We start from the raw sequence: 57,671 nt of genomic DNA, 5'->3' as shown, positions 1-57,671 counted from the left end.
TGCAGGATCACGTCGCCGATATCGGGCAGTTCGACATCGCGCGGATCGAGTACTTCGATGGCCAGCACCTCATGGCGGGCCGCAATCGCTCGCAGCGGCCGCATCCAGTTGATGGCGCCCAGGAAGTCGCTGATGATCACCGCCATTCCCCGGCGGCGTTCCGGGCGGCGCAGCGCGTCGATGGCCACCGCAAGGTCCCCACGCACCCCGGCCGGAGCCTTGGGCATGGTCGCAATGGTGCGCAACATCGTGTGCTGATGCTGGCGGCCGGTTCGAGCCGGCACCCGAGTCATGGTGGCGCCGTTGGCAATCAGGGCGCCGATCCGGTTGCCGCCACCGCTGTTGAGGAAGGTGATCGCGGCCGCGGCCGCCACGGCGAGGTCTCGTTTCTCACAGACGGCGGTGCCGAAGTCCAGGCTGGCCGACATGTCCACCACCAGCCAGGTTTCCAGTTCCCGGTCGGCGATCATCTGCCGGACATGGGGGTGTGTGGTCCGGGCCGTCACCGCCCAGTCCATCCGGCGCACGTCGTCACCGGGCTGGTACAGACGCGACTCGCCCGGCTCGGTACCCGGCCCGGGGATCAGGCCGAGGTGATCGCCGTGCAGGACGCCATCGAGCTTGTGCTTGACGGTCAGCTCCAGGGTGCGCAGCGCCGCCGACAGCTTGGGATCGTCGATGTCGCCGCGCAGCAACGACGGCGGATGGACGACCCTCGGCGCCTTGCTTTCGGTCACCGGCCGCTAGCCGCAGCCGCCGCCTGCATCACCGGCGGTACCGAATGGCCTTGTTGCGGAACGGCGTTCACTTGCGGCAGGGCGACGGTCTGCAATACCCGATTGATGATGATCTCCGGGGTGATCTCGTCGGCCAACGCGTCGTAGGTGAGCACCAGCCGATGGCGCAGCACGTCGGGGATGACTTCGATGACATCCTGCGGGATCACGTAGTCGCGTCCGCGCACCAGCGCCAGCGAGCGGGCCGCGGCGATGATGCCCAGCGAAGCTCGCGGAGACGCGCCGAACGCGATCCAGCTCTTGACGTCGTTCATTCCGAGCTGCTCGGGCGCGCGGGTGGCGAACACGACGCGAACCACATAGTCGACCAGCGCGTGGTGGACGAAGTTGTTGGCCGCGATGCCCTGCAGCCGCACCAGGTCGCCGGTGTTCAGGATCTGTTTGGGTTGCGGTGGGGTGACGCCCATCCGGTAGATGATCTCGCGCTCTTCCTCGGCCGACGGGTAGCCGACATTGATCTTGAACAGGAAGCGGTCGCGTTGCGCTTCGGGCAGCGGGTAGACGCCCTCATGCTCGATCGGGTTCTGCGTCGCCATCACCAGGAACGGGTTGGGCAGCGCGAAGGTCTTGCCGCCGATCGATACGGAACGTTCCTGCATCACCTCCAGCAACGCCGATTGCACCTTGGCCGGGGCACGGTTGATCTCGTCGGCGAGCAGGAAATTGACCACCACCGGACCGAGCTCGGTGTCGAATTCTTCCTTGCCCTGCCGGTAGATGCGGGTTCCGATGATGTCGGTGGGCACCAGGTCGGGTGTGAACTGGATACGCGCGAATGTGCCGCCGACCACCCGGGCGAACGTCTCCACCGCCAGCGTCTTGGCCACCCCGGGTACGCCCTCGAGCAAGACGTGGCCCCTGGAGAGCAGGCCGACCAGCATCCGCTCCACCAGCTGGTCCTGGCCCACGATGATCCGCTTGACCTCGAAGATGGCCCGCTCGAGGGTGTGCACCTCGGCGGCCAGTCCGTCGGCGCCACTCACGTGCGCCTCCTGGGTCGGCGGAGCTGAATGCCCACCCGGACCCGGGTAACCGCCACCTGCTGCTGTCATCGACAACCCTCCACCGTTCGATCAGACACGACTGCTGACACGACCAACGTCGCGGGGCAGCGACGTGCCCGCGTTCAACTATTCCAGGCGTCGCGGATTCCGTCGACGCCGCGCTTCCTGCCCGGCAACCCTAGACCGTCCGAGCGGGCCGCAACCGTCCGGGGCAACCTAGACGTGCCGGATTCCTGGCCCACCCGGGACGGCCCGGACAGCGGCCCGAGCAACACCGGTTCAGGACTCGATGATCCTGGTCACGAACGGTGTCATGCCGGCCGTGCGCACGGGGCTCACCGTGACCTTGCCGGCAAGGCTCGACGCCTCCAGCATCTGGCCATTACCCAGGTACATGGTGACGTGCTGGCTACCGCCCGGGCCGTAGAAGATCAGGTCGCCGCGCCTGGCCTCGTTGGGTGGGATGTGGCGGCCCGCGTTGTACTGGTCTCCGGAAAACCGTGGGATCAGCACACCCACGCCCGCGAAGGCGTAGCGCATCAGCCCCGAGCAGTCGAAGCCGACGGTGCCGGCGCCGGAGTCCACGCCCTTGCTCGGTCCCTCCAGGGTGCCGCCGCCCCAGGAGTAGGGAACCCCCATCTGCGATCCGGCGCGGCGAATCACGTACTCGATGGCCTGCCGGCCGTTGGCGCGCGGAATCCGGCTGGGGCTGGTGTTGGCGGCACCTGGGGCAGCACTGCCGCCCAGGTTGATCCCCAGTCCGCCCAGAAACTGCCGGCCCAGATCCAGGGTCGTCTGGGTGGCCTGGGCGGTGGCCTGAAGCGACGCGTTGGCAACGGCGAGCGCATCCCCCGGTGCACCCGCGCTGGCCGTTGCCGGCAAGGTCGGGTCCCACGGTCCGGGGTCGGCGTCGGCGGGCGCCGCTACAGCGACCAAGAGCCCGGTCACCATCGCGGTGATCCAGGCCAGGTTGATCAGACGAAATCGCTTGTGCCGCATAAGTCCCCGTTCACCACTCGATGTAGCGCACCACGAAAGGCGTCATGCCGCTGGTGCGCACGGGCGCAACGCGGACCTTCAGACCGATATCGGGCGCCTCGAGCATCTGGCCGTCGCCCAGGTAGATCGTCACGTGCTGGCTGCCGCCGGGGCCGTAGAAGATGACGTCACCGCGACGCATCTGGGAAGTCGGGATCTTGCGGCCCAGGTTGTATTGCGAACCCGAGTAGTGCGGCAGCTTGATGCCCACCCCGGCGAATGAATACAACACCAGCCCAGAACAGTCGAAGCCGACGATGTTGGCTCCGGAGTCGATGCCCTTGCTCGGACCCGCGGCATTGCCGCCACCCCAGGAATAGGGCACCCCGATCTGCGACATGCCCCGACGGATCACGTACTCGCTGGCTTGCCGTCCGTAGACCCGCGGAATCCGGCCGGCATGCGTCGAACCTGCCGGGGCGTTGGTGATCCCGGTGTCGTTGGGCTTGAGGATGCCCAACTGCTGCAGGAAGTTTCGTCCCATTTGGGCGGTGACCTGCGCCGAGGTCGCCGAGTAGCCCAGTACCTGGTTGACCACCGCGATCGGGTCGCCGGGGATGTTGGCGCTGGGAATCTGCGGCAGCGTGGGGTCCCAACCGTCCCAGCGACGGCCGCCGCCGGGCCCGGCTCCCGGGTCCCACATCTCACCCGGGCTGCCCTGCCCGCCGGCCGAGGACCAGGCCACCAGCCTGGCCGCCTGCAGCCTGGCCTGCGCCTCGTCTCGCTCAGCGGCCAGGCGATTGACCTCCTCGCGCTGTTCGTCGAACTTGTGCTGGGTGTCGGTGAGGGCGGCCACCGCGGCATCCTGGCTGGCTTTGGCGTCGGCAGCGGCCTTGTCGGCTTTCTGTTTGGCCAGGCGAGCCGCCGATTCCTTGTTCACTTGTTCGGTCCGGGCCCGCTGCAGCCCGGCCATCAACGTCTGGGTGCTGGCAGTCATCGCCCTCGTCGCCGTCGCCGCGGCAATGATGTCGTCGGGGCTCTTGGCCGTGAGGTAGCCGTCGGACGGGCCATTCATATAGGTGGCCACCGCAAACGTGTCGAACCGGCGTTGGGCCGCGGAGATGGCGGCGCTGGCGTCTTTGACGCCCTGCTGGCTGACCTCGAGCTCATGTTCGGCAGCCACGGCGGCGTCCCGGGCGGTCTCCACGGCGACCATCGCCTTATTGACGCTCTCCTGCTCCATCTCCACGGCGGCGCTGAGGTCCTCGAGCCGCTGATTGGCCTTGGCGACATCGGCGATCAGCGCGGCGATGGGGTCGGTGCCCGGAGCTGCGAGTGCCGCCCCCGGAGTCGATACCAGCAAGACCACACTCAAAACCGATGGAATCGCCGGCCGCACCAATCGCGCTGCCGATCGAGAAGCAGAGCCACCTCGAGTCCGTCTCATCGACTTTCGTCTCCTATGGCTCAAACCGGACGGACGGCAGTCAGCGCCGAAAGCGCTAATGGCATCACAATCATCATTGGCACCGTACGTCACACCTGACGCTAAGGAAACGTATGTCACAAAGGTGCACCCTTGACGTGCAATTAATGTGACCGAACGGTGATCTCGAGCGTTTGCCACAAGCAAACGCGCGGCCGGGGTGCGCTAGCTTTGGCCGAGCCGTACCTGCTGGCTAGTTGTCTTGAGAGAATTGGCCGGCCGTCGCGTCGGCACCGTCAGCCGAGGTTGCTGACCGCCGGGCTCGAAGCTGCATGAAGCGGGCGCCGATGGCGGCGGCAAGCACTCCAATCAGCAAAAAAATGGTCAGCCCGGCCCAGGGAAACTCCGGCGTGTCTAGCTCGTGCAGGAAATTCTGCGCGGACTGCACCGGGTTGCCGGTTTTGGAATGGTCTTCCCCCGCCTCCAGCGTGACGCGCGGGTACTCCGTGCTGTAGCTGCCGACGTAGTTCGGGCTAAGCACCAGCACCGTCGCGTCCTTGTAGTCGGCGCCCACGACGGTCGCGATGTCCCGCAGCGGGGTGTCATGAGGGGGGTTGTGATCCAGCAGGACGATCTTGAGGTTGATGCCCTCGTCGTGAGCGTGGTTGACCACCTCGAGCAATCCGGGCACGGCGCCGGGAGGAGCACTGACGCCGACCGCGGCCACTTGCGTCTTGACCACGGTCATGTCGACGTCCGATGGAATGTAGGCCGGCAGAAACGGGATCGTCTGGGGTAACGGCAGCTGGCCCGCAGTGTCGTACTCGGTCATCGCGTCGCTCCTCTCACACGTCCCGCAGTGCTACAGGCACCGTACGCGCTGGGTGTGCACCGGCGGCGCTCAGTGTGTTTGTGGGGAGGGATTTTCGCCATTGGCCGCCCCTATCGCCACGCCCGAAACCCGGTGGGCACACTCGATATCTCGGCGCGCGCCGACGGCGTGGCGCCAGTCCAATTGGTGAGGGGGGTTTCACCGCGAGCCCGCCGCGACAAGACTGGACAGTGCCAGCGCCCATCACAATGCAGGACAACCGTACTGTTAAAGTGGCTGAGCATGTGAAGCACCGCCGGCACGGCCCGCCGGCGGCAGAACTGAATCCTCGGGAGTTGATGTGACCAGCACAGAGTCTGTGAACTCGTTCGGAGCCCGCGACACACTCAAGGTCGGCGGTGGTGATTCCCAGAGTTACCAGATCTATCGTCTCGACGCCGTCCCCAACACGAAGAGACTTCCCTACAGCCTCAAGGTCCTCGCCGAGAACTTGCTGCGCAACGAGGACGGCAGCAATATCACCAAGGATCACATCGAGGCCATCGCAAACTGGGACCCCGAGGCCGAACCCAGCGTCGAAATCCAATACACGCCTGCGCGGGTGGTCATGCAGGACTTCACCGGCGTGCCCTGCATCGTCGACCTGGCCACCATGCGCGAGGCCATTGCCGAACTGGGCGGCAAGCCGGAGAAGGTCAACCCGCTGGCGCCGGCCGACCTGGTGATCGACCACTCGGTGATTGCCGACCTGTTCGGCCGGGCCGACGCATTCGAGCGCAATGTGGAGATCGAGTACCAGCGCAACGGTGAGCGCTATCAGTTCTTGCGTTGGGGCCAGGGCGCTTTCCGAGACTTCAAGGTGGTGCCGCCGGGCACCGGGATCGTGCACCAGGTCAACATCGAATACTTGGCGAGCGTGGTGATGGACCGTGATGGCGTGGCTTACCCCGACACGGTCGTGGGCACCGACTCGCACACCACCATGGTCAACGGCCTCGGTGTGCTGGGCTGGGGCGTGGGGGGCATCGAGGCGGAGGCGGCCATGCTGGGTCAGCCGGTGTCGATGCTGATCCCGCGGGTGGTCGGCTTCAAGCTGACTGGTGAAATCCAGCCCGGAGTCACCGCCACCGACGTCGTGCTGACCGTGACCGAGATGTTGCGCAAGCACGGCGTGGTCGGCAAGTTCGTCGAGTTCTACGGCGCGGGCGTGGCCGAGGTCCCGCTGGCCAACCGCGCCACCCTGGGCAACATGAGCCCCGAATTCGGTTCTACGGCAGCTATTTTCCCGATCGACGAGGAGACCATCAGCTATCTGCGGTTCACCGGCCGGGACCCGGAGCAGCTGGCGCTGGTAGAGGCCTACGCGAAAGCGCAAGGCTTGTGGCACGACCCCGAGCATGAGCCGGTGTTCTCCGAATACCTCGAACTCGACCTGTCCGACGTGGTTCCCTCGATCGCCGGGCCTAAGCGTCCGCAGGACCGAATCTCGTTGTCGCAGGCCAAGTCCACGTTCCGCGACCAGATACCCACTTACGTCGGTGACGACCCGGACAAGACGGAGTACTCCAAACTGGACGAGGCCGTCGACGAGACGTTCCCGGCGAGCGACCCGGCGTCGCTGTCCAGCGACAACGGCCGCGCCCCCGTGCACTCTGCCGCCGCGCACGCTAGCGGCCGCCCCAGCAACCCGGTGCCGGTGAAGTCCGACGAACTCGGCGAATTCGTGCTCGACCACGGCGCGGTGGTGATCGCCGCGGTCACCTCGTGCACCAACACCTCCAACCCCGAGGTGATGCTCGGCGCGGCGCTGCTGGCGAAAAACGCCGTCGACAAGGGACTGGCCGCCAAACCCTGGGTGAAGACCACCATGGCGCCGGGTTCCCAAGTGGTCAGCGACTACTACGACAAGGCCGGGCTGTGGCCGTATCTGGAGAAGCTCGGCTTTTATCTGGTCGGCTACGGGTGCACTACCTGTATCGGCAACTCGGGCCCGCTGCCCGAGGAGATCTCCAAGGCCATCAACGACAACGACCTTTCGGTGGCGGCCGTGCTGTCGGGCAACCGCAACTTCGAAGGGCGAATCAACCCCGACGTGAAGATGAACTACCTGGCCTCGCCACCGTTGGTGGTCGCCTACGCGCTCGCCGGGACCATGGACTTCGACTTCGATTCGCAGCCGTTGGGCACAGATAAAGAGGGCACGGACGTCTTCTTGAAAGACATCTGGCCGTCGCAACAGGACGTCTCCGACACCATCGCATCGGCGATCAACCAGGAGATGTTCACCAACAACTACGCCGACGTGTTCAAGGGTGACGAACGCTGGCGTAACCTGCCGACCCCGAGCGGGAAAACCTTTGAGTGGGACCAAGATTCGACGTACGTGCGCAAGCCGCCTTATTTCGAAGGAATGTCCGCCGAGCCGGAGCCGGTAGCCGATATCAGCGGCGCCCGGGTGCTGGCGCTGCTCGGCGACTCGGTGACCACCGACCACATCTCCCCCGCCGGAAGCATCAAGCCGGGCACCCCCGCAGCGCAATACCTCGACGAACACGGCGTAGCCCGCAAGGACTACAACTCCTTTGGCTCTCGGCGCGGCAACCACGAGGTGATGATTCGCGGTACCTTCGCCAACATCCGGCTTCGCAATATGCTGCTTGACGACGTATCTGGCGGCTACACCCGCGACTTCACCCAGGAGGGCGGCCCGCAGGCGTTCATCTATGACGCGGCGCAAAACTATGCGGCACAAAGCATTCCGCTGGTGGTGCTCGGCGGTAAGGAATATGGGTCCGGCTCGTCGCGGGACTGGGCGGCCAAGGGCACGTTATTGCTGGGGGTACGCGCGGTAATCGCCGAGTCGTTCGAGCGCATTCACCGCTCGAACCTGATCGGCATGGGCGTGATCCCCCTGCAATTCCCCCAAGGAGAGTCGGCTTCCTCGCTGGGATTGGACGGCACCGAGGTCTTCGACATCACCGGGATCGAGGCGCTCAGCGACGGCCAGACGCCCAAGACCGTGCGTGTCAAGGCCACCAAGGATTCCGCCGATCCGGTCGAGTTCGACGCGGTAGTGCGCATCGACACCCCCGGAGAGGCCGACTACTACCGCAACGGCGGCATCCTGCAGTTCGTGCTGCGCAACATGCTCAAGTCGGGTTAACCCCGGGCGACCCAAGCCCTGGTATGCCAAAAGTCAGCGAGGACCATCTGGCGGCTCGCCGCCGCCAGATCCTCGACGGCGCTCGCCGCTGTTTCGCCGAATACGGCTACGACAAGGCCACCGTCCGGCGTCTGGAACAGTCGATCGGCATGTCGCGGGGCGCGATCTTCCACCACTTCCGGGACAAGGACGCCCTCTTCTTCGCGTTGGCGCACGAGGACGCCGAACGGATGGCCGATGTCGCCTCGCGCGAAGGCCTCATCCAGGTGATGCGTGACATGCTCGCCGCGCCCGAGCAGTTCGACTGGCTGGCCACCAGGCTCGAGATCGCGCGCAAGCTGCGCAACGACCCCGCATTCAACCGAGGTTGGGCGGAGCGCTCCGCGGAACTTGCCGCCGCGACCACCGATCGGCTGCGCCGGCAGAAGCAGGCCAAACGAGTGCGCGACGATGTTCCCAGCGACGTATTGCAGTGTTACCTGGATCTGGTCCTCGACGGCTTGGTGGCCAGACTGGCCTCAGGCGAAGACCCACGGCGGCTCTGCGCCGTGCTGGACCTTGTGGAAAACTCAGTGCGCCGCAGCTGATTTGGGCCGTGCGCGATGGTTGGGTCCGCCGCGGCTGCGCATCGTCGTTCCCGATTCGAGCAGCATGCTGTGAACGGATCCGTATGACCGCCCGGTGGTCGCCGCCAATTTTCGGATGCTGGCTCCGCCCTCATAAGCGTTGCGCAACTCGTCCAACAACTGATCGCGCGTCTTCTTTGACTTCCGCTGGTTTCTCACCGGGTGCCTCCACGCCTGCTCACCGTCCCTGGCTTCCAGAGTAGGAACCGGCCGGCAGCGGTGAGACCGCTTTCGCCGAAAACGGCTGCGTTCTTTCGGGGCTTCTTTCGGGGTTCTTTCGGGTTGTTTCAGGCCAACTCGATGAGGTCCCGGTACTCGTCGGACCAATAGTCCTCGGTGCCGTCGGGCAACAGCACCACACGCTGCGGGTCCAGCGCCTCGGCGGCACCGGGATCGTGGGTCACCAATACCACCGCACCCTGATAGCTGCGCAGCGCATCGAGGACCTGTTCGCGCGAGGCGGGATCGAGGTTGTTAGTCGGTTCGTCGAGTAGCAGCATGTTCGCCGTGGAGGCCACCAGCCCGGCCAGCGCAAGGCGCGTCTTTTCACCACCGGACAACGTGCCGGCCGGTTGCTCGAGCTGCGGACCGCTGAACATGAACGCGCCCAGCAGGCCGCGCAAGTCCTGTTCACCGGATTCTGGTGCGGCGTGCCGAACGTTCTGCCATACGGTGGCATCGTTGTCGAGCGTGTCGTGCTCCTGCGCGAAATAGCCGATACGCAAACCATGTCCGGGCTCCAGGGCGCCGGTGTCGGGTGTTTCGACACCGGCCAGCAATCGCAGCAGCGTGGTCTTGCCGGCGCCGTTGAGTCCGAGCACGACGACGCGGGAGCCGCGGTCGATGGCCAGGTCGACACCTGCGAAGACCTCGAGCGATCCGTAGCTCTTGCTCAGCCCCTTGGCCACCATCGGGGTACGCCCACACGGGGCCGGGGTGGGGAACTTGATACGGGCCACCTTGTCGGCCGCCCGCTCCTCGTCGAGCGCGGCCATCATCCGATCGGCCCGACGCAGCATGTTCTGCGCGGCAACGGCTTTGGTGGCTTTGGCGCCCAGCTTGGCTGCCTGGGTGCGCAACGCGGCGGCCTTGCGCTCGGCATTGGCACGTTCCCGGCGACGACGCTGCTCGTCGGTGGCCCGCGCATCGAGATACTTCTGCCAGCCCATGTTGTAGACGTCCATCTCGCCGCGCACCGCGTCCAAGAACCACACCCGGTTAACGACATCGGCGATCAGGTCCACGTTGTGGCTGATCATCACCAGCCCGCCGGTGTGTGCTCGCAGGAAGTCCCGCAGCCAGCCAATCGAATCCGCGTCGAGATGGTTGGTCGGCTCGTCGAGCAGCAGCGTTGTTCCCGAGCCGGCGCCGCTATCGGAAGCGGCGAACAGAATGCGCGCCAGCTCAACCCGGCGGCGCTGGCCTCCGGAGAGAGTACGCAGCTGTTGGGTCAGCACCCGTTCGGGCAGACCGAGACTGGCACAGATGCGGCCCGCCTCACTTTCGGCGCCGTAGCCGCCCAACGCGACGAAGCGCTCCTCGAGCTGACCGTAGCGGCGGATCGCGCGGTCGCGTGCGTCGTCGTCGGCGACTTCCGCCATCAACGCCTGCTGCTTCTCCAGATCGGTGAGCAACACATCGAGCCCGCGAGCCGACAGCACCCGATCACGGGCCAGCACGTCAAGATCTCCCTCTTTGGGATCCTGTGGCAGGTAACCAATTTCGCCGTTGCGGCTAACCGACCCGGCATAAGGTTCGCTCTCCCCCGCCAGGATGCGCAGCGTCGTGGTCTTGCCCGCACCGTTGCGGCCCACCAACCCGATGCGGTCGCCCGGCTGCACGCGCAAGTCGGGACCGTCGGGTGAGAGCAGGATGCGCGCGCCAGCACGGACCTCGAGGTCCGTTGCCGTGATCACAATCGCTCTCCTTGGTTGTGGCGCTACTTGTCGTCGGTGAACACCGCCGGCCGCTTCTCCGCACGCGCGGCAACCGCCTCTTCGAAATTGGCGGTGAGCAGCCGGACGAAAAGTTGTCCCAGACCCTCGGCCTGCATGTGCCCTTCCAGGCTGGCGGCGTCTAGTCCACTCCACAGTGTACGTTTGGTCAACTCAATTCCCGGCCGGGAGAACGCAGCCATGCGCGCCGCAATCGCATAACAGGTGTCCAGCAGTTGGCTGTCGGGAACCCGGCACGACACCAGCCCGATGCGCTCGGCTTCCTCAGCGCTGACGTCACGCCCGGTCAGCATGATCTCGAAGGCCCGCGAGGATCCGATGGCCCGCGGCAACAGGTAGCTCAGCCCCAGTTCGCTGGCCGTCAGCCCGTTGTTGATGCCGGCGGCCCGGAAATAAGCGCTGGTGGATGCCACCCGGACGTCCGCCGCCAACGCCAGGCACAGCCCCCCGCCGATGGCCGGTCCGTTGACCGCGGCGATCACCGGCTGGTGTAGCCGGCGCAGCTTCAGGATGACCTCATCGAGCAGCTCCATCGACCGCAGCGCATATGTCGGCCGGGTCAGCCCCTCGGCGTTGGGCACCGCACCCGCGGACTTGTGATCTGCGCCGGAGGAGAACCCGCGCCCCGCCCCGGTCAGCACCACCACCCGCACGGAGTTGTCGTAGGTCACCGTCTCCAAGGCCTCCTTGAGCGGCACCATGACGTCGAAAGCCATGGAGTTCATCCGCTCGGGCCGATTGAGGGTGATCAGCGCAATATCTGGGCGCGGGTTTTCCAGCAGGACCAAACTCACCCGTGCACGTTATCGCGTAAGGCAATGCGCCCGAGTGGGCCACCTCCGCCGGATCAGGCGACTTCGTAAGCCTTGAGCTGCTGAACCAGGTCTTCCAGGGCCGCCGCGGGCAGGGCGCCGGGCTGGTTGAACAATAGTTTGCCCTTCTTGAAAGCCATCAGCGTGGGAATCGACCGGATCTGGGCCGCCGCCGCCAATTCTTGCTCTTCTTCGGTGTTGACTTTGGCGTAGACGACGTCAGGGTGCTTTTCCGAAGACGCCTGGAACGTCGGCGCGAATGCGCGACACGGGCCACACCAGGATGCCCAGAAATCGACAAGCACCATGTCGTTGTCGTTGACCGTCTCGTTGAACTGCGCCGCAGTGAGGTCTTTGGTTGCCATGTCTGCCCCAACGCCTCGCGCAGGCGGGTTTGTTCCAGCGAAGCTAGAGCAGGCCCCGCTGCCGTGGCGGCAAGTCGACCCGATAGGCCCTGAGCTGCCGCACCAGGTCGTCCATGACGGCGGGGTTAGCCACACCGGCCTGCTTGAACACCAGCTTGCCATTCTTGAACGCCATCAACGTAGGCAATAGCGTGACCCCGGCGATCGAGACCAACTCCTGCTCGGTTTCGAAGTTGACCTTGCCGTGCACGATGTCGGGATGCTTGTCCGACGAGCGCTCATAAGTCGGCGTCAATACGGCACACGGTGGGCACAGCGGCGCCCAGATATAGACGAGCACGTTGTCGTTGCCGTAGACAGTCTGTTTGAAATTCTCGGCGGTGAGCTCTCGCGTCGCCACGTGTCCCCTTATCCATTCGGCGGGCCTGGCGACGTAGAGCCTATGCCGGTCGCCGCCAGATCCGCTGCGGATTCAGGCCGTTAGTGCGCCCGTGGAGGCCGCGGCTCGCCAGGACCGGTTGGTCAGCAGGCGCATGCCGTTGAGGGCGACCAGCACTGTGGACCCTTCATGGCCGGCCACACCCAGCGGTAAGGGCAAGTAGCCCAACAGATCCCACAACACCAAGACGCTGATGAACGTACCGGCGATGATCAGGTTGGCGGTCACCACATGGCGCGCCTGCCTGGCCAGCCCGATGATTGTCGGGATGACTTGCAGTTCGTCTCGCACGGTGACGCCGTCGGCCGTCTGCAACGCCAGGTCGGCGCCGGCGCCCATCGCGACAGACGTGCGGGCCGCGGCCATCGCGGGAGCATCGTTGACGCCGTCACCGACGACGAGCACCCGGTGACCGCTGGCTTCCAGAGCGCGGACCGCTTCGACCTTCTGCTCGGGCAACAACGCGGCCCGCACATCGCTGATCCCGGCGCGTTGGGCCGCCCACCGGGCCGCACACTCGTTGTCTCCGGTCAGCAGGACCGGTGGCGCCGACGTCAATGCGGTCAGGGACGCAACGGATTCCGCGGCATCGGGGCGCATTTGGTCGGTGAGTCCCAACACGCCGGCTGCGACGCCGTTGAGCATCACGATGGCAGCCGTGGCACCGGCGTCGAGGATCGGTGCGAGCTCGGGTAGCGGCGCACCCAGGTAGCTGTGCGGACTGCGCACCTCGACGAAATCGCGACCCACGGTGGCTCGTACTCCGCGGCCGGGCAGGGCGCGGAAATCTTCGGCCTCCGGGATGGTGATACCGCGCCGGCGAACTTCTTCGACGATGGCCCTGCCAAGCGGATGCTCGCTGGATTGCTCTGCAGCAGCGGCCAATTGGAGCAACTTCCGGACGCCCACCATATCCGGCTGCAGCGGCTCGACGGTGGTCAGCTGCGGGGTGCCACAGGTCAATGTACCGGTCTTGTCCAGGGCGACGATGCTGGTGTCGGCCAGATGTTCTACGACCACAGCCGATTTGATCAATACTCCGTGGCGACCGGCATTCGCGATCGCCGAAAGTAGCGGCGGCATGGTAGCCAGCACCACGGCACATGGCGAGGCAACGATCATGAATGTCATGGCGCGCAACAGAACTGACTGCAGGGGCGCGCCCAACATCAGCGGGATGGCGATCAGCGCGAGGGTCGCCACCACCATGGCCGCCGAGTACCGCTGCTCGATTTTTTCGATGAACAACTGTGTTTTGGCTTTGGTGGCCGAAGCTTCGGCGACAAGCTCGACGATGCGGGCCACCACTGTCTGCGACGGGTCCCGGGTGACCAGCAGCTGCAACACCCCCGACCCGTTGAGCGTACCGGCGAACACCTCGTCACCGCGGCCCTTGGCAGCCGGGATGGACTCGCCGGTGATCGAGCACTGGTCGACGTCCGAGCACCCCGACAGCACGGCGCCGTCGGCGGGTATGCGCTCTCCCGGCCGCACCAGCACCCGATCGCCGATAACCAGTTCGCCGGCCGCGACCACCCGCTCGCGGCCGTCGCCGTCGACGACGACGGCCTGCTCCGGCGCGAGGTCGAGTAACCCCTTGACCGAATCGGCGGTGTGTTTGGTGGCCACATCGTCCAGGGCGCCCGACGTCGCGAAGATCACGATCAGCAGGGCGCCGTCGAGGATCTGCCCGATGGCGACAGCCCCTATCGCCGCCACCACCATCAGCAGGTCCACGTCCAGCGTCTTGTTCCAAAGTGCCTGTGCCCCAGCCCATGCCGAGCCCCAGCCGCCGGCGATGTAGCAGGCCAGATACAGCGCCCACCACACGGGCTGCGGTGCCCCGTTGAGCTGAGCCGCCAGCCCGGCAAGAAAGAAGGCCAGCGCGGTTGCGGCCCAGCGGACCGACATCACCGACCATAGCGCCGCACGCCAACTCAGCGGTCGCGCGGCAGCGACGGGAATACGGTCGAAAGAAACCTCGGAGGTGCACGCTTCAGCAGCGGTCAAGGTCATTCCGGCGGCCTCACAGAGGGGTGGGAGTTCGTCAGGATGAACCGAGTCTAGGGACGCGGCGATCGCCCAGTATCTCGATTGCATTGCGGTATGCGATTGAATTGGTCACTGGCACAAGGCAAGCGGTGTCCGTCGCTCCTGAAGCCGACACTGCCATGGGCAGCCACACGCCGGCAGGGCCACCTCGGCTATTGCCCCGGCGGGTATCGCGCAGGCGTTTGAACGACGATTGAAATTTGCATCTGTGCAGAAAAATTCGAGTCGAATTGCTCGGGGAATGCGCAATCACAGGTCCCGAAATCACGATAGGATTCCTCCGTCGCTGACGCTTCACTGTGGAGGTGCGGGATGTCATTCGTCGTCGCAAATACGGATTTCGTGTCGGGGGCAGCCGGAAATCTGGCGCGGATCGGTTCAGTCATCAGTGAGGCCAACTCGGCGGCGGTGGCCCAAACGACCGCCGTCGCGGCCGCGGGCGCCGACGAGGTGTCGGCCGCCATCGCGGCGTTCTTTCAACAGCACGGCCTGAACTACCAGGCGCTCAGCACGCAGGCCGCGGCGTTTCACGACCAGTTCGTGCAGAACCTGTTCGGCGGCGCGCAGGCCTACGCCAGCGCCGAGGCCGCCGCGGCAAACCCCTTGCAGCCACTGCTCGACGTGATCAACGCGCCCGCCCGGGCGCTACTTGGACGCCCGCTGATCGGTGACGGCGTTGACGGCGGGCCCGGCCAGGCCGGTGAGGACGGCGGACTTCTGTTCGGCAACGGTGGCAGAGGCGGCGATGGCGCAGTGGCTGGCCAGGCAGGTGGCCGGGGCGGCTCCGCGGGCTTCCTCGGTTTCGGCGGCGCCGGCGGCGTTGGCGGTGCCGGCGCGAATGGTGGCGCCGGAGGCACCGCTGGGCTGTTCTTCGGCAACGGTGGCGCCGGCGGCAACAGCGGCGGCGGCGGCGGTGCGGGCGGTCTCGGCGGCTCGGCCCTGCTGTTTGGACATGGCGGAGCCGGCGGTATCAGCCCTAACGGTGCGGGGGCCGGTGGCGCCGGAGGCAACGGCGGCGTGCTGTACGGAAACGGCGGTGGTGGCGGCAGCAGCTTCCTCGGCGGGGGCGGCAACGGTGGCCGCGCCTTCCTGCTCGGCGACGGCGGCACCGGCGGGGACGCCCTCTCCGCCGGGACCGGCGGGGCCGGTGGCGCCGGCGGGTTCATCGTGGGCAACGGCGGTGCCGGCGGCAACGGCTTTAGCAACGCCAGTGGCGGCGTCGGCGGCCTGGCCGGGCTGATCGGCAACGGCGGGGCCGGCGGCAACGGCGGACCGTTGCCACCGGGCAATGGCGGCAACGGCGGCAACGCCCTACTGATCGGCAATGGCGGCAGCGGCGGCCATAGCAATGCCGGCACCCCCGGCACCGGTGGCCAGCGCGGGCTGTTGTTCGGCCAAAACGGCGCCAACGGCTAGTCCGTAGCGGCAGGTCAGCGCGCCGTGCCGCTGGTTACGGTTGCGTACGTTTTCCTCGCTCGTGGAAACTGGGCCGGATCACGGCCCGGCCAAGGGTCGAGCAGCCGACGTGAAGGGAACCGCATTGGGCCACTACATCGCCAACGTCCGCGATCTCGAGTTCAACCTCTTCGAGGTCCTTGAGGTGGGCGCCGTGCTCGGCACCGGGCGTTATAGCGAGCTCGACGCCGACACGGTGCGCACCATCCTGGCCGAAGCGGCCCGTCTGGCCGAAGGACCGGTCGCCGAGACCTTCGCCTACGCCGACCGCAACCCGCCCGTCTTCGACCCGGCCACCCACTCCATCAGCGTGCCCGACGAGTTGGTCAAAACGGTGCAAGCGATCAAGGACGCGGAGTGGTGGCGTCTGGGTCTGGCCGAGGAGATCGGCGGCATGCCCGCGCCCGCACCGCTGGTGTGGGCAGTCAACGAAATGATTTACTGCGCCAACCCTTCTGCGGCCTTCTACAACCTGGGCCCGACGCTGTCGCAGTCCCTGTACGTCGAGGGCGACGAGCAGCAGCGGCAGTGGGCGGCGATGGGTGTCGAACGCGGTTGGCAGGCCACCATGGTGCTCACCGAGCCCGATGCCGGCTCCGACGTCGGCGCCGGCCGGACCAAGGCCGTCGAACAGCCCGATGGCAGCTGGCACATCGAGGGCGTCAAGCGGTTCATCTCCGGCGGTGACGTGGGCGACACGGCCGAGAACATCTTCCATCTGGTACTTGCCCGCCCGGAAGGCGCCGGCCCGGGGACCAAAGGGCTGAGCCTGTTCTATGTGCCCAACTACCTTTTCGACCCGGACACCGGTGAACTCGGCCCGCGGAACGGCGTTTACGTCACGGGCCTGGAACACAAGATGGGCCTGAAGTCCTCCCCGACGTGTGAGTTGACTTTCGGAGCCACCGATGTGCCCGCGGTCGGCTATCTGGTCGGTGGAGTGCACAACGGGATCGCGCAGATGTTCACCGTGATCGAGCACGCTCGCATGACGATCGGCGTCAAGTCCACGGGCACGCTGTCCACCGGCTACCTCAACGCACTCGCCTACGCCAAAGAGCGGGTGCAGGGCGCGGACCTGACCCAGATGACCGACAAGACCGCGCCTCGCGTCACCATCATGCGCCACCCCGACGTGCGTCGCAGCCTGATGACGCAGAAGGCGTACGCCGAGGGACTGCGGGCGCTGTATCTCTATGCCGCCGCGCACCAGGACAACGCTGTGGCGCAACATGTTTCGGGCGCCGCCCCGGACATGGCGCACCGCGTGGACGATCTACTGCTGCCGGTGGTGAAAGGAGTCGGCTCGGAACGGGCCTACGAACTGCTGACCGAGTCGTTGCAGACCCTGGGCGGCTCGGGATTCTTGACCGACTATCCCATCGAGCAATACATCCGCGACGCGAAGATCGATTCGCTCTACGAGGGCACCACCGCCATCCAGGCGCTGGACTTCTTCTTCCGCAAGATCGTGCGCGACCACGGCAATGCCCTGCAGTTCGTGACGGCTCAGATAACCCAGACCATCGACAACATCGACGAAGCGCTGAAACCGCAAGCGGCGCTGCTGCAGACCGCACTCGATGAGGTCACCGCAATGACGGGCGCGCTGACCACATACCTGATGTCGGCCGCGCAGCACCCGACAGACATCTACAAGGTCGGGCTCGCGTCGGTGCGATACCTGCTGGCCGTCGGCGACCTGCTCATCGGCTGGCGGCTGCTGGTCCAAGCCGGTGTCGCCCATGCGGCGTTGGCCACCGGACCTTCCAAGGACGACGAGGCGTTCTATCGAGGCAAGGTCGCGGTTTCGGGTTTCTTCGCCAAGAACATCCTGCCGAAGCTGTCCGGGGTGCGTGCCGTCATCGACTCCGTCGACGACGAGATCATGCGCATGCCCGAAGCCGCCTTCTGACGGGCGCCGGCATCCACGCCGGCGCCCGGCTACGGCCGGGGCAGACCGCGGTGCAGCGGGTTCACGGCCATCTGCGACCTGCCACTTCTGGCAGGAGGCGGCGTGCTGACCACCTGCGGCGAATCAGCGGTGGCACGGGTACGGTCATGGAGCCGCATCGCGGCGGTGCGGCCGATGCCGACCATCGGGACAGCGGGAATCCGTCTGGCCACGCAAGCGCACTGTGGGCACTCGGCATTGTCGGGCACTGCCGCCATCGGGTGCCGCTCGACGAACTTCGGACAACCCTGCCCGCAACGAAATACATAGGTCGGCACGCCATCGACTATAAATCGGCGCCGACGGCACGTAGCGCGCTGCCGGTGTTGTGGTGGGCGCTTTGCAGGAGATCATCAGCGCCAACACAGTCGCCGGCCAAGTTGGGCTGCAAAGGTCGTCACGTGCTGCGAGTGCCACGTGCCTGAATTACTGTTCCCGTTGGATTCGGCCAAGAAATTCAACGACCAATACATTGTCGGCCACAATCGCTGGCATCCTGATATTCCTCCGGTCGTCACCGTCAAGCGCGGCGACACGTTCCGCGCACACTGCCGGGAATGGTTTGACGGCGCCATCCACAACGACGATTCGGCCGAAGACATCCTCAACGCTCCCCTGCAGAATGTGCACTGCCTGTCCGGACCGTTCGCGGTCGATGGCGCCGAGCCGGGTGACCTGCTGATCGTGGACATCCTGGATATCGGGCCCATCCCGCAGGAGGACTCAGGCCCGCTTGCCGGACAGGGCTGGGGCTATACCGGGATATTCGCCAAGCGCAACGGCGGCGGGTTTCTCACCGATCAATTTCCCGACGCTTACAAAGCGATCTGGGACTTCGCCGGGCAAACCGCGACCTCGCGACACATTCCGGGCGTCAAGTACACCGGCATCGTGCATCCGGGCCTCATGGGGACGGCCCCGTCCGCACAGTTGCTGGCGAAATGGAACCGGCGCGAGGGGGCGCTCATCGCGACGGATCCCGGCCGGGTGCCACCACTTGCCCTACCGCCGGAGCCCGACGGCGCCATTCTGGGTGCCCTGACAGGTGACGAGTTCGCTCGGGTCGCGGCCGAGGCTGCGCGCACCGCCCCACCCCGCGAAAACGGCGGCAACCAGGACATCAAGAACCTCACCAAAGGCACCCGGGTGTTTTATCCGGTGTTCGTACCCGGCGCCAATCTGTCGTTCGGTGATCTGCACTTCTCCCAGGGCGACGGCGAGATCACTTTCTGCGGAGCTATCGAAATGGGCGGCTTCATTGATGTGCAGGTGGATGTGATCAAAGGTGGCATGCAGACCTACGGCGTCTATGAGAACGCCATCTTCATGCCCGGCAATGTCGCCCCGCAATATTCGGAATGGATCGCCTTCTCGGGAACGTCGGTGACCCTGGACGGCGAACAGCGCTACCTGGATTCCGATCTCGCCTACCAGCGCGCCTGCCTGCATGCGATCGACTACCTGACAAAGTTCGGCTATAGCCCCGAGCAGGCTTATCTGTTGCTCGGGTCGGCACCCATCGAAGGACGCCTGTCCGGAGTGGTCGATATTCCCAATTCGTGTGCCACCGTGTACATTCCGACTGCGATATTCGACTTTCCGGTGACGCCCTCAGCTTCTGGACCACATCGGATCGACCCCGGCATGGGGGCGCCGCGGGCCAGCTTCGCCGGTTGACCGGGGAATCAGACGGTGAAGCCGAGCGCGCGCAGTTGTTCGCGGCCGTCGTCGGTGATCTTGTCCGGACCCCACGGCGGGTTCCACACCCAGTTGATCCGGATCTCGTCGACCAGACCGCTGCCGACCAGTGCGCTGCGCGACTGATCCTCGATGACATCGGTCAGTGGGCACGCCGCCGAGGTCAAGGTCATGTCGATCAGCGCGACGGTTCCTTCGTCGCCGTCCGCCACGTCCAGCCCGTAGACCAGGCCCAGGTCGACGACGTTAATCCCCAACTCCGGGTCGACGACGTCGCGCATCGCCTCCTCGAGATCGGCGATCAATTCTTCGTTGGGAGCGGCGGTTTCACTCATTGCTGACCTCCTCCAGGGCATGACTGGCCTGAGCCAGCGCATCTTTGCAAGCCATCCATCCGAGCAGCGCGCATTTCACCCGTGCCGGGTATTTCGCCACGCCGGCAAACGCAATTCCGTCTCCGAGAACGTCCTCGTCACCGTGCACCGTTCCACGCGAGGACACCATCTCGGTGAACGCGTCGATGATCTGCAACGCTTCCGGCACGCTGCAACCGATCACCTGCTGAGTGAGCACCGATGTCGCTGCCTGCGAGATGGAACAACCCTGGCCGTCATAGGAAACGTCGGTGATCCGCGCGCCGTCGCCGGACAGCGCGACCCGCAGCGTGACCTCGTCGCCGCAGACCGGGTTGACATGATAGACCTGCGCACCGAACGGTTCCCGCAGCCCGCGGTGCTGCGGGTGTTTGTAGTGATCCAGGATCACGTCCTGATACATCTGCTCCAGTCGCAACGTCATTCTCTCCCAAAGAACTTCAGCGACCGTCTTACCCCGGCCAGCAACCGGTCGACCTCGTCGAGCGTGTTGTACACCGCGAACGATGCTCGCGCGGTGGCGGCCACGCCGAACCGGCGGTGCAGCGGCATCGCGCAGTGATGTCCGACCCGCACGGCCACCCCCTCATCGTCGAGAATCTGGCCGACGTCGTGGGCGTGCACCCCGTCGACAACGAATGCGACTGGGGAGCCTCGGTTTTCCATCGTTGCGGGGCCGATGATGCGGACACCGTCGATAGCGGACAGGCCCTCGATGGTCGCTGCTACCAGCTCACGTTCGTATGCCTCGACGGCGTCCATGCCGATAGCGCCCAGATAGCGTGCGGCGGCGGCCAATCCGACCACCTGGGAGGTCATCGGGGTGCCGGCCTCGAAGCGTTGCGGAGACGGCGCATAGGTGGAAGCTTCCATGGTCACCGTCTCGATCATCGAACCGCCGGTGAGAAATGGCGGCATCGCGGCCAGCAGCTCGTGACGGCCATACAACACGCCGATGCCGTTGGGACCCAGCATCTTATGCCCCGAGAAGGCCGCGAAGTCGACGCCCAGTCCGTGGAAATCCACCGGCTGGTGCGGCACCGACTGGCAGGCGTCCAGCACGCTCAGCGCGCCGATTTCTCTTGCGCGGGAGACCAATTCAGTCACCGGTGCCAGAGCACCGGTGACATTGGAATGATGGCTGAACGCAACGACTTTCACGCGCTCATCGAGTCGCAGGGAGTCCAGATCGATCCGCCCCTCGTCGGTCACGCCGTACCAGCGCAGGGTGGCTCCGCTGCGGCGGGCAAGTTCCTGCCACGGGACTAGGTTGGCGTGGTGCTCGAGCTCGGTGGTGACAATGACATCACCGGGTCCGATAGCTCGGTCGAACCGCTTGTCGCCCAAGACATATGAAACCACGTTGAGCGCCTCGGTGGCGTTCTTGGTGAACACCAGCTCATCGGCACGGGCGCCCACGAACGCCGCGACGTCGGCTCGGCCCTGCTCGTAGGCGTCGGTGGCCTCTTCCATCAGCTGGTGCGCACCACGGTGCACCGCGCCGTTGGAGGTGACGAGAAACTCGCGTTCGGCGTCGAGCACTTGCAGCGGCCGCTGCGATGTGGCGCCGGAATCCAGGTATGCCAACTGGTTTCCGCCGCGCATGACGCGCTGCAGAACCGGGAAATCGGCACGGATCGCCGCGGCGTCGACTTGCGTCACCGAGGTTTTCATGGTTAGGCCCCGGTGGCCGCCGCTTGGGTAAAGCGCACGTAGCCGTTTTCTTCGAGTTCGTCGGCCAGTTCGGGGCCAGCGGATTCGACGATGCGGCCGCCGACAAACACGTGCACATGTTGCGGACGTATGTAGCGCAGGATGCGGGTGTAGTGGGTGATCAGCAGGACGCCGCCGTGCTCGGTTTCGGCATAGCGGTTCACGCCCTCGCTGACCACCCGCAAGGCGTCGACGTCCAAGCCGGAGTCGGTTTCGTCGAGGATGGCGATCTTGGGCTTGAGCAGCTCGAGCTGCAAGATCTCGTGGCGCTTCTTTTCGCCACCGGAAAAGCCTTCGTTGACGTTGCGTTCGGCGAAGGCCGGGTCGATGTCCAGTGCTGCCATGGCCGCCTTGACCTCTTTGACCCAGTGCCGCAGCTTCGGCGGCTCACCGCGGATGGCGGTTGCCGCCGAGCGCAGGAAGTTCGACATCGAGACGCCGGGCACCTCGACGGGATATTGCATGGCCAGGAACAGGCCGGCCCGGGCCCGCTCGTCGACGCTCATGGCCAGCACGTCGGCGCCGTCTAGCGTGATGGAGCCCGAGGTCACTTGATACTTGGGGTGGCCGGCGATGGCGTAGGACAGCGTGGACTTTCCCGAGCCGTTGGGGCCCATCAAGGCATGCGTCTCACCGGATTTCACCGTCAGGTCGACACCGTTGAGTATGGGAATTTCCCGCTCCCCCTCGGCGGCGTTGGGGTTTTCGACGCTGACGTGCAGGTCGTTGATTTCCAGGGTCGTCATCAGGCTGTTGTCTTTTCCGTGAGTTCCAGTTCGTGTTCAATGGCTGCGGTCAACCGTTCGCGTACCTCTGGCACCGCGATCTTGGAGATGATCTCGCCGAAGAATCCGCGGATCACCAGGCGGCGGGCCTGCTCTTCCGGAATGCCGCGAGAGCGCAAGTAGAACAGCTGCTCGTCGTCGAAACGTCCGGTGGCGCTGGCGTGCCCGGCGCCGGCGATCTCGCCGGTTTCAATTTCGAGATTGGGCACCGAGTCCGCGCGCGCTCCGTCGGTGAGCACCAGGTTGCGGTTGACCTCGAAGGTATCGGTGCCGGTTGCCTCGGCACGGATCAACACGTCACCCACCCACACGGTGTGCGCGTCGGGCAGCGACGACGCCGGATCTCCTTGCAGCGCACCCTTGTACAGCACGTTCGACTTGCAGTCAGGGCGAGCGTGGTCGACCAGCAGCCGCGATTCCAGGTGCTGGCCGTCGTCGGCGAAGTACAGCCCCAGCAGCTCGGCATCGCCGCCCGGGGCATCGAAGCGCACGTTGGCCGACATCCGCAACACCTCCCCGCCCAGCATGACGGCGACGTGCCGTAGCACGGCGTCCTTGCCGAGCCGGGCGTGGTGTGCGCTGAGATGAACGGTGTCGTCGGCCCAGTCGGCGATCCACACCACGGTAAGCCGAGCGGCATCGGCGACCACGAATTCGACGTTTTCCGCGTAAGTTCCGCTCCCCCGGTGGTCGATGATGACGACGGCCTCGCCGAGCTCCTCGACACGGATCTGCAGATGTCCGTAGGCAGCTGCGCCCTCGCCCGGGCCGGTCACGGTGATGTTCACCGGCTCGGCAATTTGCGTGTCACGTCCTACCGTGACCAGCGTCGCCGAGTTGAACGACGAAAAGGCTTGAGCTGCAACGCGGTCAGCGGGAACACCGCCTTGGCCGAGCCGCTCGTCACCGCGGCGCACCGTCTCCACGGTGAGGCCCGTCGGGCCGCTGACGCTGATCTCCGCATTGCCGGTGGCTGGCGCGGAGCCGTCGTGCAGGCCGCGCAACCGCTTCAGCGGGGTGAACCGCCAAAGCTCGTCGCGGCCGTGCGGAACCTCGAAGGCGTCGACGTCGAAGGACGAGAACAGCTCGCCCTTGTTCAAGGTGGCGGTCATTCGATTCTCATCCTACGGAGCCCTCCATCTGCAGCTCGATCAGCCGGTTGAGCTCCAGCGCATACTCCATCGGCAGTTCCTTGGCGATCGGCTCGACGAAGCCGCGCACCACCATCGCCATGGCCTCGTCCTCGGTCATCCCGCGGCTCATTAGGTAGAACAGCTGGTTCTCACTGACCTTGGACACGGTGGCCTCATGGCCCATCGTGACGTCGTCCTCGCGGATGTCGACGTAGGGGTAGGTGTCGCTGCGGCTGATCGTATCGACCAGCAGCGCATCGCATTTCACGCTCGATTTGGAACCGTGCGCGCCCTTGTTTACCTGGACGAGGCCTCGGTAGGAGGTGCGGCCGCCGCCGCGCGCTACCGACTTCGACACGATGTTGCTCGACGTGTTGGGCGCCAGATGCAGCATCTTGGCACCGGTGTCCTGGTGCTGGTCTTCGCCGGCGAACGCCACCGACAGCACTTCGCCTTTGGCGTGTTCACCGGTCATCCAGACCGCCGGATATTTCATGGTCACCTTGGATCCGATGTTGCCGTCGACCCACTCCATGGTGGCGCCGGCCTCGGCCCGGGCCCGCTTGGTGACCAGGTTGTAGACGTTGTTCGACCAGTTCTGGATGGTGGTGTAACGGCAACGGCCACCAGGCTTTACGACGATCTCCACCACCGCCGAGTGCAACGAATCCGACTTGTAGATCGGCGCAGTGCACCCTTCGACGTAGTGAACGTAAGCGTTCTCATCGACTATGATCAGTGTTCGCTCGAACTGGCCCATGTTCTCGGTATTGATCCGGAAGTAAGCCTGCAGCGGAATGTCGACGTGCACGCCGGGCGGGACGTAGATGAAGGATCCACCACTCCACACCGCTGTATTCAGCGCGGAAAACTTGTTGTCCCCGGCCGGGATAACGGTACCGAAATACTGCTTGAACAGATCGGGGTGTTCCCGCAGACCGGTGTCCGTGTCGAGGAAAATGACGCCCTGGGCCTCCAGGTCCTCGCGGATCTGGTGGTAAACAACCTCCGAGTTGTGTACCACTAGGCCTTCGGCGATGAAATTGTGCGGACCGTCGACCTCGAGGTCGTACACCGGTTCGACATCGTACGGCTCGACCGACTTGACCCGCTCGAAGCCAAGCCAGTCGTTGCAGTGCACACGGATGGTCGTCCCGTGCGAACTGTTGGATGAATGCCTGAAGCGGCGGCGGCCGAAACGCCCGGTTCGCTTCGGATTGCGACATCCGAGCCGCTCGAACTCGCCGGAAATGCCTAGGCGCCAAGCGATCTGCATGCGCTCGGGCGCGTGCCGATATGGCTGGGTGAACGGCCAGGGGCCGCCTGCCCGCAACCCCGCCAGTTCCGCCAATTCCCGCGCTTGACCGATAAGTGCTTGATTGGCACAGGTCAGCATGATCGAACCGCTCTTGTCCGGGGACACGTAACCGTCGGCGTCAACCCATCCGCCGAGGAACGCGAGCCGCTGGTCGACTGGCAGGCCATACACCCAGTCCGGTACCCGCTTGGTCAGCGACAGTCCGCCGAAGCCCAGCGCAACGATCCACTCGGTCAGCGCCTTGGAGTTGACATCCACCCGGTACTCGTCGGCTTCGATACAGCGCAACCCGAACAGATCCTTGATGACCCTGGCCAACTCGGCGCGAAGCTCGCGATCGGTTGCCGGGATTGCGAATTGAACGCAGTACGTCTTCGTCGACAAGTGCAGATTGCCGTCGCCGACATAGAGCCCCAACAGCCACATCAGATCGGCTGAGCTGGCCGCGGGAGTGGTCAAGCCTGCGACACTCGGAAGCTTTTCCGCGACACCGAAATTCGGGACCGCCCGGGGCACTGCGATGAAGTCGCCTGGCTTGATCTCCCCCACGGTGACCCAACGTCGCGCATACCGGGCGCGCTGGCGACCCTCCTTGCGTTCGTCGCGCAATACCAGCATCGGGTGGTTGTCGGTTGCCCGTACACTGCGCCGGGTGGTTTTCACCTCATACGTCAACCGGGTATCGGTCTGCGCTGACGCCTTGACCGGCGCGACGACGAACCGCTCGGCACGTTCGTCGTAGGAGAACACCCGGTCTCCGAACTCGATCTCTTTGATCGGGACCTGCCCGCGGTTGGCGGTCCACACCAAAGTCTCGCCGGCCAAACACTCATACTGAGCCGCCACGCCGGCGACGAGGCGCTGCTTTTCCGCCTCGGGGATGCCCAGCCGGTCGTATGTATTTTTGATGTCCTCTGGCAAATCGTCCCAGCTGGCCGCCTGCTTTTCTGTCGATCGCACGAAGTACTTGATGTTGTCGAAGTCGATGCCCTCGAGGTTGGAGCCCCAGCGCGGCATCGGCTTGCGCTCGAAGATGCGCAGCGCCTTCAGCCGGTTCTGCAGCATCCACTCGGGCTCGTTCTTCTTCGCCGAGATGTCGCGAACCACCGCCTCCGACAGCCCGCGCTGAGCGCTGGCGCCGGCGACATCGGAGTCGACCCAGCCGTAGCCGTAGCGGCTCAGCGAAGCAATGGCCTCCGCCTGGGTCAGCGGCTCGGCAGCGGTCTTGCTGGCCTCGAGGGTCATATCGACGCTCCTTCGATGCTCGTAGTGTCGCGGCGCGGGCTGGGCGCCGGGGTTAAAGGCACGTGGGTGGTGCAGGCACAGTCGCCGTTGACGATGGTCGCCAACCGCTGCACGTGGGTTCCGAGCACTTCGGCCATGGCCTGCTGCTCGGCTTCGCACAATTCCGGGAACTCCTCGGCGACATGGGCCACCGGGCAGTGATGCTGGCAGATTTGCACACCATGGATCGGCCCACCCACCCGGGTGGTGGTGGCGACGTAACCGGCTTTGGTCAACGCGTCGGCGATACGCTCCGCGGCGGCTTCCACCACATCGTCGGCGTGGCTGTCCGCCGGGGCGACGTCGGCCAGGATCGCGTCGATGCGTCGTCGCGCAAACGTCCGCACCGCGTCTTCGCCGCCGATCTCCCGCAGTTGGCGCATCGCCGCCGACGCCAAGTCGTCGTATGAGTGGTCCAGCTTGGCCCGGCCCCCCCCGGTCAACCGATAACGCTTGGCGGGCCGTCCCCGTCCCGCCTGCTGCCACGGCGCGGCGTTGACGGATTCCGCGTCGCCAGCTTCGATGAGCGCGTCAAGATGACGGCGTACGCCGGCGGCCGACAGCCCCAACCGATCGCCGATCTCGCTGGCGGTGATCGATCCGGACTCCAGCAGCAAGCGCACAATGGCGCGACGGGTATGACCGTCGGGAACTGCGGCTGGCACAGCAGCAGTAGCTGCCGGGATTTTCACAACACAAGTGTGACGTAATTCAAGGAAGCTGTCCAGCGAGATGGCCTGTGCAAAGGCTGTGGGCTCTGCACGCCGCAACGCGGCGCGTCCAACCGTCCTGAATCGCCGGGGCTAGGCTGCTGAAGATGTCAGCCCGCCAACACACGCTGAGCGCGTCGATCGCCAGCCTCCATGGCGACGAGCAGGCGGTGGGCTCGCCGTTGAATGCCGCCGAACTCACCGCACTGGCGCGCACCCGGCTGTTCGGCGCCACCGGCACGGTTCTGATGGGCATTGGCGCTTTGGGCGCGGGCGCCAGGCCAGTGGTGCAGGATCCCACGTTCGGGGTCCGGCTGCTCAACCTGCCGTCGCGAATTCAGACCGTGTCGCTGACGATGACCACCACCGGAGCCGTCATGATGGCGCTGGCCTGGCTGATGCTCGGCCGGTTCGCGCTGGGCAAGAGGCAGATGTCGCGCGGCGATCTGGACCGCACCCTGCTGTTGTGGATGCTGCCGCTGCTGACCGCCCCGCCGATGTACAGCAAAGACGTTTACTCTTACCTGGCCCAAAGCCAGATCTCCCGCGACGGACTTGACCCGTACCGGGTCGGCCCGGCATCCGGGCTGGGCCTGGGCCACGTGTTCACGCTGTCGGTACCCAGCCTGTGGCGCGAGACGCCGGCCCCATACGGTCCGCTCTTCTTGTGGATCGGTCGCGGCATCTCCGCGCTGACCGGAGAAAACATTGTCGCCGCCGTGCTGTGCCACCGACTGGTCGTGTTGATCGGCGTGGCGATGATCGTGTGGGCGACGCCGCGGCTGGCCCGGCGCTGTGGCGTGGCCGAGGTCAGCGCGCTGTGGCTGGGCGCGGCCAATCCCCTGCTGTTCATGCATCTGGTTGCCGGCATCCACAACGAAGCACTGATGCTCGGGTTGATGCTGACCGGCGCCGAAATCGCCCTGCGTGGCATCGATTTAGCGGGCGCCACCCGACTCATGCCCGCATCCTGGCGTCCGGGCGCGGACTGGGAACCACTGACCATGCTGGTCGGCGGCTCAGTTCTGATCACGCTCTCATCGCAGGTGAAGCTGCCGTCCCTGCTGGCGCTGGGCTTCATCACGATGGCCCTGGCATACCGCTACGGCGGCACGATCAAAGCGCTGCTGCTGGCGGGCGGCGGCATGGCGGCGCTGTCGCTGTCGGTGATGGCCATCGTCGGATCGGCCAGCGGGCTGGGCTTCGGCTGGATTTACACCCTGGGCACCGCCAACGTGGTGCGCAGCTGGATGTCACCGCCGACACTGCTGGCGCTGGGCACCGGGCAGGTGGGCATTCTGCTGCGGTTGGGGGACCACACCACCGCGGTGTTGTCGCTGACGCGTGCCATGGGCGTGCTGATCATCATGGTGATGGTCTGCTGGCTGCTGCTGGCGGTGTTCCGCGGCCGCCTGCACCCGATCGGCGGCCTCGGGGTGGCGCTGGGCATCACGGTGCTGCTGTTCCCCGTCGTGCAACCCTGGTATCTGCTCTGGGCCATCATTCCGATGGCGGCCTGGGCGACCCGCACGGGGTTTCGGGTGGCCGCCATCGTCATCACGCTCATCGTCGGTATCTTCGGGCCGACGGCCAACGGTGACCGATTCGCGTTGTTCCAGATCATTGATGCCACCCTGGCCAGCGCAATCATCGTGCTCGTGCTGATGGCACTGACCTACCACCGCTTGCCGTGGCAAGGGCTGCCGGCCGGAAACGGCCCAGCTAATCAGCAGACAACGGCGGAACCGGTACCGGCGGCCGAGATTGCGGTGACCCGGCCACCGACGTCGGCGCCGGACGCCTACGCTGACTCCACGTGAGCTCGGCCCCCCAAGCAGCTTCTAGAGATTCCGCCGTCGTCCGGTTACGTGGCGTGACCAAGCGGTACGGATCGCTGACGGCCGTCTCCAGCCTGGATCTCGAGGTGCAGGCTGCCGAGGTGCTGGCACTGCTGGGTCCCAACGGCGCCGGCAAGACCACGACCGTCGAGATGTGCGAGGGCTTCGTGCGTCCCGACGCCGGAACCATCGAGGTGCTCGGCCTGGACCCGATCGCCGACAACGCGCGCCTGCGCCCGCGCATCGGCGTGATGCTGCAGGGCGGCGGCGGCTATCCGGCGGCGCGCGCCGGGGAAATGCTGAAACTCGTCGCCTCATATGCGGCCGACCCCGTCGATCCACGGTGGCTGCTGGACACCCTGGGACTGACCGAGGTTGCCCAGACCACCTATCGGCGGCTCTCCGGAGGCCAGCAGCAGCGGCTGGCGCTGGCCTGTGCGCTGGTGGGGCGTCCCGAGCTGGTCTTTCTCGACGAGCCCACTGCCGGCATGGATGCCCACGCTCGACTGCTGGTATGGGAGCTGATCGACGCCCTGCGCCGCGACGGTGTGGCGGTTGTGCTGACCACCCACCAATTGAAAGAAGCTGAGGAACTCGCGGATCGACTGGTCATCATCGACCACGGCGTCACGGTGGCGGCGGGCACACCGACCGAACTCATGCGCACCGGCGCCAAAGACCAGTTGCGGTTCAGCGCACCGCCGCGGCTTGACCTGTCGCTGTTGGCTTCCGCGTTGCCGGAGGCGTATCAGGCCTCGGAGATAACGCCCGGCGAGTATCTCGTCGAGGGCCCCATCAACCCGCAGGTCATGGCAACGGTCACCGCGTGGTGCGCGCAGATCGACGTGCTGGCCACCGATATGCGCGTCGAGCAACGCAGCCTCGAGGACCTGTTCCTGGACCTCACCGGCAGGAAGTTGCGACCGTGACAGACAACACGCCGTTTCCCCCCGGAACGTTCACCCCGGACCCGCGCCCCAATGCTGTCTCGCGGATGTTGGCCGCACAGTTCGGGCTGGAACTCAAACTGCTGCTGCGCAACGGCGAGCAGCTGCTGCTCACGATGTTCATCCCGATCACGCTGCTGGTCGGGCTGACGCTGCTGCCGCTGGGCTCCTTCGGCCAGCACCGTGCCGCCACCTTCGTGCCCGTGATCATGGCGCTCGCCGTGGTCTCCACCGCGTTCACCGGCCAGGCCATCGCGGTCGCGTTCGATCGCCGCTACGGGGCACTCAAACGGCTCGGCGCGACCCCGCTGCCGGTCTGGGGAATCATCGCCGGCAAGTCGCTGGCCGTGGTCGCCGTGGTGTTTCTGCAAGCAATCATCTTGGGCGCCATCGGCTTTGCCCTGGGTTGGCGCCCCGCATTGACCGCGCTGACGTTAGGCGCGGCCGTCATCGCGTTGGGCACCGCGGGCTTTGCCGCGCTGGGGCTGCTGCTCGGCGGCACGTTGCGGGCCGAGATCGTCCTCGCGGTCGCCAACCTGATGTGGTTCGTGTTCGCCGGCTTCGGCGCGTTGACCGTGGAAACCAGCATGATCCCGACGGCCGTCAAGTGGGCAGCCCGGCTCACCCCGTCCGGCGCGCTCACCGAGGCGCTGTCGCAGGCGATGACCCTGTCGGTGGATTGGTTCGGTGTCGTCGTCCTGGCCGTATGGGGAAGCCTGGCGGCAATGGCGGCTCGCCGCTGGTTCCGCTTCACGTAGTTCGGCGGCTTCGGCGCGCGCCGAAATTGCCGCCCCCGATCGCGATGGGTCATGATGGGCCGTCGATGGCAGCACAATCACCGCGGTCGCGACAACCTCGGCACCGCCCGCTTCTACTACGCGACGTAGTTGTCGCTACGATCGGGCGGTGGCCGTCGGACGGACGCTGTTGCGGTTGGTGGACCTGCTCCCCGACCCAAGTCTGCGCGTCCAGCGGGCCGTTGCCGCCGCCGTCATCCTCACGCAGGGCGGTATCGCGGTCACCGGCACGATCGTGCGGGTCACCGCGTCGGGCCTGGGCTGCCCGACCTGGCCGCAGTGCTTCCCCGGCAGTTTCACCCCGGTAGCGGTCGCCGAGGTACCGCGGATCCACCAGGCGGTCGAGTTCGGCAACCGGATGATCACCTTCGCGGTGGTCATCGCCGCGGCGCTGGCCGTGCTGGCCGTCACCCGGGCGCGCCGGCGCACCGAGGTGCTGGTCTACGCCTGGCTGATGCCGGCCTCGACCGTCGTGCAGGCCGTGATCGGCGGTGTCACCGTGCGGACCGGGCTGTTGTGGTGGACGGTGGCCATCCACCTGCTGGCGTCCATGACGATGGTCTGGCTGTCGGTGTTGCTCTACGTCAACGTGGGCGAGCCCGACGAGGGCATTGCGCACCGGGTCGTAGCCCGGCCCCTGCGCACGCTGACGATGCTCACCGCGTTGAATCTGGCCGCGGTTCTGGTCACGGGCACCCTGGTGACAGCCGCCGGGCCGCATGCCGGTGACAAGAGCCCCAGCCGCACGGTGCCGCGGCTGAAAGTCGAGATCAACACCTTGGTGCACCTGCATTCATCGCTGCTGGTGTCCTACCTGGCGTTGCTGGTCGGCCTCGGATTCGGGCTGTTGGCCGTGGGCGCAACCCGCTCGATCCTGCGGCGCACGGCCGTACTGCTCGCGTTGGTGCTCGCGCAGGCGATGGTGGGCATCGTGCAGTATCACACCGGGGTGCCACCCGCCCTGGTCGCACTCCACGTCCTCGGGGCCGCAGCGTGCACGGCGGCCACGGCGGCGCTATGGGCGTCGATGCGAGAACGGGCCCAGCCCCAACCGCTCCAGAGCTGACTCCACGCACAGCGCGAACCGACGCTGGCCGCGATCGCGGGCAGCGACGTCCAACCGGCGCCAGCACAGTGACGGGTCCACCAAGCGAAGTTCCAGCAACTGCCTTCCGACCAGGTGTGCCCGCGCATAGAGAAGGTCGCCGATGCCGACTCCGGATGCGGCCGCGGCTGCGTCCAGTGCGGCGGCGCCCGTCTCCCAGATTTCGGCGTCGGGCTCACCCTCGCGCAGCGCGTCGTCTTGCGTGGTGAAGGCGTGCGACGGCTGGCCCCCAAGGAAGATCAGCACGGTTTCAGCGCCCGGGCCAGCGGTCTGGACCACCAGCGAAGGGTCGCCGTGCCGACGTTCGGCGAGGTGTGCAGTGGCCAACCAGGGATCACTGAACCGCCGGGCGCCGTCACCGACGGTTGGGCTGATGAAGATGGGGCCCGTGCGCGGCAGCCGGATCCGCTCGCCCGGCCGCCATATCGCCCGGGGCGCCGTCGGCACTCCCCGACTCGCCAGGTCGTCCAGGTAGCGACGGTCGGCATTCCAGGCGACGACCGAAGGCGCGTTCAATAGGTTGGCCACGCTGTTGGTCCAGGCGAGGAACTCTTCGAGACGCCCGGGGTAATCGCGAGCGGCCCGCAAAATTACCAGATGCGCGCGGGCTATGTCGGGATGGTCCCAAGGCAACCAGTGCGCGTGTAACCCACGGTGCCGCAGAGCCGCGACCAGCCCGGCGTCGTCGCCGTCGCCGGAAGGATGCCGCGACCAACCCGCCAACGCGATGCGCGGATGGAAGGTATCCGGCCGGGCGAGCTTCATGCCCGGGCATGATAGCCACATGCATGCAATCGAAGTCAGTGAGACCGGCGGACCCGAGGTATTGCGTTATGTCGAGATGGCCCGACCCGAACCCGGCCATGGCCAACTGCTGATCAAGACCGAGGCCATCGGTGTCAACTTCATCGACACCTATTTCCGTTCCGGACAGTACCCACGACCACTGCCGTTCATCATCGGCTCCGAGGTGTGCGGCACCGTAGTTGCCATCGGCGACGGAGTCGGAAGCGCCGACGGTGTCATCACTGTGGGCGACCGGGTGGTCACCGCTTCGGCCAACGGCGGCTACGCTGAATTAGCTACAGCGCCAGCGTTTTTGAGTGCGAAGGTCCCCAATGACGTCAGCTCCGAAGTGGCCGCGTCGGCGTTGCTGAAAGGCCTGACCGCCCATTACCTGCTCAAGTCCGTTTACCCGGTGCAAAGCGGTGACACCGTCTTGGTGCACGCGGGCGCGGGTGGTGTCGGCCTGATCCTGACGCAGTGGGCCACCCGTCTCGGGGTACGGGTGATCACGACCGTCTCAACCCCGCAGAAGGCCAAGCTGTCGCGGGAGGCAGGTGCGGCCGAGGTTCTCGACTACCCCACCGATGCCGGGCAGTTCGCCGATCGTATCCGTGGCCTGACCGGCGGGGACGGTGTGGCAGCCGTATACGACGGGGTGGGCGCCACCACATTCGACGCCAGCCTGGCCAGCCTCGCCGTCCGGGGCACACTGGCGCTGTTCGGCGCCGCGTCCGGTGCGGTTCCGCCGGTCGATCCGCAGCGCCTCAATGCGGCGGGGTCGGTGTATCTCACTCGCCCCTCGCTGGTCCACTTCCTGCGCACCGCCGAGGAGTTCAGCTGGCGGGCCGCCGAACTGTTCGAAGCGATCAGCAGCGGGGTGGTCAACGTCGAGGTCAGCGGTCGTTATCCACTCGCCGAGGCGGCCCGAGCGCACACGGATTTGCAGGGGCGCAAGACGATCGGCTCGGTGGTGCTGCTGCCTTAACGGATGGCCGCTGCTCAGCGACGTCGGATTGCCAATGCGCGCATCTCAGGTGAATCGGACGACGCTGCCCGGGACCAGGCGTTCCACCCGTCCGCGGCATTCGACTTCCACCGGCGTCACATCCCGGGGTTCGACGCTGATCTCCGCACCCTTGCCGCTGACCCGCAGGTGTAAGTGGTTACCCCGGTAGTGAATCGGAAAACCTAGTGCACCAAGGTATTCCGGCCACAACGGAGACAGCACGATGCGGTCGCCGCGGATCTCGAGACCGGTGAAGCACCGCTGCACGAAATCGACGCTGCCGGCCATGGCCGCCAGATGAACACCTTCGGAAGTGGTGCCACCCTGGATGTCGGCGATATCGGACTTGAGCACCTGCTGGAAGAACTCCAGCGCGCGATCCCGGTTGGCCCGGGCCAGCACCCAGCCATGCACGACGGCACTCAGCGTCGACCCATGTGAGGTACGCGCCACGTAGTAGTCGACCATCTCCGGGATCCGGTGCGGATCCAAGTGGTAGTCGAGCCGGTCCAGCAGCTCCCGCAACTCGTCGGCCGACAGCAGGTAGAGCAGCATCAGCACGTCGGCCTGCTTGGACGCCCGGTATCGGTTGACGTCGTCGCCCTCGGCTTCGAGGATGCGGTCGAGCCGCTGAATGTTGCGGTAGCGCCGTCGGTAGCCATCCCAATCAAGTTCCAACAATTGCTCGTATCCCTCGAACTGGCTGATCACACCGTCGTGAAACGGGACGAACATGCGCCTGCTGACATGGTCCCAGTGGGCGAGCTCCGCGTCGGTCAGCCCCAGCTCTTCGCAGAGATCCAGCCGGTTGGGCAGCGGCATCAGCTGCAGCGCATCGATGGCGCGCAGGATCACCCAGACCGCCATCACGTTGGTATAGGCGTTGTTGTCCACCCCGTCATATGGCCGGTCTGGGTAGCCGGAGTGGAATTCGTCGGGCCCGATCACACCGTTGATGCTGTAGCGGTCACGCTCCTGGTCGTAGGTGGCCCGGCTCACCCAGAACCGGGCGATCTCGGCCATCATCTCGGTCCCGTAGTCGATCATGTACGCCAGATCACCGGTGACCTGGTAGAAGTTCCACACGTTGTACGCGACGGCGATCCCGATGTGGTGCGCGCGGTGACTCGCATCGGGCCGCCACCGGCCGGATCGCGGATTCAGGTGCTGCTCCGGGCTTTCCTCACGCCCGTCGCTGCCGGACTGCCACGGGTACATGGCGCCGCGGTAACCGGCAAGCTTGGCCGCGCGGCGCGCCTCCAGCAAGCGCCGATGCCGGTATCGGAGCAACGACCGGGTGATCGTGGGAAGTCGCAGATTCAGCACGGGAAAGATGAACAGCTCGTCCCAGAAGATATGTCCGCGGTATGCCTCGCCATGCAGCCCGCGGGCCGGCACCCCGACGTCGAGCTCCTCGCTGTTGTAGGACACCGTCTGCAGCAGATGAAGCAGGTGCAGCCGCAAGACTCGCAATTCTTCGGTGTGGTTGCTGAATTCGATCGACAACCGCTCCCACAGGTGTGCCCAGGCGAGCCGATGGGCCGCACAGATTTCGGCGAATCGTCCTTGTCGGGCCAACCTGCGCTCGGCCCCCGTCGACGGGTGTGAGGTGGCAACGTCACGTCCGGTGACCAGGGTGACTATCTTCTCCACGGTCAGCGGCTGACCCGGTTTCAGGGTGGTGAAGATCTGATTACCGATCGCGAATTCCTCATCGAGCAGCCGGTACGTGGCGGGCGCGGGCGCGTCGCCGTGCCAGGCGCTGGTTCGCGCGGCCAGCGTGACGGGAATCTTCGACTGGGTTGTCTCGACAGCCATCAGCACCGAATCCTCAGAGAGCGCAACCTTTTCCAGTCCCTGAAGGTGATTGCTGGCCAAGTCTCGATAACGCTCGACCCCGGAGTTGCGGACGTCGCCGTCCAGGGTTGACCGGATCTCGATTGCCCCTTCCCAGTCCTGGGCCACGATGGTGGTCTGCAGGGCCGCCACGTGGGCCTGGTTCATCGCCACGAATCGGTGCTCGGTGATCGAGGTGGTACGGCCGGCGTCGTCACGGTAGGTCAGCTCCCGAGTGAGCACCGCGCCGCGCAGGTCGAGCGTCTGGCGGTAGGACAGCAACGTCACCGCGTCGAGGTCCAACCAGTCGCCGTCGCCGATGCGGAAGGTCAACGGAAGCCAGTTGGGCAGATTCACCAGGCTTTCGTGTGCAGTCCGGGTACCCGCGACCAGATCATCGAGCCGGTTGTACACACCGGCGGCATAGGTTCCCGGGTAATGGACTTGGCCGGCCTTGGATTCGGGAGCAGCCCCTCGAGTGGCGAAGTAGCCGTTGCCCACCGTGCACAGCGCCTCACGCAGCTTTTCGTTGGGCGGGTCATAGCCTTCCCAGGTGAAAGTCCAACCGCGAGCGCGTGTCTCGCGGTCATAGGCCAGCCACCTGGCGCCGCGCCGAACGAAGTCACGTGCCTCGGTAGGGCTGGCCAGCGTGAAGCTGGCGGCGGTGGGGCGGTCACCGGCGCGATCGTGGCGGACCACGACCCCGATACCGCTGAACCGCACCGCATCGAAGGCGTCCTCGTCGGTGAGGTCGCCACCGATGTAGATCGGTAGCACCCGGCCCGGTTGGGTCTGCGATTCGCGCGCCGATCCGGTCCCCGAAGCGGCCCCCGATTCGAGCCCCGCGGCGAGTATGTGATCGCGTATCCAGGCCAGTGCGGTGCCCTTGTCCCAATCGATGTCGGGGCGCAACTCGACAACTCCGCGGCCGGTGGTGAGGCGAAGGCCGTGTCGTCGGCCCTGCTGGTGCACTGCCGCGATCACCTCGGCCACACCCTCCTGCGCCACCTGGCCGTAATGCACCCTGACCCCGAAGCGGGTGTGTTCGACGCGCGCCGGCGACGTCGGGCTCAGCTCATCACGCAGTGTGGCTGCTGCGCTCGCCAGCACCTCGACCGACGAAGCCGCCACCTCATGCTGATAGCGGGTGCCGTCGGGTGCCACCAGGTCCAAGCCGTGGCTGCCGGCATACCAGATACCCGGCACCCCTACCCGGTTGCGAACGTCCTCCGGATCCCGGCCGGACAATATCGCGACCGGGCACTGCGTGGCCAGATCCGCCAGCGCCCGGGCCGCGCCGTCGACCAGCGTGGCGAGATCGGGGTCCGGCATGATTTCCAACAGCGTGCTGTCGTAGTTCACACAGGCGAACGGCTGCCGGCCGGAGACCATTCCAATCACCTGACCGTAGGAATCCAGCGCGTTGGGGCGCCGTGACATGGGTTCATCACCGGTGCGGACCATCACGTCGGAAAGATTGGCGACGACGGCGTCGGCTCCGCGGTGCACAAACTCGTCGGCACGCCCATCCTGGTCGAGACCGACGACATAGGCGAAGCCGCACTCACGGGCCGCCTGCACCCCGCCGCTATCACCCGCTACCACCGCCGACCGCTCCGCGGCCACACCCAGCTTGACGGCGGCAGCCATGAGGCCGATGCAGTAACGCTTTGTCGGCAGTTCGGGTCCCCCGGCAGGAGCCCGCTCGACCCGCGCGGGAAACGGTTCGGAGCTTCCCGCAGCCTCGAGAACTCGGACGCTGTGACCGCCCGGCGAGTAGAGGGCGGTGACCAAACCGGCCTGCCGGAGCTTATGGGCCAGCGCGAGAATCGACTCCATCACCGTGTCGTCAGGGTCGTGCCCACCACCTACGCCAGCAGTGTCGAGAACGAAGATGACCCCGTCGTGCCGACGCGGATCGATCGTGGACGACGTCATCGCGGGGATCCCCCTAGCACCGAGAACTCAACGCCCCATGGTCGCGCGCAAACGCAACGGCGAGAACCCTTTCCGGGCCACCTGAGCATTTCGGCAGCCGATTGGTGACAAAGGTCCCGCCGAGTTGAGGCCAAGCTGGAAACTGGAGCTTGAAACTAAAACAGACTAAAACAGGGTGGGCAGGCCCAGCGCCGAGTCGACCGCCAGTGCACAGAAGACCAACGCCAGGTAGTTGTTCGACTGCAGGAACAGCCGCAGCGGCTTGACGGGTTCACCGGCGCGAACACCCGCGTACAACTGATGTGCCATGGCCAGGAACCACGCACCCGCCACCAGCGCCACCGCGGCATAGAGCCACCCGGTCGCTGGCGTCAGTGACAGCGTCGCCGCCACCGTCAGCCAGGTATAGATCAGGATCTGTGTGGTGACCTGACGTTCGGTCGCCACCGCGGGCAGCATCGGTACCCCGGCCTCTTGGTAGTCCTCTTTGTAGCGCATCGCCAATGCCCAAGTATGCGGGGGGGTCCAGAAGAAGACGATCGCGAACATTGCCAGCGCGGGCCACGCGAGGGTTCCGGTGACCGCCGACCAGCCGATCATCACCGGCATACAGCCGGCCGCCCCGCCCCACACCACGTTCTGGGAGGTGCGCCGCTTGAGTAACAGGGTGTAGACGAACACGTAGAACGCGACGGTCGCCAGGGCCAGCAGCCCGGAGAGCAAGTTGGTGGTCCACCACAGCCACACAACGGAGACCGCCGTCAGCACCAAACCGAACACCAGGGCGTTCCTGGTCGGCACCGCGGCACGCGCGAGTGGCCGGCGCGCCGTCCGCTTCATCACTTTGTCGATATCGGCGTCGGCCACACAGTTGAGGGTGTTCGCACCGCCGGCGGCCATCATTCCGCCGATCAGCGTGTTGAGAATGACCAGCGGATGGACGCTGCCGCGATCGGCGAGCAGCATCGCCGGTATCGCGGTGACCAACAGCAACTCGATGACCCGCGGCTTGGTCAACGCCAGGTAGGCCAGCAGCGTTGCGGCCACGCGGCTCTTCCTTGACGTCGCGATGCCCGGCGCATCGTGCCGCCTGCCAATGCCGGGGATGCCGGGTATGCCAGATATTCGGCCCGTCGCGACGCGGCCACGAACGCTCACGCAATTACTCCTCGAGGACCGGCCGCGCACAGCTTCTACTACGCACGATGGTAGACGGCGTGGCCCGGGCAGCCGCGCCGCAGGGTCGATTCACAGCAACTTTTTCGGCCGCTCGGCACCGATTGCACAGCGTACGCAGCCGACACGCTATTTTCACAGTGCCTTATCGACGCTTTTCGCCAAGGCCCCGACGGGTACCCACGATCTGGGCCTGCAACCGCCGGCAATCCCGCACTAGGGTGGGATTGATCAGTTTGATGACCCTGCACTGCGGACTGAACTGAGGACTGAATCTGTGACCACACTCGAAGAGATCTCCGCGCTTACCCAACCGCGCCATCCCGACGACTGGACCGAGATCGATTCGGCTGCGGTCGACACCATTAGGGTGCTGGCCGCCGACGCCGTCCAGAAGGTCGGCAACGGCCATCCCGGAACGGCAATGAGCCTTGCCCCGCTGGCCTACACGTTGTTTCAGCGCACCATGCGCCACGATCCCAGTGACACCACCTGGCTGGGGCGCGACCGGTTCGTATTGTCGTGCGGGCACAGCAGCCTGACCCTCTACATCCAGCTCTACTTGGGCGGCTTCGGCCTTGAGCTGTCCGATGTCGAGTCGCTGCGCACCTGGGGCTCCAAGACTCCCGGACACCCGGAATTCCGGCACACCAGAGGTGTCGAGATCACCACCGGCCCGCTGGGCCAGGGGTTGGCGTCGGCGGTGGGAATGGCCATGGCGTCGCGGTACGAACGCGGCCTGTTTGACCCGGACGCCGAGCCGGGCACCAGCCCCTTCGACCACCACATCTATGTCATCGCCTCCGACGGGGACATCGAAGAAGGTGTGACCTCCGAAGCGTCGTCGCTGGCCGCCGTCCAGCAGCTGGGCAACCTGATCGTGTTCTACGACCACAACCAGATCTCGATCGAGGACGACACGGACATCGCGCTGTGCGAGGACACCGCCGCGCGCTACCGCGCCTACGGCTGGCACGTGCAGGAGGTGGAGGGCGGCGAGAACGTCGTCGGGATCGAGGAGGCCATCGCCAACGCGAAAGCTGTCACCGACCGGCCGTCGTTCATCTCGCTGCGGACCATCATCGGATACCCGGCGCCGAATTTGATGAACACCGGAAAGGCCCACGGCGCGGCGCTCGGCGACGACGAGGTGGCCGCTGTCAAGAAGGTGTTGGGATTCGATCCCGACAAGACATTCGAGGTTCGCGACGACGTCCTCACCCACACCCGCGCTCTGGTGGCCCGGGGCAAAGAGGCCCACGACCGCTGGCAGGTCGAATTCGACGAGTGGGCGCAACGCGAACCGCAACGTAAGGCACTGCTGGACCGGTTGACCGCCGAGCAGTTGCCCGCCGGCTGGGACGACGACCTGCCGCGCTGGGAACCCGGGTCCAAAGCGCTGGCCACCCGCGCCGCCTCCGGCGAGGTGCTGTCTGCCCTGGGACCGAAGCTTCCGGAATTGTGGGGCGGGTCCGCGGACCTGGCGGGCAGCAACAACACCACCATGAAGGGCGCGGATTCCTTTGGCCCGCCTTCGATTTCGACCAAGGACTACACCGCGCACTGGTACGGTCGCACCCTGCATTTCGGGGTTCGCGAACACGCCATGGGCGCCATCTTGTCCGGGATCGTGCTGCACGGCCCCACCCGCGCATACGGTGGCACGTTCCTGCAGTTCTCCGACTACATGCGTCCGGCGGTGCGACTAGCGGCGCTGATGGACATCGACACCATCTACGTCTGGACGCACGACTCGATCGGGCTGGGCGAGGATGGGCCGACCCACCAGCCGATCGAGCACCTTGCGGCGCTGCGGGCGATTCCCCAGCTCTCGGTGGTACGCCCGGCCGATGCCAACGAGACGGCATATGCCTGGCGCACGATCTTGGCCCGCGGCAACGGCAGCGGGCCGGTCGGCTTGATCTTGACCCGGCAGGGAGTGCCGGTGCTGGAGGGCACCGACGCCGACGGGGTGGCCCGCGGCGGATACGTACTGAATGATGACGGCGAAGAACCCGACGTGGTGCTGATCGCTACCGGCTCGGAAGTTCAGCTCGCGGTCGAGGCGCAGAAGTTGTTGGCGGACAAGGACATTATCGCGCGAGTGGTGTCGATGCCCTGCGTGGAGTGGTTCGAGTCCCAGCCATCGGAGTACCGCGACAGCGTGCTGCCGCCGTCGGTGTCGGCACGGGTTGCCGTCGAAGCCGGTGTCGCGCAGTGCTGGCACAAACTGGTCGGCGATACCGGCGAGATCATCTCGATCGAGCACTACGGCGAATCCGCCGACTACAAGACGTTGTTCCGGGAATTCGGCTTTACCGCGCAAGCGGTTGCCGCCGCCGCGGAACGAGCACTCGACAACTGAGAAAGGGCGTTTCCATGAGTCAGAACCCCAACCTCGCCGCGCTCAGCGCCGTGGGCGTATCCGTATGGCTGGACGACCTGTCCCGCGACCGATTGAATTCGGGCAACCTGCGGGAGCTGATCGACACCAAGTGTGTCGTCGGCGTGACTACCAACCCGTCCATCTTCCAGAAGGCGCTGGCCGAGGGCGACGCCTACAACGACCAGATCTCCGAACTGGCCGAGCGGGGCGCCGACGTGGACGCTACGGTGCGCACCGCCACCACCGACGACGTGCGCCGGGCCTGCGACGTGTTCACCCCGGTATGGGAGGCTTCCGGCGGCCTGGACGGCCGAGTGTCTATCGAGGTCGACCCGCGGCTGGCGCATGACACCGAGAAAACGGTCCAGCAGGCCGTCGAGCTGTGGAAGATCGTCGACCGGCCGAACCTGTTCATCAAGATTCCAGCCACCAAGGCGGGCCTGCCGGCTATCACCACCGTTCTGGGCGAAGGGATTTCGGTTAACGTCACGCTGATCTTCTCCGTCGAACGTCACCGTGACGTCATGGACGCCTACCTGGCCGGAATCGAGAAAGCACGTGAGGCCGGCCAGGACCTGTCCAAGATCCATTCGGTGGCATCGTTTTTCGTTTCCCGAGTGGACACCGAAATCGACAAGCGGCTGGAAAAGCTCGGATCCCCGGAAGCGCTGGCATTGCGCGGGCAGGCCGGGGTGGCCAATGCCCGCCTCGCCTATGCCGCCTACCAGGAAGTCTTTGGGGGCGGAGACCGTTACCGAACCCTCAGGACAGCCGGTGCCCACGTACAACGACCTCTGTGGGCGTCGACCGGCGTCAAGAACCCCGATTACGCCGACACGCTCTACGTCACCGAGTTGGCGGCTCCCGACACGGTGAACACCATGCCGGAACCGACGCTGGACGCCGTCGCCGATCATGGCGTGATCAACGGCGATACGGTCAGCGGCACCGCATCCGATGCTCAGCAGGTGTTCGACAAACTTCAGGCCGTCGGCATAGACCTGACCGATGTGTTCGTCGTACTGGAGAATGAAGGCGTGGCGAAGTTCGAGGCGGCGTGGACCGAGCTGCTCAAAGAGACCCAGGCGCAGCTCGACTCCGTCACCAAATGAGCGCAGCTCGCAACTCCGCCGCCGCGCAGTGGCGTAACCCGCTGCGCGACAAGCTGGACAAGCGGCTGCCCAGGATCGCCGGTTCCTGCGGCATGGTGATTTTCGGTGTCACAGGTGACCTGGCGCGCAAGAAGGTGATGCCGGCCATTTACGACCTGGCCAACCGCGGGCTGCTGCCGCCCACGTTCGCACTGGTGGGCTTCGCCCGGCGAGACTGGGACACCCAGGATTTCGGCCAGGTGGTCTACCAGGCGGTCAAAGAACACTGCCGGACCCCGTTCCGGCAGGAGAACTGGGATCGGCTGGCCGAGGGGTTTCGGTTCGTACCAGGCTCTTTCGATGACGAGCAGGCGTTCGCACGGCTCGCCGAGACGCTGGACAAACTCGACGCCGAGCGCGGCACCGGCGGCAATCACGCCTTCTATCTGGCGATCCCGCCCAAGTCCTTCCCGGTGGTGTGCGAACAGCTGCACAAATCTGGACTGGCCCGTCCGCAAGGTGACCGATGGAGCCGGGTCGTCATCGAGAAGCCGTTCGGTCACGACCTGGACAGCGCCCGCGAGCTGAACAAGGCCGTCAACGCGGTCTTCCCGGAGGAGTCGGTCTTCCGCATCGACCACTACCTGGGCAAAGAGACGGTGCAAAACATCCTGGCGCTGCGGTTCGCCAACCAGTTCTGGGATCCGATCTGGAATGCCCACTACGTCGACCATGTGCAGATCACCATGGCCGAAGACATCGGCCTGGGTGGTCGGGCCGGCTACTACGACGGGATCGGCGCGGCCCGCGACGTCATCCAGAACCACCTGATGCAGCTGCTGGCACTGACTGCAATGGAGGAGCCGGTCAGCTTCAAACCGTCAGCGCTGCAGGCGGAGAAGATCAAGGTGCTCGAGGCGACCCGGGTCGCCGAACCGCTCGACGAGACCAGCAGCCGCGGGCAATACACGGCCGGCTGGCAGGGCGGCGAAAAGGTGGTGGGCCTGCTCGACGAGGAGGGTTTCGCCGAGGACTCCACCACCGAGACCTTCGCCGCGATCACCCTGGAGGTCGACACTCGCCGCTGGGCCGGCGTGCCGTTCTATCTTCGCACCGGAAAACGGCTGGGGCGCAGGGTGACTGAGATCGCCCTGGTCTTTAAGCGGGCGCCGCATCTGCCGTTCGATGCCACCATGACCGACGAGCTCGGCGCCAACGCCCTGGTCATCCGGGTGCAGCCGGACGAAGGGATGACGCTGCGTTTCGGATCCAAGGTCCCGGGCAGCGCGATGGAAGTCCGCGACGTCAACATGGACTTCTCGTATGGGTCGGCGTTCGCCGAGGACTCGCCGGAGGCCTACGAGCGGCTGATCCTTGACGTGCTGCTCGGCGAACCATCACTGTTTCCTGTCAATGCGGAGGTCGAATTGGCTTGGGAGATCCTGGATCCCGTGCTGGATTACTGGGCCGCGCACGGCAATCCCGAGCCCTACGAGGCGGGCACATGGGGCCCGGATTCGGCGTTCCAGATGTTGCATCGCACCGGCCGGGAATGGCGGCGCCCATGATCCGCGCCGGCGACGATGCACTGCGAAGCAGTGAGAAGGAGCGGCGCTAATGATCCGCGCCGGCGACGATGCACTGCGAAGCAGTGAGAAGGAGCGGCGCAAATGATCCGCGCCGGCGACGATGCACTGCGAAGCAGTGAGAAGGAGCGGCGCTAATGATCGTCGACCTGCCCGAAACCACCACCACCGCGGTCAACAAGAAGCTCGACGAGCTTCGCGCCAAAATCGGCGCCGTCACCATGGGCCGGGTGCTGACCCTGATCATCGCCCCGGACAGCGAGGCGATGTTCGAAGAATCCATCGAGGCCGCCAACTCCGCCAGCCATGAACACCCCAGCCGCATCATTGTGGTGATGCGAGGTGACCCGTACGCCGAGAAACCGCGCTTGGACGCCCAACTGCGGGTGGGCGCCGACGCAGGTGCGGGCGAGGTCGTGGTGCTGCGACTGTCTGGACCGCTGTCCGGCCACGCCGACAGCGTCGTCATTCCGTTCCTCCTGCCCGACATCCCGGTGGTGGCATGGTGGCCCGACGTCGCTCCGGCGGTACCTGCCCAGGATCCTTTGGGCAAGTTGGCGATTCGGCGCATCACGGATGCCACCAACGGTGTCGACCCGTTGTCGGCCATCAAGAGCCGGCTGCCCGGATACACCGCGGGCGACACCGACCTGGCCTGGAGCCGGATCACCTACTGGCGCGCGCTGCTAACCTCCGCCGTCGACCAGCCACCCCACGAGCCGATCGAGTCGGCACTGGTCTCCGGGCTCAAGAGTGAACCAGCGCTTGACGTCTTAGCCGGCTGGCTGGCCAGCCGGATCGACGGTCCGGTGCGCCGCGTCGTCGGCAAACTACAAGTCGAGCTGGTGCGCAAGAGCGAGACCATCGTGCTGAGCCGGCCCCAGGAGGGCACCACCGCCACGCTGAGCCGAACCGCCCGGCCCGATGCCCGGGTCCCGTTGGCGCGCAGGGTAACTGGGGAATGCCTGGCCGAAGATCTGCGTCGGCTGGACCCCGACGAGATTTACTTCGCCGCATTGGAAGGCATCAAGAAGGTGCAGTACGTATGAACCTTGACGTCCAGACCTTTCCGGACAGTGAGAATCTTGTTGAGGCAGCCGGCCAGCGACTGATCCGGGCGATCGACAGCGCGGTGGCAGCCCGGGGCCAAGCGCTGATCGTGCTGACCGGCGGCGGCAACGGCATCGCGCTGCTGCGGTATCTCGGCACGGCCGGGCCGCGGATCGACTGGTCCAAGATTCATCTGTTCTGGGGCGACGAGCGCTACGTCTCCGAGGACGACGATGAGCGCAATGACAAGCAGGCGCGCGCAGCGCTGCTCAATCACGTCGACATCCCGCCCAGCCAGGTGCATCCGATGGCCGCCAGTGACGGTGAGTTCGGCACCGACCTGGACGCCGCTGCACTGGCCTACGAACAGATACTGGCAGCCAATTCCGCACCTGGTCAGCGGGCACCGAATTTCGACGTCCACCTGTTGGGAATGGGGCCCGAAGGACACGTCAACTCGTTGTTCCCCCACACTGCGGCCGTGCGAGAGACCACCCGTCTGGTCGTACCTGTCGACGACTCCCCCAAGCCCCCACCGCAGCGAATCACCTTGACGCTGCCCGCAATACAGCGATCACGCGAAGTGTGGCTGATCGTGTCCGGCCGGGCCAAGGCCGACGCGGTGGCCGCTGCCGTCGCCGGCGCGGACCCGGTCACGGTGCCGGCGGCCGGAGCGGTCGGGCGTGACAAGACGGTGTGGCTGCTGGACGAGGAAGCCGCAGCCAAACTCGGGTGACATTGCCGCTGGACCGACCGCCCGCCCTGACGGGTGCAATGAGCGCGATAATGACCGTCATGGCGGACAGAAGCGTGCGCAGCGGGCCGGAAAGAAGCCGGATCAAGACCCTGACTCAGGCGGCGCTGAACGCCGACAAGACGGTGGAGCAGGTCGAGGACGTCCTCGAAGGGCTGGACAAGACGATGAAGGAGCTAAACAGCTCGCTGTCGGCTCTCAATGCCACGGTAGAGCGCCTGGAGGGTGGCCTGGACCATCTGGAAGGCACACTGTCGAGCCTGGACGACCTGGCCAAGCGGCTCATCGTGCTGGTCGAGCCGATCGAAGCCATCGTCGACCGGATCGATTACATCGTGAGCCTGGGCGAGACCGTGATGTCCCCGCTGTCGGTCACCGAGCACGCGGTTCGCGGTGTGCTGGCACGGCTGCGCAACCGCTCCGTGCGTTAGATCGCGACCGGCACCGGCCCGGATCGGCTGTTCGAAATGCGACCTCGGGGCCGTGCGTGGTCGATCAGGTGCCCCGGTCCACCGAGTCGAACACCTGTAGTGACTGCTGAAAGGACTCGGGTGTGATCCCCCGGTGGGTCCCGAACGGATGGTCGAGAAGGAACACGATGCACAACAGTTGGCCGAGCAGGACTGCGATCGTGCCGGAGACGACCATGTGGCCGAGGGTGCTGCCCATGCGCAGGAAGGCGGTCAGCGTTACCAGCACCATCCCACCGAATATCAGTACCGTCCACAGCAACGGGGGTATTCGCGGCTTGGCATCGATGATCCGGGTGGCACGGTCCGTCGCCAACACACTCAGCTGATTGAGAAACGTCTGATTGATCGGCCCGGACTCGACGCCTGACGGCTGACCGCCAATGACGCTGTACATCCCAGTGATCTCAGCTCGCGCGCTGTCGCTGGTAGCGCCCCGACTTTGACTCTCCCATTCGGGACCCGCGACCGCGGTCGCGTACTGACGCAGCAACTGCCTCAGCTGGGTCTGCTCCGGTTCCGGCATGGCAACAGTTTGCCGGTACATCGTCGTCAGAGTGGCCGCCTCGTTGGCGACCACCGCGTGCGCGGCGTAGAACTGCTGCCAAGCGACCACCACGGTGAAGCCGAGCAGAGCGCCGTAAACGAGACCCACGACGGTGATGAACGGCGACATCGTTCCGTTGTGCTCCTTGCCGACTTCCGGCATGACGCGATTGGTCAGCGATATCGCAGCCACGGCAATCGAAATCGCGACGACGACCACGAGAAGCAGAAGTAGCCACACGGGCAGGCCGGATACGTCCATGGGTCAGTCAGCGGCGCGGTGTCTGCCAGGCAGACCCGTTTCCCCATCCCCTTTCAATCGGTGCGGCGGCCACGAAGCCGATTCAGGCAGTGCGCGTTGTCACTTCAATCCACTGTTCGACGTTGTCCAGCACAAGTTACGGCCCCGCTCCCAGAGCATCAAGCGAAGCAATCGCTTCGCCGCGGCGTCCACGGTCGTTACCGTGTCGGGGCCGCACGGTTCTTCCGGCCGGCGGGTTCGCGACCGTCTCGGTCCCATTACCCACTGTTTCGCAGCGCGCTGGCCAACCCGTTCATCGTCAGCAGAATGCCGCGCTGCACCAATTCGTCGTCCTCACCCGAGCGGTAACGACGCAGTAACTCCACCTGAAGGTGATTCAGCGGCTCCAGGTAGGGGAAGCGGTTGAACACCGAACGCGCCAGTGCCGGGTTGTCGGCGAGCAGGTCGTCGTGGCCGGTGATGCGCTTGTACATGGTGATGGTGCGGTGGTGTTCGTCGCTGATCCTGTCAAAAACCCTGCGCCGCAACGACTCATCGGCTACCAGATCGGCATAATGGGCGGCCAGGCCCAGATCGCTCTTGGCCAGCACCTGCGCCATGTTGGACAGCACGCTGCGGAAAAATGGCCACCGCTGATAGAGATCGTGCAGCACCTCCAGCCGGTCGGCCTCGCTTTCCGGGCCCGCCGCGATCCATTGCTCGAATGCCGTTCCGGCGCCGTACCACCCGGGAAGCATCACCCGCGACTGGCTCCATGCCAGCACCCATGGAATGGCGCGCAGGTCAGTGATCGACGAAGTGGGCTTGCGCGACGTCGGTCGACTGCCGATGTTCAGGGACCCGATCTCACTGACCGGTGTGGACGCCATGAAGTACTCGACGAAACCCGGTGTCTCATGGACTAATTCGGCATACGCGCGCTGCGACAGGGCGGCGACCTCTTCGAGTACCGCGTACGCCGGGGCCGCCGTGTCACCAAGGCCCTCGACATCCAGCAGCGTCGATTCCAAGGTTGCCGCCAACAAGCTCTCCAGGTTGCGCCGCGCCATCTGCGGCTCGGCGTATTTGGCCGCGATAACCTCACCCTGCTCCGTTAGACGCAACGAACCGCTCACCGCGCCCGGTGGCTGCGCCAGGATGGCCTGATAGCTGGGACCGCCGCCACGGCCGACCGTACCACCGCGACCGTGGAAGAGCCGCAACCGAATTCCGGACTTACGGGCCGTCTCGACCAGAGCCAGCTCGGCGCGGTACACCGCCCAGTTGGCGGCCAGATAGCCGCCGTCCTTATTGGAATCGGAGTAGCCGAGCATCACTTCCTGCATGCCATCGCGGGCCGCGACCAGGCCCCGGTACAGCGGAAGGTCAAGCATCGCTTGCAGAATCGTCGCGCCGTTGCGCAGGTCTTCGATCGTCTCGAACAGCGGGGAGATGCCCACGGGGCAGTACGGTTGCGGCCCCGAGGCATCCAGCAGGCCGGCCTCTTTCAACAGGATCGCGGCCTCCAGCATGTCCGATACCGAGCGGCACATCGAAATGACGTAGTTGGGCACCGCCTCGGGACCGTAGGTCCGAACCGCATGGGCGGCGGCGGAGATGATGTCCAGCTCACTACGCGCCAGCTCGGACAATTGCGCCCGTTCGCCGATCAGCGGCCGACGGGTGCCGAGCTCGCCGACCAGCACCGCGACCCGCCCTTCTTCGGGCAGTGAACTGTAGTCCGGGTGCACCCCGGCCCACGCCAGCAGTTCACCGACGACTTCCTCATGCACGTCGGAGTTTTGCCGCAGGTCCAGGCCACACAGGTGAAAACCGAAGACGTGCACGCCTTCTCGCAACAACGCCAACCGGTCCTCGGCCAATAGCGCACTGCCGTGGCTGCGCAACGACGCATCAATGACGTCGAGGTCGGCGCGCAGCTCGTCCGGCGTGGCGTATGCCGGCAATCCCAGGTCAAGCCGCTGCTGCGGTTGTTGATCCAAGATCTCGGCGGCGGTGGCGCTGAGCCGGGCGCGGACTACCCGCAACGCCCGCCGGTACGGCTCGTCATCGCGGGCCTGATCCGGGCAGGCGTAGGCCAGCGCGGTCAGGGCGGGCGTGACGGTAAGCAGGCGAGCCGACATCGACAGCTCCTGCTCGAGTTCGGTGAGTTCCGCGAGATAGTGCGACAGCGCGGTGTACGCGGCGCCGCCGGTGGCCACCCGCACCACCTCGGCGGTCACGTTCGGGTTGCCGTCACGGTCGCCGCCGATCCAGGTTCCCGGTTTGACCATGGGCTCCGACAACAGGTCGGCGTCGGGCCAGCGGCCTCGCAGTGCCGCTCGCACCTCCGCATTGACCTGCGGGACGACCTTGAAGAACGCCGACGGGTACAGCCGCAGCCCGACGGCGATCTCGTCGCTGATCTGCAGCCGCGAAAGGCGGATCAGGGCGGTCTGCCACAAGGTGAGAACCTGGCGACGCAATTCCGATTCGATGCTGCGGCCGTCGTCGGTCTCGGTATGGCCCTCGGCGTGTAGCCGCATCAGCTCGGTGATGCGGTGCTGGGTGACGAAAATGGTGCGCCGCCGGATCTCGGTGGGATGGGCGGTGATGACCGGAGACACCAGCGCGCCTCGCAATGCGTCGGCGACCGTGGCCGAATCCAGCTCGGCCGATTCTTTATTGGAGTCAAGTTTCACGTATGTGGCGGCCAGGCTGCTGTCCTGCGGCGGTTCGCCGGCGGCGACGTGAACGGCGCGGCGCCGTTCCCGGTGGATGTCTTCGGCGACATTGGCCAGCAAGGCGAAATGGCTGAAGGCCCGGATGACCGGAAGCGCCCGGTGGATGTCGATGCCGTCGAACATTCGCACCATCTCGGCCCGGTCGATTTCGGAGCGGCGCACCCGGAAGGCTTCCACTCGTGCCCGCTCGACGAGCTCGAAGATTTCGTCGCCGTTCTGCTCACGCACGGTGTCGCCGAGGATGGAGCCCAGCAACCTGATGTCGGCGCGCATCGGTTCGGTCGCCTCGCGTCCCAGCCGCGTCCGGTGAACATCGCCGATCGGTTCCAGCGCGGCATCGAATACCGCGTCGGCAGCATCAACCATGCGTCCCAGTATCAGCGACCTGCCCTCCCGGCGCCCGTTATCCGTCGGTTGTTGGGTAGGCTGCCGGTCATGGAGTTGGCCCTGCAGATCACCTTGGTGATCACCAGCGTGCTGGTGGTGTTGCTGGTGCTGCTGCACCGCGCGAAGGGCGGCGGCCTGTCGACCCTGTTCGGCGGCGGTGTGCAGTCCAACCTGTCCGGGTCAACCGTCGTCGAGAAGAACCTGGACCGGTTGACACTGTTCCTTGTCGGCATCTGGCTGGTGTGCATCGTCGGCGTGGGTTTGTTGATCAAGTACCGCTGACGCGTCGTACCTGACCCCGGTGCGGCTCACCCATCCGTCGGAGCTTGGTTCCGGCCACGATGCCCCGGGGCCGCTGGCCCGGTCGGAACACGACCTGGTTCGCGGTACCGGCAAGTATGTGGATGCCATCCGTTTTGCCGGCGAAGCGCACGGATGCCTGGTGCGCGCACCGCTGCCGCACGCCTGGATACGGCACATCGACAGCTCCCGGGCGGCGAACGCGCCGGGAGTTCTGAGCGTCATCACCGGCCGCGACATCGCGGCGACGATCCGTCCGCTGAGCTGCGTCATCGGCACCGCCCGCGTCGCTGCCGACCGTGCGGTGTTGGCCGTGGACCGGGTGCGCCACGTCGGTGACGGTGTCGCCTTCGTGGTAGCCGAAACCCCACGCCAGGCCGCCGCGGCCGCCGCTTTGGTCGACGTCAACTATGAGCCGCTGGCCTACCGATGCGACACCGACTCACCCGATATGGAGGTGCCCATCTGGGCCGAGGCACCCGACGACGTGTGCTTTGACTGGCGGTTCGGCGATCCACAGGCGTGCCGGGAGCTTTTCGCCGCGGCCGATCACGTGGTGCGCATGACGCTGGCGTCACCGCGGATTGTTCCCTATCCCATCGAACCGCGCGCGGCCGTCGGCCTATACGACGAACAGACCGACACCATGACGTTGCTGGCGAATACCCAAGGGGTGCATTTCGTGCGCAACGTGTTGGCCCGGGCCTTCGACCGGGATCCGCGGCGGTTGCGGGTGCTGACGCCGACGGTCGGTGGCGGTTTTGGCGTCAAGATCTACGCCTACCCCGAACACGCCCTGGTGCTCGAATCTGCACGGCGGCTGCGGCGGCCGGTGCGCTGGACCGCCACCCGTTCGGAGTCGTTTCTGTCCGATACCCAAGGGCGCGGGCATGTCACCGACGCGGCGATCGCCCTGGACAAAGACGGCCGCTTTCTCGCGCTATCGGTCCGGCCCATTGTTGATCTGGGCGCTTACCTGTCGCAGCTGGCACCGCTGACCGCGACCGGGGTCGGTGCGCCGGTACAGACCGGGGCCTACCGCTTTCAGGCCGTCGAGATCAATGTCCGAGCCATGTTCACCAACAACGTGCCGGTCGACGCCTTTCGCGGAGCGGGCCGCCCGGAGGCGACCTACGTGCTGGAACGACTCATCGACCGAGCCGCCCGCGAGCTGGGTTTTGATCCGGCCGCGCTGCGAGCCCGCAACCTGCCCGCCACCCAGACAGAGCCCATTACCGCGACGACGGGGCTGGTCATCGACGGCGGCCGGTTCCTGGACAACCAGATCCGGTGTCTGGACGTCGCCGACCGTGCCGGGTTCGACGCGCGCCGGCGAGAATCGGCCGCGGGTGGACGCTTGCGCGGATTCGGTTTTGCCAACTATCTCGAAGCCAACGGCGGGCTGCAGGTCGCCGCGGCCATGAGCGGCGGCGCCTTTCCCGTCGAGTGCGCCACCCTGACGTTTTCCGGTGACGGCCGCCTGGACATCGTCGTCGGAACCCAATCGAGCGGGCAGGACCATGCCGTGCCGCTTCAGCAGCTGGCCGCCCAGCGGCTCGGCATCGACCTCGACCGCATCACCGTCCGCGAAGGCGACAGTTCGACCGCGCCATGGGGCGCGGGTACCGGCGGCTCCAAGTCAACGCTGACCTCGACCGCTGCGCTCGACAAGGCACTCGCCGATGCGGTGCAGCGGGGTAAACAGGTACTCGCCGACAAGTGGGGTGTGACCGCCGATGCGGTGAGCTATGACAACGGCCGGTTTCTCGCCGATGCCGATGCGGGCGAATGGTTTTCGTCCTCGATCATCGAAGTGGCCGAGCACTGGCCGGGAGCCCTCGACGGCCAGTCCGAGATCAGCTTGCGCAACGGCAGCTTCGCCAACGGCTGCCATGCCTGCGAACTCGAGATCGACCCCGAAACCGGCGACGTCACGGTGCTCCGCTATGTGGCGGTCGACGATTTCGGACGGGTTATCAACGAACAAGCGGTGCGTGGCCAGGTGCAGGGCGCGGTGACGCACGGTATCGCCCAGGCGCTGCTGGAGCGCGCACCCGGCTGCGAGGAACTGATGCGCATCGCCGCTGGCGACGCTGCGGCCTACGCTCCCCCGACGGCATGCGAGATACCCGATGTCGAATGGGTGGACAACGGTCTGCCGTCGACCACCAATGTGTTGGGCGCCAAGGGCTGTGGTGAATCCGGCACGGCTGCGGCGCCCCCCGCTGTGATGAACGCCATCGCCGATGCGCTCCGCGACTATCCGGCCGCAGCCCGCATCCAGATGCCTGCCCGCCCCGCCGTCGTCTGGAAGGCCATCCATGACGGCCATTGAGCCTTCCGACACGGTCAGGCTCACGGTCAACGGTGCTCCTGCCGAAGTGAACGCGGCCCCGCACGACCGGCTGGTCGACATGTTGCGTGGTCCGCTCGGACTCACCGGCGCCGCGATCGGCTGCGACACGGCCGTGTGCGGGGCTTGCACCGTGTTGCTGGACGGCTGCGCGGTGAAGTCCTGCACCGTTCTTGCGTTGCAGGCCAACGACACTGACGTTGTCACCGTCGAAGGTTTGGCCACTCCGGATTCACTGAATACATTGCAGGACGCATTCCTGCGCCATGGCGCCGTGCAATGCGGCTACTGCACCGCGGGCATGCTGGTGGCCGGGGTTGATCTGCTGAACCGCCACGGCGCGTCGCTGGATGAGGCCACCATCCGCAATGGCATTTCCGGAAACCTCTGCCGCTGCACCGGCTACCGCAGCATTGTCTCGGCTGTCGCCGAGGCTGCCGCGGCGCTGGCCGCCGAAGACGGGCGGGCGCGTTGAGTAGCTGGCGCTATCACCGTCCCGCCACGGTCGCCGAGGCGGTCCGGCTGCTCGACACCGGCGGTGCCGTCTTGCTGGCCGGCGGGCAAACCCTGGTACCGGCGTTGGCCAGGACACCGGCCAGGTCGGCGACACTGGTGGACCTCGGTGCGATAGCGGGGCTGCGCGACATCACGGCCAGTGATGCCGAGATCCGGATCGGTGCAATGGCTACCCATACCCGCATCGCTACTGATCCCGTTGTTCGGCAAGGAATTCCGTCGCTGGCCCGGCTGGCTTTCGACATTGCCGATCCGCAGGTGCGCAACCGCGCGACCATCGGCGGGTCGGTGGCGTACGCCGATCCGGCCGGCGATTACCCGGCCGCCTGCCTCGGATTGAGCGCCACGGTGATCACCGACCGGCGCCGCATCCCGGCCGCGGAATATTTCACCGGCGCTTTCTGCACCGCGTTGACTGATTCGGAAATGGTTGTCGCGCTGTCTTTTCCGACATTCCCCCAGCTGTTGCGAGCTGCGTATGTGCGGTTGCCCAATCGAACTGCGCGTAGTGCGCTGGTCGGGGTGATGGTGGCCGAGGCGGAATCCGGATTTCGGGTCGCCGTCGGCGGTTTGGCCTCGGGTCCCCTACGGTGGCCCGAGGCCGAAGCGGCACTGGACAATCGGCTACACCCGGAGGCGCTGCAAGACCTCGCGTGCCCGCTCGGTGCCAGCGACTATCTGGCGCATATGGCACGGGCGCTGGCCGTGCGCGCGGTGCAATCGTTGGCCACGTGACCACGCGGGCGGCTTATCGAAGGGGTGACGCGGGACGCAGCGCGGCGAAATCGCTGCGGCTTAACGCCGCAATGTGATTCATGAGCGGACCGTGGTGCGTCAGTGGCCGTGGAAGCGCGTGGCCAGGCTACGGCAGCGGCCCCCCGGCCGCGATGGCCGCCAGCGTCGCGAACTGCTCCCCGTCCAGCGACGCTCCACCGACCAAGCCGCCGTCGATGTCGTCCTGGGCAACCAGGTCGGCGACGTTCTTCGCGTTCATCGACCCGCCGTAGAGCACCCGGACGGTCTCGGCGATCTTCGCTGAAGCCAGCGAGGCCAACTCTTTTCGGATCGCCGCGCAAACCTCTTGGGCGTCGGCGGCGCTGGCCACCCGCCCGGTACCGATCGCCCAGACCGGCTCATAAGCGATGACGACGGACCCGATCTGCTCGGCTGAGAGCCCGGCCAGCGAACCACGCAGCTGTTCGACGTTGTATGCCACGTGGTTTCCCGCTTCGCGCACGTCGAGATGTTCCCCGATGCACACGATCGGCGTGAGCCCGTGCTTGAGCGCGGCGGCAGCCTTGGCGGCCACCAGGGCGTCGTTCTCGTTGTGGTACGTGCGCCGCTCGGAGTGTCCGACAATGACGTAGCTGCAACCCAGTTTCGCCAGGAACGCGCCACTGATGTCACCGGTGTAGGCGCCGGAGTCGTGGTGCGACAAGTCTTGGGCACCGTAGGTCAACCGCAGCTTGTCCCCGTCGACCAGCGTCTGCACGCTGCGCAGGTCGGTGAACGGCGGGATCACTGTGACGTCAACCTTGTCGTAATACTTGTCCGGCAACGCGAATGCGACCTTTTGCACCAGCGCGATCGCCTCGAAGTGATTGAGGTTCATCTTCCAGTTGCCGGCGATCAGCGGCTTGCGGCTCACGACTGTCCGCCTTCCTCGTTGTGACCGGGCTGGGACTCACCGAGCACCTCGATGCCGGGAAGCGTCTTGCCCTCAAGGTATTCCAGCGACGCTCCGCCGCCGGTGGATATGTGCGAAAAAGCGCTTTCGGGGATGCCTAGCGCACGCACCGCGGCCGCCGAGTCGCCGCCGCCGACCACGCTGAAAGCTCCTCGCCCGGTCGCGGCGGCAATCGCCTCGGCGACGCCTCGGGTTCCCGCCGCATACGCGGGAAATTCGAACACGCCCATCGGCCCGTTCCAGAACACGGTCCTGGCGTTGGACAGCAGCGTGGCGAAGCGTTTGACCGATCCCGGGCCGATATCCAGGCCCATCAGGTCCTTGGGAATCGCATCGGCGGCGACGGTCTGGGGCGGGGAATCGGCGGCGAACTTTTCGGTCACCACCATGTCCACGGGCAGCCGCAGCACGTCGTGGTAGGTGTCGAGCAGTCTGCGGCAAGTGTCGACCATGTCATCTTCCAGCAGCGACGTGCCGACCGAATAACCCTGAGCGGCAAGGAAAGTGAAACACATTCCACCGCCGATGACGATGCTGTCGGCTTTGGTCGCCAGCGACTCGATCACTCCGAGCTTGTCCGACACCTTCGATCCGCCCAGCACCACGGCGTAGGGCCGCTCGGACGACTCGGTCAGCTGCTCGAGAACCCGGATCTCCTCGGCGACCAGGGTCCCGGCATAGTGCGGCAGCAACGTTGCTACGTCATACACCGAGGCTTGTTTGCGGTGCACCACACCGAAGCCGTCGGAGACGAACACGCCTCCCGGCGACACCAATTCGGCAAGCTGTCGGGCCAGGGCAAGGCGTTCGCCGTCGTCCTTGCTGGTCTCCCGCTTGTCGAACCGGACGTTCTCCAGCAACAGGACGTCGCCGTCGGTCAGCCCTTCGGCGCGGGCCAGCGCATCGGCGCCTACGACATCACCGGCCAACTGCACATGCCGGTCCAGCTGCTCACCGAGAGCGGCGGCCACCGGCGCCAGCGACAGCTTCGGATCCGGGCCAGCCTTGGGACGACCCAGATGCGCGGTGACCACGACCCTGGCCCCGGCATCGACCAACGCCCGCAACGTTGGCACCGACGCGGTGATGCGGCCCGGGTCGGTGATCACGCCGTCCTCATCGAGCGGAACATTCAGATCGGAGCGCACCAATACACTGCGACCCGAAACGCCTTCGGCGAGAAGGTCTTTGAGGGAATGAACAGTCACGGTTAGAGCGACTTGCCGACCAGCGCGACCAGATCGATGAGGCGGTTGGAGTAGCCCCACTCGTTGTCGTACCACGACACCACTTTCGCCTGGCCTTCGATCACTTTGGTCAGCCCGGAGTCGAAGATCGAGCTGTGCGGATCGGTGACGATGTCTGTCGAGACGATCGGCGCGTCGTAGTACTTCAGAATGCCCTTCAGCCGGCCTTCGGCAGCGGCCTTGAACGCCGCATTGATCTCCTCGGCGGTAGCCGGCTTGGCCAGGTCGGCAGTCAGGTCGGTGGCCGAGCCGGTCGGGATCGGCACCCGCAGCGCATAGCCGTCGAGTTTGCCCTTGAGCTCGGGCATCACCAGGCCGATAGCCTTGGCCGCGCCGGTCGAGGTGGGGACGATGTTCAACGCGGCGGCGCGGGCACGGCGCAGGTCTTTGTGCGGACCGTCCTGCAGGTTCTGGTCCTGGGTGTAGGCGTGGATGGTGGTCATCAGGCCTCTGACGATGCCGAACTCGTCGTGCAGCACCTTGGCCAGCGGCGCGAGGCAGTTCGTGGTGCACGAGGCATTGGAGATGATGTTCTGGCTGCCGTCGTACTTGTCGTCGTTGACCCCCAACACGATGGTGAGGTCCGGGTCGGTCGCGGGGGCCGAAATGATCACCTTTTTGGCGCCGGCGTCCAGATGGCCCTTGGCTTTGGCGGCGTTGGTGAACAGGCCGGTGGATTCGACGACGACGTCGACGCCGAGGTCGCCCCACGGCAATGCCGCCGGTCCTTCCCGGACCGCCAGCGCCTTGATCTTGGCAGCGCCGACCACGATCGTGTCCTCACCCTCGAGGCTGACGTCGTGAGGCAGCCGGCCCAGGATCGAGTCGAATTTCAGCAGGTGAGCCAGCGTGTGGTTATCGGTGATGTCGTTGACGGCCACCACCTCGATGTCCGCTCCAGAACCGCCTGAGGCCTGCTCCTGTTGAGCCAATAAGGCCCGGTAGAAGTTGCGGCCGATTCGACCAAAGCCGTTGATGCCTACCCGGACCGTCACTTGCCTCTCCCTGCCTTTCGATGTCCGCTTATCAGTCCGCCGATGAGCGTCTTGCCGTCAGCCTAGATCAGTGACCCGCACCAACGCCCCGCCGGTAAGAGTCCCGGGCCGGCGCAGCTGCGCAAACCCCGGGTCAGGCCTGGGGCCGGTTGCGGCCAGATGCGGCCACAGGGCATCGACGGACCGTCCGACAACGCACGGCTGCCCAAGACCCTTCGCCGAAGAAAATTGACCCCCGAACGTCACCATTTGGAAACGGCGCGGTGCGGCGCGGCTCGTGTTTGACGTCGGCTGCCGAGAATTGTGCCCGGTCGGCTAGACACGAGTGCAGTAGGGCTACGCGGTGCTGCTGCACGTTCTGACTGCGGAAATGCTGGGTGCTGATAAGAGGAGTCGGCGTGATGACGGTCTTTGATCGGTTCAACTTGAAAGTCGTTGCCTGCGCTGGCTTATGCGGGGCCGCTATAGCGTTGAGCCCGAATGCGGCTGCCGCCCCCCTGAAGACCGGCGGCTACGGATGCGTCCAAGGAATGGCGGGCGAGGCTGGGGCGCCGGCGGCCGGCGGAGCGGCCGCAGCCGGTGCTGCTGCCGCGTCCGGTGCGTGCTGCGCCCCGGGCGGAGCAGCAGCCGGGGGCGCAGCAGCAGCCGGGGGCGGAGCAGCAGCGGGTGGCACACCGACCGCAGCCGGGGGCGGAGCAGCAGCCGGGGGCACACCGACCGCAGCTGGCGGACCAGCAGCCACCAGCGAGGTATGTGCGGCCGCGCTCACCGATATGTCTGGTGTTCCGATGGTGGTGCCCGGGCCGGTTCCGGTGCTGCCGGCCGGTGCTCCGCTGATTGACCTTGGGCCTGCCGTTGCCCCGGTGCCGGCGGTGGCACCCGTGCCGGCGGTAGCCCCCGTGCCGGCGGTAGCACCCGTGCCGGCGGTAGCCCCCGTGCCGGCGGTAGCACCCGTGCCGGCAGTAGCCCCGATACCCGCCGTGGCCCCCGTGCCGTTGCCCGCTGCGGTCCCCGTA

Annotated in this window: 48 protein-coding genes (1 of these 48 running past the window's edge); 21 read left to right on the top strand and 27 right to left on the bottom strand. The window is 66.0% G+C overall.

Translation table 11 applies throughout. From position 1 onward, the window contains the following. The 5 genes from EET13_RS12195 to EET13_RS12175 all read right to left on the bottom strand — a co-directional run. Positions 1–737 carry the 5' portion of a DUF58 domain-containing protein gene (locus tag EET13_RS12195; protein ID WP_122442533.1) on the bottom strand. It extends 217 nt beyond the left edge of the window, so 737 of the gene's 954 nt are visible here — the first part of the coding sequence; it begins with the start codon at positions 735–737; its stop codon lies off the left edge, out of view. Continuing rightward, on the bottom strand, positions 734–1,849 hold the full coding sequence (gene moxR1, locus EET13_RS12190) for a chaperone MoxR1 (protein ID WP_122442532.1): 1,116 nt from the start codon (positions 1,847–1,849) through the stop codon (positions 734–736). Before moxR1 ends, EET13_RS12195 begins: the two co-directional genes overlap by 4 nt. 231 nt (positions 1,850–2,080) lie before the next feature. After that, positions 2,081–2,800, bottom strand: a complete 720-nt coding sequence (gene ripB / locus EET13_RS12185; protein ID WP_122442531.1) for an NlpC/P60 family peptidoglycan endopeptidase RipB — start codon at positions 2,798–2,800, stop codon at positions 2,081–2,083. 10 nt (positions 2,801–2,810) lie between these two features. Continuing rightward, entirely contained in the window at positions 2,811–4,226 is a 1,416-nt protein-coding gene (gene ripA / locus EET13_RS12180; RefSeq protein ID WP_122442530.1) for an NlpC/P60 family peptidoglycan endopeptidase RipA, read from the bottom strand. Between the two features lie 232 nt (positions 4,227–4,458). Beyond that, complete coding sequence (locus tag EET13_RS12175) at positions 4,459–5,037, bottom strand: Rv1476 family membrane protein (protein WP_122442529.1); 579 nt, start codon at positions 5,035–5,037, stop codon at positions 4,459–4,461. A gap of 340 nt (positions 5,038–5,377) precedes the next feature. On the opposite strand from EET13_RS12175, the gene EET13_RS12170 reads away from it, so the two are divergent. Then, the gene (locus EET13_RS12170) at positions 5,378–8,200 is read left to right on the top strand and encodes an aconitate hydratase (protein ID WP_168991272.1); all 2,823 of its coding nucleotides are present in this window, start codon (positions 5,378–5,380) and stop codon (positions 8,198–8,200) included. 23 nt (positions 8,201–8,223) lie between these two features. Then, positions 8,224–8,787 (top strand): TetR/AcrR family transcriptional regulator, encoded by a 564-nt coding sequence (locus tag EET13_RS12165; protein ID WP_122442527.1) that lies wholly within the window; start codon positions 8,224–8,226, stop codon positions 8,785–8,787. Here the strand turns inward: EET13_RS12165 and EET13_RS12160 are convergent. The 6 genes from EET13_RS12160 to EET13_RS12135 form a co-directional block, all read right to left on the bottom strand. Then, positions 8,770–8,985 carry a helix-turn-helix domain-containing protein gene (locus EET13_RS12160; protein ID WP_122442526.1) on the bottom strand — a complete coding sequence of 72 codons (216 nt, stop codon included), beginning with the start codon at positions 8,983–8,985 and terminating at the stop codon, positions 8,770–8,772. The two genes, EET13_RS12165 and EET13_RS12160, sit on opposite strands and share 18 nt — an antisense overlap. A 128-nt stretch (positions 8,986–9,113) precedes the next feature. Further along, entirely contained in the window at positions 9,114–10,742 is a 1,629-nt protein-coding gene (locus EET13_RS12155; RefSeq protein ID WP_122442525.1) for an ABC-F family ATP-binding cassette domain-containing protein, read from the bottom strand. 23 nt (positions 10,743–10,765) lie between these two features. Continuing rightward, entirely contained in the window at positions 10,766–11,575 is an 810-nt protein-coding gene (locus EET13_RS12150; protein WP_122442524.1) for an enoyl-CoA hydratase, read from the bottom strand. 53 nt (positions 11,576–11,628) lie between these two features. Beyond that, entirely contained in the window at positions 11,629–11,958 is a 330-nt protein-coding gene (trxA, locus tag EET13_RS12145) for a thioredoxin (protein ID WP_122442523.1), read from the bottom strand. A 43-nt stretch (positions 11,959–12,001) separates the two neighbouring features. Then, positions 12,002–12,358 carry a thioredoxin family protein gene (locus EET13_RS12140; RefSeq protein ID WP_122442522.1) on the bottom strand — a complete coding sequence of 119 codons (357 nt, stop codon included), beginning with the start codon at positions 12,356–12,358 and terminating at the stop codon, positions 12,002–12,004. Positions 12,359–12,430: 72 nt separating this feature from the next. Further along, positions 12,431–14,413, bottom strand: coding sequence for a heavy metal translocating P-type ATPase (locus tag EET13_RS12135; protein WP_122442521.1), 1,983 nt, complete (start codon positions 14,411–14,413; stop codon positions 12,431–12,433). A gap of 348 nt (positions 14,414–14,761) precedes the next feature. Between EET13_RS12135 and EET13_RS32275 the strand changes: the two genes are divergently transcribed. Then, positions 14,762–15,865 carry a PE family protein gene (locus EET13_RS32275; RefSeq protein ID WP_122442520.1) on the top strand — a complete coding sequence of 368 codons (1,104 nt, stop codon included), beginning with the start codon at positions 14,762–14,764 and terminating at the stop codon, positions 15,863–15,865. Between the two features lie 124 nt (positions 15,866–15,989). Beyond that, complete coding sequence (locus EET13_RS12125) at positions 15,990–17,819, top strand: acyl-CoA dehydrogenase (protein ID WP_122442552.1); 1,830 nt, start codon at positions 15,990–15,992, stop codon at positions 17,817–17,819. 29 nt (positions 17,820–17,848) lie between these two features. Here EET13_RS12125 and EET13_RS12120 read toward each other — a convergent pair whose 3' ends face one another. Continuing rightward, positions 17,849–18,136 carry an FmdB family zinc ribbon protein gene (locus EET13_RS12120; RefSeq protein WP_122442519.1) on the bottom strand — a complete coding sequence of 96 codons (288 nt, stop codon included), beginning with the start codon at positions 18,134–18,136 and terminating at the stop codon, positions 17,849–17,851. A gap of 139 nt (positions 18,137–18,275) precedes the next feature. Here EET13_RS12120 and fmdA point away from each other — a divergent pair, with 139 nt between their 5' ends. Next, positions 18,276–19,535, top strand: coding sequence for a formamidase (gene fmdA / locus EET13_RS12115; RefSeq protein ID WP_122442518.1), 1,260 nt, complete (start codon positions 18,276–18,278; stop codon positions 19,533–19,535). An 8-nt stretch (positions 19,536–19,543) separates the two neighbouring features. Here the strand turns inward: fmdA and EET13_RS12110 are convergent, their stop codons facing one another. From EET13_RS12110 to EET13_RS12080, 7 genes are read right to left on the bottom strand one after another with little or no spacing between them, the layout of a single operon-like run. Next, on the bottom strand, positions 19,544–19,891 hold the full coding sequence (locus tag EET13_RS12110; protein ID WP_023373326.1) for a metal-sulfur cluster assembly factor: 348 nt from the start codon (positions 19,889–19,891) through the stop codon (positions 19,544–19,546). Beyond that, complete coding sequence (sufU, locus tag EET13_RS12105) at positions 19,884–20,354, bottom strand: Fe-S cluster assembly sulfur transfer protein SufU (protein ID WP_122442517.1); 471 nt, start codon at positions 20,352–20,354, stop codon at positions 19,884–19,886. Before sufU ends, EET13_RS12110 begins: the two co-directional genes overlap by 8 nt. Continuing rightward, a complete protein-coding gene (locus EET13_RS12100) occupies positions 20,351–21,604 on the bottom strand; it encodes a cysteine desulfurase (protein ID WP_122442516.1) in 1,254 nt (417 codons plus the stop codon). Before EET13_RS12100 ends, sufU begins: the two co-directional genes overlap by 4 nt. 2 nt (positions 21,605–21,606) lie before the next feature. Next, complete coding sequence (gene sufC / locus EET13_RS12095) at positions 21,607–22,389, bottom strand: Fe-S cluster assembly ATPase SufC (protein ID WP_122442515.1); 783 nt, start codon at positions 22,387–22,389, stop codon at positions 21,607–21,609. Next, positions 22,389–23,540 carry a Fe-S cluster assembly protein SufD gene (gene sufD / locus EET13_RS12090; protein ID WP_122442514.1) on the bottom strand — a complete coding sequence of 384 codons (1,152 nt, stop codon included), beginning with the start codon at positions 23,538–23,540 and terminating at the stop codon, positions 22,389–22,391. Before sufD ends, sufC begins: the two co-directional genes overlap by 1 nt. A 7-nt stretch (positions 23,541–23,547) precedes the next feature. Then, a complete protein-coding gene (gene sufB / locus EET13_RS12085; RefSeq protein ID WP_122442513.1) occupies positions 23,548–26,124 on the bottom strand; it encodes a Fe-S cluster assembly protein SufB in 2,577 nt (858 codons plus the stop codon). Next, positions 26,121–26,897: a helix-turn-helix transcriptional regulator gene (locus EET13_RS12080; protein WP_122442551.1), complete on the bottom strand. Its 777-nt coding sequence runs from the start codon at positions 26,895–26,897 to the stop codon at positions 26,121–26,123. Before EET13_RS12080 ends, sufB begins: the two co-directional genes overlap by 4 nt. 83 nt (positions 26,898–26,980) lie before the next feature. On the opposite strand from EET13_RS12080, the gene mptB reads away from it, so the two are divergent. From mptB to EET13_RS12060, 4 genes are all read left to right on the top strand, one after another. Beyond that, entirely contained in the window at positions 26,981–28,693 is a 1,713-nt protein-coding gene (gene mptB / locus EET13_RS12075; protein ID WP_122442512.1) for a polyprenol phosphomannose-dependent alpha 1,6 mannosyltransferase MptB, read from the top strand. Next, positions 28,690–29,640, top strand: a complete 951-nt coding sequence (locus EET13_RS12070; protein WP_122442511.1) for an ABC transporter ATP-binding protein — start codon at positions 28,690–28,692, stop codon at positions 29,638–29,640. Before mptB ends, EET13_RS12070 begins: the two co-directional genes overlap by 4 nt. Before the next feature lie 65 nt (positions 29,641–29,705). Beyond that, positions 29,706–30,416, top strand: a complete 711-nt coding sequence (locus EET13_RS12065) for an ABC transporter permease (RefSeq protein WP_244603874.1) — start codon at positions 29,706–29,708, stop codon at positions 30,414–30,416. Between the two features lie 175 nt (positions 30,417–30,591). Further along, the gene (locus tag EET13_RS12060; protein WP_211189060.1) at positions 30,592–31,521 is read left to right on the top strand and encodes a COX15/CtaA family protein; all 930 of its coding nucleotides are present in this window, start codon (positions 30,592–30,594) and stop codon (positions 31,519–31,521) included. Here the strand turns inward: EET13_RS12060 and EET13_RS12055 are convergent. After that, positions 31,471–32,325: a hypothetical protein gene (locus EET13_RS12055; RefSeq protein WP_122442509.1), complete on the bottom strand. Its 855-nt coding sequence runs from the start codon at positions 32,323–32,325 to the stop codon at positions 31,471–31,473. The two genes, EET13_RS12060 and EET13_RS12055, sit on opposite strands and share 51 nt — an antisense overlap. Positions 32,326–32,344: 19 nt before the next feature. Here EET13_RS12055 and EET13_RS12050 point away from each other — a divergent pair, with 19 nt between their 5' ends. Beyond that, positions 32,345–33,331 (top strand): quinone oxidoreductase family protein, encoded by a 987-nt coding sequence (locus tag EET13_RS12050; protein ID WP_122442508.1) that lies wholly within the window; start codon positions 32,345–32,347, stop codon positions 33,329–33,331. A 45-nt stretch (positions 33,332–33,376) separates the two neighbouring features. Here the strand turns inward: EET13_RS12050 and otsB are convergent, their stop codons facing one another. Further along, the gene (gene otsB, locus EET13_RS12045; RefSeq protein ID WP_122442507.1) at positions 33,377–37,126 is read right to left on the bottom strand and encodes a trehalose-phosphatase; all 3,750 of its coding nucleotides are present in this window, start codon (positions 37,124–37,126) and stop codon (positions 33,377–33,379) included. 165 nt (positions 37,127–37,291) lie between these two features. After that, on the bottom strand, positions 37,292–38,284 hold the full coding sequence (locus tag EET13_RS12040; protein ID WP_168990754.1) for a heme o synthase: 993 nt from the start codon (positions 38,282–38,284) through the stop codon (positions 37,292–37,294). A 295-nt stretch (positions 38,285–38,579) separates the two neighbouring features. Here EET13_RS12040 and tkt point away from each other — a divergent pair, with 295 nt between their 5' ends. From tkt to EET13_RS12010, 6 genes are all read left to right on the top strand, one after another. Next, the gene (gene tkt, locus EET13_RS12035; RefSeq protein ID WP_122442506.1) at positions 38,580–40,667 is read left to right on the top strand and encodes a transketolase; all 2,088 of its coding nucleotides are present in this window, start codon (positions 38,580–38,582) and stop codon (positions 40,665–40,667) included. A gap of 14 nt (positions 40,668–40,681) precedes the next feature. Next, the gene (gene tal / locus EET13_RS12030) at positions 40,682–41,800 is read left to right on the top strand and encodes a transaldolase (protein ID WP_122442505.1); all 1,119 of its coding nucleotides are present in this window, start codon (positions 40,682–40,684) and stop codon (positions 41,798–41,800) included. Beyond that, on the top strand, positions 41,797–43,347 hold the full coding sequence (zwf, locus tag EET13_RS12025; RefSeq protein ID WP_122442504.1) for a glucose-6-phosphate dehydrogenase: 1,551 nt from the start codon (positions 41,797–41,799) through the stop codon (positions 43,345–43,347). The genes tal and zwf overlap by 4 nt, the downstream gene beginning before the upstream one ends. A gap of 155 nt (positions 43,348–43,502) precedes the next feature. Then, entirely contained in the window at positions 43,503–44,414 is a 912-nt protein-coding gene (opcA, locus tag EET13_RS12020) for a glucose-6-phosphate dehydrogenase assembly protein OpcA (protein WP_122442503.1), read from the top strand. Continuing rightward, positions 44,411–45,151: a 6-phosphogluconolactonase gene (pgl, locus tag EET13_RS12015; RefSeq protein WP_122442502.1), complete on the top strand. Its 741-nt coding sequence runs from the start codon at positions 44,411–44,413 to the stop codon at positions 45,149–45,151. The genes opcA and pgl overlap by 4 nt, the downstream gene beginning before the upstream one ends. 50 nt (positions 45,152–45,201) lie before the next feature. Continuing rightward, on the top strand, positions 45,202–45,600 hold the full coding sequence (locus tag EET13_RS12010; protein WP_122442501.1) for an ATPase: 399 nt from the start codon (positions 45,202–45,204) through the stop codon (positions 45,598–45,600). A gap of 64 nt (positions 45,601–45,664) precedes the next feature. On the opposite strand, the gene EET13_RS12005 is transcribed toward EET13_RS12010, so the two are convergent. Further along, positions 45,665–46,447: a bestrophin-like domain gene (locus tag EET13_RS12005; RefSeq protein WP_122442500.1), complete on the bottom strand. Its 783-nt coding sequence runs from the start codon at positions 46,445–46,447 to the stop codon at positions 45,665–45,667. A gap of 257 nt (positions 46,448–46,704) precedes the next feature. Then, entirely contained in the window at positions 46,705–49,536 is a 2,832-nt protein-coding gene (gene ppc, locus EET13_RS12000; RefSeq protein ID WP_122442499.1) for a phosphoenolpyruvate carboxylase, read from the bottom strand. A 69-nt stretch (positions 49,537–49,605) separates the two neighbouring features. Here ppc and secG point away from each other — a divergent pair, with 69 nt between their 5' ends. From secG to EET13_RS11980, 4 genes are read left to right on the top strand one after another with little or no spacing between them, the layout of a single operon-like run. Further along, positions 49,606–49,839, top strand: coding sequence for a preprotein translocase subunit SecG (gene secG / locus EET13_RS11995; RefSeq protein WP_122442548.1), 234 nt, complete (start codon positions 49,606–49,608; stop codon positions 49,837–49,839). A gap of 19 nt (positions 49,840–49,858) precedes the next feature. Next, entirely contained in the window at positions 49,859–52,192 is a 2,334-nt protein-coding gene (locus EET13_RS11990; RefSeq protein ID WP_122442498.1) for a xanthine dehydrogenase family protein molybdopterin-binding subunit, read from the top strand. Next, positions 52,179–52,685 carry a (2Fe-2S)-binding protein gene (locus EET13_RS11985; RefSeq protein WP_122442497.1) on the top strand — a complete coding sequence of 169 codons (507 nt, stop codon included), beginning with the start codon at positions 52,179–52,181 and terminating at the stop codon, positions 52,683–52,685. The genes EET13_RS11990 and EET13_RS11985 overlap by 14 nt, the downstream gene beginning before the upstream one ends. After that, a complete protein-coding gene (locus EET13_RS11980; protein ID WP_122442496.1) occupies positions 52,682–53,461 on the top strand; it encodes an FAD binding domain-containing protein in 780 nt (259 codons plus the stop codon). Before EET13_RS11985 ends, EET13_RS11980 begins: the two co-directional genes overlap by 4 nt. A 127-nt stretch (positions 53,462–53,588) precedes the next feature. Here the strand turns inward: EET13_RS11980 and tpiA are convergent, their stop codons facing one another. Genes tpiA through gap form a run of 3 tightly spaced genes read right to left on the bottom strand, consistent with a single transcriptional unit; the run spans position 53,589 to position 56,655 of the window. Then, positions 53,589–54,374: a triose-phosphate isomerase gene (tpiA, locus tag EET13_RS11975; RefSeq protein ID WP_122442495.1), complete on the bottom strand. Its 786-nt coding sequence runs from the start codon at positions 54,372–54,374 to the stop codon at positions 53,589–53,591. Then, positions 54,371–55,621: a phosphoglycerate kinase gene (locus EET13_RS11970; protein WP_122442494.1), complete on the bottom strand. Its 1,251-nt coding sequence runs from the start codon at positions 55,619–55,621 to the stop codon at positions 54,371–54,373. Before EET13_RS11970 ends, tpiA begins: the two co-directional genes overlap by 4 nt. Before the next feature lie 2 nt (positions 55,622–55,623). Next, a complete protein-coding gene (gap, locus tag EET13_RS11965; protein WP_122442493.1) occupies positions 55,624–56,655 on the bottom strand; it encodes a type I glyceraldehyde-3-phosphate dehydrogenase in 1,032 nt (343 codons plus the stop codon). Between the two features lie 401 nt (positions 56,656–57,056). Between gap and EET13_RS11960 the strand changes: the two genes are divergently transcribed. Beyond that, positions 57,057–57,671, top strand: a 615-nt coding sequence (locus EET13_RS11960; protein ID WP_122442547.1) for a hypothetical protein, incomplete at its 3' end; no start/stop codon positions are given.

The organism is Mycobacterium attenuatum (assembly GCF_900566085.1).
Lineage (GTDB): Bacteria > Actinomycetota > Actinomycetes > Mycobacteriales > Mycobacteriaceae > Mycobacterium > Mycobacterium attenuatum.
This window is presented reverse-complemented; position numbering and strand designations above follow the sequence as displayed.

What these genes read in the sequence shown, in the direction of transcription:
- ppc (WP_122442499.1), bottom strand. Translation starts at nt 49,536, where the DNA reads ATGGTTGATGCTGCCGACGCGGTATTCGATGCCGCGCTGGAACCGATC.
- trxA (WP_122442523.1), bottom strand. Translation starts at nt 11,958, where the DNA reads ATGGCAACCAAAGACCTCACTGCGGCGCAGTTCAACGAGACGGTCAAC.
- EET13_RS12165 (WP_122442527.1), top strand. Translation starts at nt 8,224, where the DNA reads ATGCCAAAAGTCAGCGAGGACCATCTGGCGGCTCGCCGCCGCCAGATC.
- sufB (WP_122442513.1), bottom strand. Translation starts at nt 26,124, where the DNA reads ATGACCCTCGAGGCCAGCAAGACCGCTGCCGAGCCGCTGACCCAGGCG.
- sufU (WP_122442517.1), bottom strand. Translation starts at nt 20,354, where the DNA reads ATGACGTTGCGACTGGAGCAGATGTATCAGGACGTGATCCTGGATCAC.
- EET13_RS12010 (WP_122442501.1), top strand. Translation starts at nt 45,202, where the DNA reads ATGACCGTCATGGCGGACAGAAGCGTGCGCAGCGGGCCGGAAAGAAGC.
- EET13_RS11985 (WP_122442497.1), top strand. Translation starts at nt 52,179, where the DNA reads ATGACGGCCATTGAGCCTTCCGACACGGTCAGGCTCACGGTCAACGGT.
- pgl (WP_122442502.1), top strand. Translation starts at nt 44,411, where the DNA reads ATGAACCTTGACGTCCAGACCTTTCCGGACAGTGAGAATCTTGTTGAG.
- moxR1 (WP_122442532.1), bottom strand. Translation starts at nt 1,849, where the DNA reads ATGACAGCAGCAGGTGGCGGTTACCCGGGTCCGGGTGGGCATTCAGCT.
- EET13_RS12055 (WP_122442509.1), bottom strand. Translation starts at nt 32,325, where the DNA reads ATGAAGCTCGCCCGGCCGGATACCTTCCATCCGCGCATCGCGTTGGCG.
- ripB (WP_122442531.1), bottom strand. Translation starts at nt 2,800, where the DNA reads ATGCGGCACAAGCGATTTCGTCTGATCAACCTGGCCTGGATCACCGCG.
- EET13_RS12050 (WP_122442508.1), top strand. Translation starts at nt 32,345, where the DNA reads ATGCATGCAATCGAAGTCAGTGAGACCGGCGGACCCGAGGTATTGCGT.
- ripA (WP_122442530.1), bottom strand. Translation starts at nt 4,226, where the DNA reads ATGAGACGGACTCGAGGTGGCTCTGCTTCTCGATCGGCAGCGCGATTG.
- mptB (WP_122442512.1), top strand. Translation starts at nt 26,981, where the DNA reads ATGTCAGCCCGCCAACACACGCTGAGCGCGTCGATCGCCAGCCTCCAT.
- zwf (WP_122442504.1), top strand. Translation starts at nt 41,797, where the DNA reads ATGAGCGCAGCTCGCAACTCCGCCGCCGCGCAGTGGCGTAACCCGCTG.
- EET13_RS12065 (WP_244603874.1), top strand. Translation starts at nt 29,706, where the DNA reads ATGTTGGCCGCACAGTTCGGGCTGGAACTCAAACTGCTGCTGCGCAAC.
- sufD (WP_122442514.1), bottom strand. Translation starts at nt 23,540, where the DNA reads ATGACCGCCACCTTGAACAAGGGCGAGCTGTTCTCGTCCTTCGACGTC.
- EET13_RS12110 (WP_023373326.1), bottom strand. Translation starts at nt 19,891, where the DNA reads ATGAGTGAAACCGCCGCTCCCAACGAAGAATTGATCGCCGATCTCGAG.
- EET13_RS32275 (WP_122442520.1), top strand. Translation starts at nt 14,762, where the DNA reads ATGTCATTCGTCGTCGCAAATACGGATTTCGTGTCGGGGGCAGCCGGA.
- EET13_RS12100 (WP_122442516.1), bottom strand. Translation starts at nt 21,604, where the DNA reads ATGAAAACCTCGGTGACGCAAGTCGACGCCGCGGCGATCCGTGCCGAT.
- opcA (WP_122442503.1), top strand. Translation starts at nt 43,503, where the DNA reads ATGATCGTCGACCTGCCCGAAACCACCACCACCGCGGTCAACAAGAAG.
- sufC (WP_122442515.1), bottom strand. Translation starts at nt 22,389, where the DNA reads ATGACGACCCTGGAAATCAACGACCTGCACGTCAGCGTCGAAAACCCC.
- EET13_RS12005 (WP_122442500.1), bottom strand. Translation starts at nt 46,447, where the DNA reads ATGGACGTATCCGGCCTGCCCGTGTGGCTACTTCTGCTTCTCGTGGTC.
- tal (WP_122442505.1), top strand. Translation starts at nt 40,682, where the DNA reads ATGAGTCAGAACCCCAACCTCGCCGCGCTCAGCGCCGTGGGCGTATCC.
- otsB (WP_122442507.1), bottom strand. Translation starts at nt 37,126, where the DNA reads ATGACGTCGTCCACGATCGATCCGCGTCGGCACGACGGGGTCATCTTC.
- EET13_RS12175 (WP_122442529.1), bottom strand. Translation starts at nt 5,037, where the DNA reads ATGACCGAGTACGACACTGCGGGCCAGCTGCCGTTACCCCAGACGATC.
- EET13_RS12135 (WP_122442521.1), bottom strand. Translation starts at nt 14,413, where the DNA reads ATGACCTTGACCGCTGCTGAAGCGTGCACCTCCGAGGTTTCTTTCGAC.
- secG (WP_122442548.1), top strand. Translation starts at nt 49,606, where the DNA reads ATGGAGTTGGCCCTGCAGATCACCTTGGTGATCACCAGCGTGCTGGTG.